Genomic DNA, 56,345 nt, shown 5'->3' on the forward strand with positions numbered 1-56,345 from the left:
ATCGGTTTATCCACACGAAATGTCCCTTAAGCCCTGATTTCAGCTTTCCGCGCAATCGATGCCACCTGCGCCGCGGTGTAGTTCAAGGGCGCGATTCCGGCGCGCGGAAGCACCCACCCGCGCCAATAGGCCATAACTGCTAGGCCAAAGCCCACGAAGGGCGAGATGACCATGCCAAGGGCGAACTTATCGAAGTGTGCGAAGGAAGCCATCACGATTCCGGTAAGTACCGCCGGCACGGCATACAGCGGGCTGCCGCCAAAGACCGAGGGAATCTGCCCGGAAGCAACATCGCGTACCATACCGCCGCCCACTGCGGTCAGAACACCTAAGAAGACGCAGGCAATAAATGGCATATCGTAGGCCAGCGCCTTCACACAGCCAGTCGTGCACCACACACCCAAGATGACAGCATCCGCGTGCTCAAGGAAGATCTCCCAGACCTTGCCTTTGAGGTCCATCAAGAAAGCAATAAGCGCACCCACGCATGCCAGAGTGAGATACCACGGATCAGAAATAGCGGCTGCTGGGCCATGAGAGATCAGCATGTCACGGATCATGCCGCCCGCCAGCGCCGAAAAGAGCGCCAGAAAAACGAAACCAATAATGTCGAATTCCCTGCGGCGCGCAATCGTGCCACCGATAATGCCGTTGAGTACCACACCAATGAGGTCAAAGACCTGGTACAGGGAATGGATGAGCGGGTCGACGTCCTGAATCACAGATACTGACCCTAGCGTACTGCTCACATAATGATGGTGGATTTGCTGTAGTTCACTATCCTCAGCTTCCTGCCACCTTAAAGCGCCGCCCCGGAACCCCCTTGACGGCCACCCTTTCCAAATGTGCAGACCTGGAAGTGCAGACACGCAGGTGGGCGTCGTGAAGCGCAACGCACTGCTTGGCGACGACCAGGAGGTCTGCACTTTCAGGTCTGCACTTTTGCAGATATCAAGCGCCTCCGCATCGGCACCCCGCTGGCACAGCTCGGCGCTAGCAGGCCGGGCCTACGAGAAAATCGTGAACGGTTAGGACTTCGCCTCCGGCGTCGCATAGGGGCTGCGGGAGGAGTCCACCACTTGGCCGGCATGTGCGGAGTGGGCGGTGGCGGTTTGGTCGAAGACTAAGGCGGCGGGTTTGACGCGCACGTCGGGCTTCTCGCCTTTGTTGACCATGACGTACTGCCCCATCATTCCCTCGTCCTCATGCAGCAGCATGTGGCAGTGGTACATGTACGGGATGGTCTTATCCGGGAAGTGACCGAACTCCACCAGCAGGCGTGCGGTGACCTTCGGCGGAAGGTTGACAATGTCTTTCCAGCCGGAGTTGAACACATCCATCTTCTCGTCGCCGTCCCACTCCAGAACCTTGAAGCGGGCGTTGTGGATATGGAAGTTGTGCGGCCAGTCAGAGTTCTCATTGGTCACGGTCCAGATTTCCGGGGCTTCGTGATCGATGACGGTATCCACACGTGCCATGTCCATCTGCTCACCGTTGATCATGAAGGTGTTGAGCACGAACTCGCGCTCTTCAAGCCCCTCCGTGGACGGGGTCTCCGCCGCGGCGGGGTCAAGGGTTGCCGGCAGGGCGGGTGGTTCCGAGGCGTTTTCCGCCGGCCCGGAAATGGTGAGCAGGTCGAAGGAATCTTGGAAGCCGAAGTCGGCCGCGTCCTTGTCCTTGGGCACCCCAAAATTATCCTTGCGCGGCACCGAGCGCAGCTGGACTTCCTTGCCGGGCTCCAAGTCCACGATGATTTCGGCGCGCTCGCCGGGGCCGAGGAAGAGGGAGTCGACTTCCACGGGGGCGTCGAGAAGCCCCGTGTCCGTGGCGATGACATGGAAGGGACCGTTGCTGAGATCCAGTGTGTAAAAGCGCATGGAGGCGCCGTTGAGCAGGCGCAGGCGGACCCGGCGCGTGGTGGCGTCGAAGCGCGCATTGGTGATGCCGTTGACCAGAGGCGTGGTGCCCAGAAGGCCCAGAGTGTTATCGCTCTTTTCATCAATCTGGCCATCGTCGGTGAACTTGGCATCCATGATGACTACCGGGATGTCGTCCACACCGTAGTCCTGCGGCAGGTCCAGGCCATCGGCCACATCGTCACCGATGAGGAACATGCCCGCCAGCCCGCGGTAGGCATGCGTGGCCGTGGCCATGTGCGGGTGCGGGTGGTACCACAGCGTGGCCGCGGGCTGGATGATCTCCCACTCGGGCTTCCAGGTCTTGCCCACCTCAATCGGTGAGTGCGGGCCGCCATCCGAATAGGCCGGAAGCTTCATGCCGTGCCAGTGCACCGTGGTCATCTCAATGAGGTCGTTGGTGATTTCCGCGCGGACTTTCTCGCCCCGCCGAGCCCGCAGAGTGGGGCCCAAGAAGGCGCCGTTGAAGCCCCACGTCCGCGTGCGGTCGTTGCCGGGGAGGATCTCCGAGTAGCCGTCCTGGGCGGTGAGTTTGAATACGCGCGTGCCGTCGACGACCTCCCCTTCCTCCACGGGCGGGATGGGCAGGGCACGCGGCTCGCCGTCGTAGCCCAGCGGCTCCGGTTGATTCTTCGACCCCGAAGTGGAGCAGGCGCTCAACCCCATCACGGCGGCACCGGCAACAGTCAGCACGGAACCCTGGACAAAAATACGGCGGGATACTGTAGGGCGAGCGGAGATAGACATGCCTCCCAGGATAGAGATCAGGTGAACCTTAGACCCCGGATTGGAGCGAGCCGGGCTTAAGATCACAGTCATGGCTTCGCGTTCAGCATCTCCCCACGGCTCCTCACCGTCCGAAGAGTCCGCCAATGCCCGCCGCTTCGTCTGGTCGAATGGCCTGCAGGGAGTGGGCGATCAATTGCTCTCCGGAAAGACGGTCCTACCCTGGCTGTTTAGCGTGGCCGGGGTGCCGGGCTTCTTCACGGGCCTACTGGTCCCCTTGCGCGAGTCCGGCTCCATGCTCCCGCAGGCGGCGCTGACCCCGTGGGTGGTGTCCCATCCAGCACGCAAACGCCTGTGGGTGCTGGGCTCGGTGGGCCAGGGTCTGTGCGCGGCGATCATCGCGGCGGCTGCGGTGCTTGTCGACGGCCCCCTCCTCGGCCTCATCGTCTGCCTCGCCCTGGCAGCTCTCGCCGTGCTGCGCGCGCTGTGTTCGCTGACCGGCAAAGACGTGCAGGGCCGCACCATTTCCAAGGGCCACCGCGGAGTAGTGACCGGCCGGGCCACGCAGCTCGGCGGCGCGGTCACCTTGATTACCGGTGGCATCCTCGCCGTGCTGGGTGAGCTCCCGCGCTGGGGCTTGGCGGCATTGCTGGCCATCGGTGCGGCCACGTGGTTCTTGGCGGCAGCAGTATTCCGCACCATCGAGGAGCCGGTGCCGGATGATGCCGGCCAGAAGTGCCTGAACCGCAGCTGGTGGACGGATACCTGGAAGCTATACACCCAGGATTCCCGCTTCCGCAGCTTCGTCAACGTTCGTGCCCTGCTTTTGGTGTCTGCCCTGTCCACCTCCTTTATCGTGGTGCTTTCGCAGAGCATCGGTTCGCAGGCTTTGAGTGGGCTCGGCGGCTTCGTCTTGGCCTCAGGCCTGGCCAGCCTCGTGGGTGGCCGTGTATCCGGTGTGCTCTCAGATAAGTCCTCCCGCTTGGTCATGTCCTGGGGTGCGGGTGCCGCAGCGATCATCCTGCTGGGCATCGTCGCGTGTGCCGCGTGGGCGCCGGCAGCGGTAAGCATGTGGGCATTGCCTCTCGGTTTCTTCCTGGTCAACCTGGCGCACACTGCCATTCGCGTGGCGCGCAAGACCTATGTGGTGGACATGGCTGGCGAAGACAAGCGCACCCGCTACGTCGGGGCTGCAAACACCATGATGGGTGTCATTCTCCTCGTGATTGGCGGCATCTCCGCCGTGATCGCGCTGGCTGGTCCCTCGGCAGCCATTCTGTTCTTGGCCTGCATCGGTCTGCTCGGCGCCTGGCGTGCCCGGGCACTTCCGGAGGTCTCACGCGAAAAATAGAACGCAGGCGTTATGATGAAAAAAGTAAGTCCTGACATCCCCAATCACAGGAGAAGCACACACTCGTGGCTGAAGTAACGAACTGCGCCGCCATCGTCCTTGCCGCAGGCGCAGGTACCCGCATGAAATCCTCAACCCAAAAGACGTTGCATGAGATTGGCGGGAGGTCACTTCTCGGCCACGCCCTCCACGCAGCCGCTGGCTTGAACCCGGAGCACCTCGTGGTCGTCGTGGGCCACCAGCGCGACCAGGTCTCCCCTGCCGTCGATGCCATCTCCGAGGAGCTGGACTGCGAGGTCTCCCAGGCCGTCCAGGAAGAGCAGAACGGTACCGGTCACGCCGTCCAGTGCGGCCTGAGTGCGTTGCCTGACTTCGACGGCACCGTCATCGTGACCAACGGTGACGTTCCGCTTCTGCGCCCGGAGACACTGCGCCAGCTGCACGAGACCCACACCGGCCAAGGCAACGCCGTGACCGTGCTGTCCATGACCCTGGAGGATCCCACCGGTTACGGCCGCGTGCTGCGCGCCGAGGATGGATCGGTCACCGCCATCGTGGAGCAAAAGGATGCCTCCGAGGAGCAGCGCGCGGTGCGCGAGGTCAACTCCGGCGTTTTTGCTTTCGATGGAGCCGTGCTTCGCGACGCCTTGACGAAGCTCAACTCCGACAACGCCCAGGGCGAGCTTTACATCACCGATGTGCTGGAGATCGCCCGCGAGGGAGGCCACCGCGTCGGCGCGCACGTTGCTGTCGATCCGGAGGAGCTCTCCGGTGTGAATGACCGCGTGCAGTTGGCCGCGGCCGGTCGCATTCTCAACCGCCGTGTGGTCGAGGAAGCCATGCGCGGCGGCGCCACCATCGTCGATCCCGATACCACTTGGATCGGCGTCAACGTGACCATTGGCCAGGACGTTGTCATTCACCCCAATACCCAGCTGTGGGGTGCGACAACCATCGCCGATGGTGCTGAGGTGGGCCCCGACACCACCCTGACCAATATGCAGGTGGGCGCTGGCGCCAGCGTGGTGCGCACACACGGCTTCGACTCCGTCATCGGCACCAACGCTCAGGTGGGCCCGTTTACCTACATCCGCCCGGGCGTCATCGTGGGTGAAGAGGGCAAGCTGGGCGGCTTCGTCGAGGCGAAGAAGGCGCAGATTGGCCGCGGCACCAAGGTGCCGCACCTGACCTACATCGGCGATGCCACCGTGGGTGATTACTCGAATATCGGTGCCTCTTCCGTCTTCGTCAACTACGACGGCGTCAACAAGCACCACACCACCATCGGCAGCCACGTGCGCACCGGATCGGACACCATGTTCATCGCCCCCGTCACCGTCGGTGATGGCGCCTACTCCGGTGCGGGTACAGTAATTAAGGACGACGTTCCCCCGGGAGCGCTCGCGGTCTCCGGCGGCAAGCAGCGCAACATCGAAGGTTGGGTGCAAAAGAAGCGTCCGGGCACGCCGGCAGCGGAAGCAGCCGACAAGGCACAGGACGCCCAGGCTGACGATCAGACCACTAACTAACGACAAGTAAAGGGATATCTACTGATGACTGGCAAGGTTACCGGCAGCAGCAAGAACATGATGCTCTTCACCGGGCGCGCTCACCCGGCGTTGGCTGAGGCTGTGGCCAAGGAGCTCAAGACCGATCTGGTTCCGACCACCGCCCGCGATTTCGCCAACGGTGAGATCTTCATTCGCTTCGAGGAGTCCGTCCGTGGTGCTGACTGCTTCGTGATGCAGTCCCACACCCAGCCGCTCAACAAGTGGCTGGTAGAGCAGCTCATCATGATTGATGCGCTCAAGCGCGGCTCTGCTAAGCGCATCACCGCCATCCTGCCCTTCTACCCGTACGCGCGCCAGGACAAGAAGCACCTCGGCCGCGAGCCTATCTCCGCCCGCCTAGTGGCGGACCTGCTCGCCGCTGCCGGTGCCGACCGCATCGTGTCCGTGGATCTGCACACCGACCAGATTCAGGGCTTCTTCGATGGCCCGGTCGACCACATGCACGCCATGCCGATCCTGACCGACTACATCAAGTCCAAGTACCCGATGGACAACTTGGCCGTGGTCTCCCCCGATGCCGGCCGCGTGAAGGTGGCAGAGAAGTGGGCACACGAGTTGGGCGATGCCCCACTCTCCTTCGTCCACAAGACCCGCTCTAACACCGAAGCCAACAAGACGGTGTCCAACCGCGTCGTCGGTGACGTCGAGGGCAAGGACTGCATCCTGCTCGATGACATGATTGACACCGGTGGCACCATCGCGGGCGCGGTCCGCGTACTGGAGGAGGCCGGCGCCAAGTCCGTGGTTATTGCCTGTACCCACGGTGTCTTCTCCGACCCGGCTCGCGAGCGCCTGTCCGAGTGCGGCGCTGTCGAGGTCATCACCACCGATACCCTGCCGCAGTCCACCGAGGGCTGGGACAACCTCACTGTGCTGTCCATCGCCCCGCTGCTGGCTCGCACCATCCACGAGATTTTCGAGAACGGTTCTGTGACCACGCTGTTTGAGACTCACTAGATTTGGTTCTGCGACGACGCTGCTGCTAAAATCTTGTGCGTCTCGGCGAGGGAGAAATCCGTTATCGACGCGATAGCACAAGTTAAGCAGTGAATCTTGTATTAAGCCTGCGATGACTCGTCCAAGACGTCCATCGGCAGGCTTTTGTCGTATCTACACGGTTCTTCATGAGCCCTTGCCGCACAACGATACTTTAAGGAGATTTACTTATGGCTTCTGAGCGCCCCGTATTGAAGGCTGAAGTCCGTTCTGAGTTTGGCAAGGGCTTCGCTCGCCGTCTGCGCGCTGCAGGCAAGATCCCGGGCGTTGTCTACGGCCACGCCGTCGACGTTCTGCACTTCGCCGTTGACCGCCTGGAAATGACCGCACTGGTCCGTAACCACGGCGTCAACGCCGTGTTCGAGCTGGAGCTCGAGGGCGAGCAGCACCTGGTCATGGTCAAGCACGTCGACCAGAACGTCCTGACCTTCAACATCGACCACATCGACCTGCTCTCCATTAAGCGTGGCGAGAAGGTTGAGGTCGAGGTTCCGGTTGTCCTCGAGGGCGAGCCGGCTCCGGGCCTCATGTCCATCCAGGATGCCGACGTCCTCCTGGTCGAGGCAGACGTGCTCAACATTCCGGAGGAGATCGCCGTGTCCATCGAGGGTCTCGAGGATGGCACCGTGGTCACCGCTGGCGACATCACCCTGCCGGAGGGCACCACCCTCGTGGCCGAGGAAGACACCGTCATCGTCTCCATCTCCGAGCCGCAGGTTGATGAGGAGCTCGAGGCTGCCGCTGAGGCTGCCGAGGACGGCGGCGCTGAGGCTGGCGCCGAGTCCGCAGACGAGGGCGCCGCCGAGGAGAAGGCCGACGAGGAGTAAAACTCCCCTCTCCTTATCACTCCTCATTCTCTAGCGCACCGCTGCCTGCATTCTTTCTCACTCCCTCCCCTACATACCGAGGGGGTGAGCGTGCAGGTGGCGGTGCGCTCTTGTGTCTTCACCCCAGCGGCTTAGAATGGCTGCGTGACTTCTTCTCCTTTTCTCGTCGTTGGCCTAGGAAACCCCGGGCCGAAGTACGCCGGCACTCGCCACAACATCGGCTTTGACGTGGCTGATGAACTAGCCCACGAGCTATTCGCTTCCTTTTCCGTTCACAAAAAGACAAACACGGATGTCGCCGAAGCGCGACGTGGCGATACCAAAGTGATCGTCGCCAAGCCGCGCTGCTTCATGAACTTGTCCGGCGGTCCCATCAAGGCACTCGCCCAATACTTCAATGTTCCTGCTGAGCGCATCATCGTGATCCACGATGAATTGGAGCTCGACTTCGCCACCATCAAGCGACGCCTCGGCGGCGGGGACCACGGCCACAACGGCCTGCGCTCCACCACGAAGGCCCTGGGCACCAAGGATTATCAGCGGCTTTCAGTAGGCATCGGCCGCCCGCCCGGCCGTATGGATCCGGCCGCATTCGTGCTCAAACCGTGGACTAAGCAGGAGGCCCACGAGATTCCCATCATCTGTGCCGATGCCGTCGATGAGATTCTTCGCGCGTTAGACTAGCCGCCATGAAGCTCGCTACTCTCCGCACCAGTTTTGGTACTTGCGCTATCCGCATCGACGGCCCCAACGTGGGCACCGAGCTGGATTATGAGGACGTCGGAGAATTGCTCGCCAGCCCCGATTGGAGCAAGGCCGCGCAGCTGTCCGGCGAGCCTGTGGTTTTCAACGATGCCGACCTAGCCCCCGTCATCCCCCACCCCGGCAAGATTATCTGCGTTGGCGTCAACTACGCCAAGCATGCCCGGGAGATGGGGCGCGAGCTTCCCACGCAGCCCACGCTCTTCATCAAGTTTCCGGAGGCCCTGACCGGGCCCTTCGACGACGTTTATGTCCCGGCCTATGCCACGAAGAAGCTGGACTACGAAGGAGAGCTCGCCGTGGTCATGGGACGCCGCGCGCACCGGGTGAGCACGAAAGATGCACTAGATTACGTGGCCGGCTATGCCATCATGAACGACTACACCCTGCGGGATTATCAGCGCGCCACCACGCAGTTCCACGCCGGCAAATCCTTCTACCGCACCGCCGGCTTCGGGCCGTGGTTGACCACGGCTGATGAATGGGCCCCGGGCAAGGCCGCGCGGCTTATGACGACCGTCGACGGCGACGTGCGCCAAGACGACAACACCGATGACCTCATCTTCTCCGTGGCCGAACTCATCGCCTTCTGCTCCTCCCTCTACCCTCTCAATCCGGGCGATGTCATTGCCACCGGCACTCCGGAAGGTGTGGGCTTCGCGCGTGGCGAGGAGGCGCTGCTGGGCGACGGCTCCCGCACCCGCATTAGCATCGAAGGGCTAGGGGCAATTGAGAACACCACGCGCTTCGGTGAGCCCCCTGCTGCCGGTGGCTGCGGCGAAGGCTGCACCTGTCACGGCCGTTAACATTCAGCCATATCCAGGCTCTTCAGCGAGCACGCTCTGATTTCGATACGGTGGGGCACCACATTCCCCCTGATTGACTGAGGAGGATGAGCCTCGATGACTCTTCATTCCCGTTTCACCGCCGCCGGCATCGCACTCTGCGCCAGCACCGCGCTGGTGGGGTGCTCGTCGGATAAGGAGGCCGAGCCCGCCCCGACGCCGACTCCCGCGCCGGTGGAAACCGTGACGGAAACGGCCACAGCGACGGGCACGGATGCTGGCGACGATGACCGTGATGACGACGACGCTCAGCAGCCTGCCGGCACGGCTGGTGCCGGGGCCACCGGCAACGCAGAGGGCTCCGGCATGCTCAGCGGCGATGAAGCTTTTGAGAAAGCCTTAGCCCACGCCGGCGTTGATGCCCAGGCCGTCACAGAAAAGGAAGTCGACTACGACGATGGTGACGATGGCAAGGGCCCGCACTGGGAGATTGAATTCAAGGCCAACGGCCAGGAACACGAGCTCGATGTCGACGCCGCCAGCGGCGCGGTGACGCAACACGAGGTTGACTGATCGCCAGTCTGATCCCCAGCTCCATCCCACGCACATCTCTAACCCCTGCGGTTAGGCATTTCCCCAGCTAAGAGGTAAATTTAAAGGTATGAGTTCACAGTCTAAGAAGTCTGCCACCAAGCCGCCGAAGCTAGACAAGCAAGCCTATGAGGACGAGCTCAAGCGCCTCCAAGCAGAGCTCGTCGAGATGCAGCAGTGGGTCGTTGAGACCGGCGCCCGCGTGGTCATTATCATGGAAGGCCGCGACGCCGCCGGCAAGGGTTCCGCCATCAAGCGCATTACGCAGTACCTTAATCCGCGTACCTGCCGCATCGAAGCTCTGCCCAAGCCGACTGACCGCGAGGCGGGCCAGTGGTACTTCCAGCGCTACATTGAGAAGCTGCCCACCGCCGGTGAGATCGTCATCTTCGACCGCTCCTGGTACAACCGCGCCGGCGTGGAGCGAGTCATGGGCTTTTGCTCCCAGCAGGAGTACGTGCGCTTCCTTCACCAGGCGCCGATGCTGGAACACATGCTCATCGAAGACGGCATTATCCTTCTCAAGTACTGGTTCTCTGTGTCTGATGAGGAACAGCTCGCACGCTTTAAGTCCCGCCGCAATGATCCACTGCGCCGCTGGAAGCTCTCCCCCATGGACCTGCAGTCCATCACCCGCTGGGAGGACTACTCGCGTGCCAAAGACGAGATGTTCGTCCACACGGATACCCCGTCCGCCCCGTGGTACACGGTGGAGTCTGAGGATAAGAAGCGTTCACGCATCAACGTGATAAACCACATCCTCAAGACCGTTCCCTATCAGCACGTGGAGCAGGATGTACCTGAGATCCCGAGCCGCCCCGAGCTCGAAGCCGAGTACGTACGCCCGCCGCGCAACGAATTTGCCTACGTCCCGGATGTCGCTGCCGACTTGGAGCGTGAAAAGGTCAACGGCTCCGGCTCCGGCAAGAAGCAAGGAAAGAAAAAGAAGGGCAAGAAGGACAAAAAGAAGAAGTAGTACTTTCGGCATGTACTACCATGGCCGACTATGAGCTCTTCCCGCACCGCGCGTACCTTTCTGTCCTCGGTGCATTTGGGGGACGCGCTACTCGCAGGAGTCGCGGGGCTCGTAGCGGCCTTTTATTGTGCCTTGGCATTTTCCTCCCCCGGAACGGTGGAAGTTGTCGAGGCTCTCTTGTCGCTACTGTTCATACCGCTTTTCTTAGTCTGGCGCTCGAAGCCTGTCGTGAGCGCAACAGGATTCCTAGTTCTGCTCCTGGCCTGGGCTGTCATATGGATGAACCAGCTCCCCACCAATAGCGGCCTCACCCCATGGGCGTTGACCGCCCCCATGGCCGTGTACACCACCTCGCGGTACATCACCCAGAGGCTGATTCCGCGGGTGGTTCTGTTCATCACCGTGATCGGTACCTTTATCTCCCCCTTCATGTGGCGCATCGACACTGAGACCTACCTTCTGCGCTATGAGGTCGACACACCCTTCCTTGCCATGGTGGTGGCTCACTGGGCGGTGCTGGGAAGCACGTATTTCATCGCTGCCCGGTATTTTGACCGTGATCGCCAACGGGAGATACTAGCGCGCGAGCGCTTCCACCAAGCACAAGAAGAAGAACGCCTCCTCATTGCACGGGAACTTCACGATGTCCTTGCCCATTCCCTCACCCTGATTAAGGTTCAGGCTAATGCAGGCATCGTTGCAGCGACTGCGGACTCCGGCGCGGCTGAAGAAGCACTTCTTTCGATCCGCGATAATGCGGATACCGCCTTGGGCGAGGTTCGCGGCATAGTCGCTGCCTTGCGCTCACCCGGCCCCACGGCTCTAGAGCCTGCTCAACAACTTGAGCACATCGAAGGGATCCTCGAAGGCTTCCGCGCTGCAGGGCTAAAGGTGGACGCCAACCTCCCGACTGAATACGCCGTGCCATCGTTGGTGCAGATGGCTCTGGTGCGCATTATCACGGAAGGATTGACGAATGCGCTGCGCCATCAGGGCGTCGGCACGCACGTCTTCGTTGAGCTTGTACTTGATGACGCCGCCACGCTCACCCTCACCTCCATCAATCCTCATCCCACGCCAAGCAACGTCGCGGGCAGCGGCGTGGGCTTAGTCGGAGTTTCGGAACGAGCCCGTTCGCTCGGCGGTCGCCTCGACTATTCCGGCGATGCTCATTCCTTTTCCTTGCACGCACAGATACCGATGAAGGAGACCAAGGATGCAACCCAGCAGCTCTAGAATCCGCGTCTTATTGGCCGATGATCAAGCAATGCTGCTCTCAGCACTGGCTACCATCCTCACTGCGCAAGAAGACATCGAGGTCGCGGCAACCGCTGCCACGGGGGCGGACGCCGTGACAGCAGCGCTGAGCCACCACATTGATGTGGCGATCCTCGACATTCGCATGCCCGGTATGGACGGCATTGCAGCGGCTCAGGCCATACTCGAGCGAAAGCCCGAGTGCCGCATCATCATGCTCACCACATTCAATGATGAAGAGCTCGTGGCGCGATCCATCTCCGCTGGCGCCCACGGTTTCCTGCTGAAGGATGCCGACCCAGAGGTTCTTGTGACCGCCGTACGCAACGTGGCGCAAGGAGAATCGGTACTGGCCGCCGAGGTAACCGGCCCAGTGCTAGAGGCTTATCGCTCAGCGCTGACACGCGATACCCTCAGCGCCCAGGAACGCCAAGGACTCAGCCTCGTAACGCGCCGCGAGATGGAAGTGCTTTCACTCATCGCGCGTGGTGCTACAAATGCGGAGATAGCCGCCGACATGGTCATCGCAGAAACCACGGTGAAAACTCACGTCTCCGCGCTCATGTCTAAACTCGCCGCACGTGACCGAGTGGCCCTCGTTCTCTTAGCGCAGCGTGCTGGGGTTGCCTAAGCTCCTACCACGGTAGGAGGTCTGCTCGCTGAAGACCATCATGCAGGCGGATTCCTTCATGATGCGCCCCGGCGATACTGCATTCTATGAATTGCGATATCTCTTTTGAGCACATCTCGAAATCTTTCGGTCGGCAACGAGTCCTCGATGATGTTTCCTTCCACATCTCCCCTGGCCGCGTGCATGCGCTCCTCGGGCGCAACGGGGCAGGAAAATCAACAATCTTCTCCATCCTCTTAGGCCTCCTGCCTCCTGACTCGGGCTCCATCAGCGTGGCGGGCCAACCTTGGAACCGCAATGTGCTTCGCCGCATTGGTGCCTCAGTGAACGGGCCAGCCTTTTATGGTCATCTGTCTGCCGCGGCGAATCTTCGCGTTCACGCTCGACTTCTGGGGCTTCCCGACTCTGAGATTGACCGGGTTCTCTCCATCGCTGGGCTCAGCGGCGTTGGCTCCAAGAAGGCGAAATCCTTTTCCACTGGTATGAAGGCCCGCCTAGCGTTAGCGCAAGCTCTCCTCGGCGATCCAGAGGTTCTTGTTCTTGATGAGCCCCAGAATGGCCTCGATCCCCAAGGAATCATGGAATTGCGAGAGCTACTACAACAACTAGCCGCGGCTGGGCACACCGTTATCGTCAGCTCCCACCAGCTTGGAGAGGTACTGCACCTTGCCCATGACATCACCGTCTTGGCCGAGGGCACGATTCGCTATTCCGGTTCCTTGCAGGAACTAGCTCCACGTGGTCAGTTGGAGGAAGAATTCTTCCGACTTACCTCACCGAGCCACCCCTCCCAAGCGCCTACCAACCGGGAAGGAGAGTCACGTGCCTAAGCACACTACTGCCCCTCGCCCGAGTTACCTTTCAGCAGAACTACTGCGCAGCCGTGGAAGCGCCTTACAGTGGTTGCCTTTGCTGGCGCTACCGCTGGTCATCATGACAATCATTTTCTCCTCAATGGCCTCAGCACGCACTGATGCCACGGGCGTCTTGGCTTGGCAATCCTTGTTTGTTACCGGCATGTATTCCCCTCTTACTGGGCTGTTCGCTGCCATTCCAGAACGCCGCGAGACCATCACTCGCAGCGGCGGAACGCAATGGAGAAACCTCAACCCGCGTCTCGAGAATGCTGCCCGCTTTATCGTTGTCATTGTCAGCCTTGCGGTCTTCCATATTCTGAACTTTGGTGTTTCTTGGTTCGTTGTCGCTGCCCAGGGGCGGGAGAATCACGAACTTATCCTCGTAGCTGGGCTCTACTCCTTCCTTGGCGCGCTTGGCATTGCCGGGCTTTCCGCCGCCTGTGCCCGCCGACTGGGCTTCGGCTTAACGCTGGTAGCCGCGGCCCTATGGCAAATAATCAGCATCCTTCCGTGCACTGTCGAATCAGGCAGGTGGTGGGCCTTTCCCCCAGCATGGCCGCAACGATTGCTTCTGCGCGCATTGCGTATTCACCAGAACTCGGTGCCTCTTGAACCACACGACCCACTTCTCACCAGCAGTCCACTACCGGCTTTCATATTGTGCGTCATCCTCGCCGTTCTCGGAGCATTAGCCGCGGTCTACACGCCGCGACGATACCGGCCAATGTTCTCGCTGCGACACCGTTTCGCGCGTTCCACAACGGCCCAGACTGATGCCGACGTTGCTAATACCACCATGGAAGAAGCCCAAGTATGGCAGCCAACGAGCCACCCCCGTGCGGCGGCACAGTCCTCGCTGTGGTCCACGTTGCTAGGACTCCACCGTGCAGCTTTTAGCCCAGCGGTGTTCTCTTGCTTGATGCTCAGCATTCTGGCGCTAGGCTTTGTCGCCCTGCAATATCCCGCTAACTACGTCGAAGGTTTCTTTCACTACTTTCTGCTTCCGGTAGGCGCAGGTATCTTGCCGGTCCTCGTTTGGCCCCGTGTAGCTGATTCATGGCCGTTGGTCCATATGGAAACACGGTTCGGCACATCCGGGATTCTCCTCTGGTTCCTGTGTGTCATCCTGGCGGTATGCGCTGCCGCATACCTGGCCAGTGCGCTCGCAGGTGGTGATGGCGCTGCACAGTTTTCCGCTTTGCCCCTTGCGGTTGGGGTGGGCTATGTCATCGCAGCTGTATCACTCATTCTGGTGATTCGCTTCGGCACTGTGAGCGCTATCGCTCTCACAATCATAGGGACGATTGTCTCCGTCACCTTGGGCGGCGATGTCTTGGCTGATACCGGTCTGTGGGTACTCGCCTTCCCCGCCTGGCCTTTGGTTGCGCACTCACCTTTGCGCTATGCCGTCGCTGTGGTGTTGGCCGCAGTGCTCGGGGTGGCCGCGACATTGCGCGCACGACATTTACTCCATACTCGAGCGCTGTCTTCCCGCTAAAACTGACCAATCTGACGAAAACAGTCTAGATTTTTCGATCTCGGCCCCTACTTTTGGCAGATCGGGCAGTTGTGGGCGTGAAGCATCCTGGCAATGCTAGGTCGCAAGCCGGGCAGGACCCTAAAACAGCACTACCGCCCGCGCCATGCAGCACGGGCGGTAGCAGTGTTTTAGCGTTTAGAGCTCAGAAACATCAACGCGCTTCGGGTAGACCACCGGGCGAGCGCCGGCGATTTCCTCGACGATGCGGATGACCTGGTTGGAGTAGCCGAACTCGTTGTCGTACCACACGTAGAGCACGAGGTGCTTGCCGGAGGAGATGGTGGCGAGGCCATCGACGACACCAGCGTGGGTAGAGCCCACGAAGTCAGAAGACACAACCTCCGGGGAGGCGATGTAGGAGATCTGCTGGCGCAGGTCGGAATGCAGGGAGACGTTGCGCAGGAAGTCGTTGACCTCGTCGCGGTCAGCTTCCTTCTCCAGCTCGAGGTTGAGCACGGCCATGGAAACGTCCGGGGTGGGAACGCGGATGGCGTTACCGGTGAGCTTGCCCTCAAACTCCGGCAGAGCCTTGGACACGGCCTTGGCTGCACCGGTCTCCGTGAGCACCATGTTCAGGCCGGCTGCGCGGCCGCGGCGGTCACCCTTGTGGAAGTTATCAATGAGGTTCTGGTCATTGGTGAAGGAGTGCGCGGTCTCCACGTGGCCGTGAACCACGCCGTAGCGGTCGTTGATGACCTTGAGCACCGGGGTGATGCCGTTGGTGGTGCAGGATGCGGCGGAGAGAATCTGGTCGGAATCCTCGATATCTCCGTGGTTGATGCCGTAGACGATGTTCTTCAGATCGCCCTTACCCGGTGCGGTGAGCAGCACACGAGCCACTCCCTTGGACTGCAAGTGCTGGGACAGGCCCTCGCGGTCGCGCCACACACCGGTGTTGTCCACGACAATGGCGTTGTCGATGCCGTACTTGGTGTAATCGATCTCCGCCGGGTTGTTGGCGTAGATCATCTGAATCTTGGTGCCGTTGGCCCAGATGACCTCATTCTCCTCGTCGACGGCGATGGTGCCGTTGAAAGCACCGTGGACGGAGTCACGGCGCAGGAGGGAGGCGCGCTTGAAGATGTCAATGTCACCCTTCTTGCGAACGACGATGGCGCGCAGGCGCACGCCGCCGTAGGCAGCTTCGCGGGCAATCAGGATGCGGGCCAGCAGGCGGCCGATGCGGCCGAAGCCATAAAGCACGACGTCGGTGGATTCCTTATCCACGCCAGCGCCGACGAGATCCACGAGGGTCTCCTCGAGGTAGTTGCGCAGGTTATCGGAGCCGGACTCTTCGAAGCCGGTGGCCAGGCGGCCAAGGTCAATGGAAGCGGTGCCAAGGTTCATCGAGCACAGTTCCTTGAGAATAGGCAGGGTCTCTGCGGTGGAAAGCTCGCGCTCAGCAATGCGGCGGGCGTAGCGGTGCGCCTTGATGATGTCGATGTCGGTCACGCCGATGAGCAGGCGGCCGTAGATAGAGGTGACAACGTTATTGTTGCGGTGCAGCTGGTGGATGAGCGGGATCATCTCTTGGGCCAGCTCCAGGCGCTCGTTCCAATCCTCGTGCCCAATGTGCGCGTTCGAAGTCACGTGCTTTGTATCCTTTACTCGTCAAAAAGGGTGTAAAACTATGTCCATCCGTAAATATTAACCCTTATTCATGCCCGTTTGGGTGTAGTTGAGCGAGGATCTCCGCCACACTACCCCCGCGAAGTTTCATTACATCGACACCTACGAGGCAATAGTCCACGTCGGCGTCGAGCTGCGCACGACGCGGTTTCAGCAACGCGTTGAGATAGGGGTAGACCAAAGGCAGGTCCGGGTGTGCCCGTGTGTAGGCGGTCTCCAGCCCGCGGGCGTAGCGCCCGGAGAACGCGCGGGTCGACACCGTCCTGCCGCCACGGCGCAGAAGGTCACGGTTGTGCTCACTCGTTCCGGCTTCTTCGGACAGCAAGAAGGCAGAGCCACAGTTGACTGCCTCTACCCCCGGCCACGCCAGGGCCTCGGCGACATCCTCCCGAGTTCGCAGCCCACCCGCGGCAATGAGCGGAAGGTCCGTGACCTGATGGACCGCCGCGACAAGTTCTTTAAGCGGGCGTTGGTCGGGTTCCGCACTCGGGTCCCACACTCCGCGGTGCCCGCCGGCCTCAGGCCCCTGCACGCACAACACATCGACGCCTCGCGCGGTGGCAGTCTGCGCCTCCTCGGGGGTGGTGACCGTGGTCCACGCCTCTGCCCCAGCGGCATGGATGCGCGCGACTTCTTCCTCGTTAAAGACGCCGAACATCGACCAGAGCACCGCTGCCCCACCCTCCAGCGCTGCGTCGAGCTTGTCCTGCCAGCCGAAGTTTAGGGGGACGTCGCCAAGCACGGCGTCCTCTTCCGCGGCGAGGGACCGTGCAGCTGCGAGCTCCGTTTCAGTCAGCGCGCGCTGCGGGTGAAAGATATTGACCCCGAATCGCGTGCCCGCACACGCAGCGATGGCCTCCCGCGCGGCGTCTACTGAAGAGCTCCCCAGGCCCAGCGCGCCAAAAGAACCGGCGGACTCAGCGGCGGCAACCAGTTCAGGCGTGGTGGGCCCACCGGCCATCGGGGCAGGTAGGACGGGACAGGTGATAGCCTCAAGAAGTTGACTCATGGTCCCCCAGCCTAAAGAAAATCCATCAAGGGAGTTGTTGTGTCCGCCATCCGTGACTTTTTCACCAGCCTCTTTGGCAGCGCTGAGGCTGCGCCGAAGAAGACGAAAAAGGCAGTCAGCCCTGGACTAAGTCCAGCCGATTTAAGCGCTAAGTGGCTCATCGTAGGCTTAGGCAATCCCGGCGCGAAATACGCCGCGACCCGTCACAATGTGGGGTACATGGCGGTGGATGATCTCCTCGCCGAAGCTGGCGACATGCTTGAACCCGTCACCGGGCACCAGCTCAGCGCCGCACAGCTCGAGCTCGGGGGCACGAAGGTCGTGGCTTTGCGTTCACACACCTACATGAATCTCTCCGGCGATCCCATCGCACCCTTGGCCGCGCAGCTGGGGGTTGCGGCAGAAAACATCATCGTCATCCATGACGAGCTCGACCTACCCGCCGGCAAGGTGCGCATTAAAAAGGGCGGCAACGAGAATGGCCATAACGGCTTGAAGTCGCTGAGCGAGCGCTTGGGCACGCGCGATTACCTGCGTGTGCGCGTGGGTATCGGGCGCCCGCCCAAGGGTGGCTCCATCCCGGACTGGGTGCTCGCGCCTGTCGACGCCAGCGCTGAGCTCGATTCCACCATCGCCACCGCCGCCGAGGCCGCCCGCCTCATCGTGACAGAGGGACTCAGCAAGGCCCAGCAGGAGATCCATTCCCGGGCGAAATAAACCCCGGCGCAGCGGCGCTCAACGCCCTACACTGTCCAAGTATGAGCCGCGCGAGCAAGAACCTGCCTTCTAGTCATGACCCTCGAACAATTGTCATTACCGGTGCTTCGAGCGGGGTGGGCGCGGCCGCTGCCCGCATCCTTCACCAGCGCCGCCCGCAGGATTCGCTCGTGCTCGTGGGCCGGAACCCGGAAAAGACGCAGGCCGTAGCCGAAGAAATTGGTGCGGCCTTTCACGTGGCCAACTACGAGTCTTTGGGCCAAGTTCGCCGTCTCGCGGAAGAGCTAAGCCAGTACCCACAGATTGATGCCTTGGGCAATAACGCCGGCGGCATGTTCGACGGCCCCTTCGCCACCGCCGATGGCTTCGAGCGCACCTGGCAGATCAACGTCGTGGCTCCTTTTCTTCTGACCTCTTTATTGCGCGATACCCTGCGGGCCAGCGATGCCACCGTGGTGCAGACCGCCTCTTTGGCCAACGTCCTGTATTCCGCTTTCGATCCCGGTGACCCAAACACCTTTGAAAAATTCACCGCGGAGCGCGCTTACGGCAACGCCAAGTTGGGCGATATTCTTCTGACCCGCTACCTCGACTCGCATGGTCTGACCTCCGTGGCCTTCCACCCGGGCATTTTGAATACTGGCTTCGGGCATAACTCAACGAGTAGGACAAGCAAGCTCTATTCGACCACTGCGGCTCAATACGTCTTAGGCAAGGCGGACAAGGGCGGGGAGAACTTGGCCTACTTCCTCAGCGGCACCCCAGGCATCCATTTCGAATCCGGCGAGTACTACAACCAGAAGCGCAAGCCAGGCCTGCAGCGGCCGATTGCGAAGAAGCTCTCCGTGGCCCGGCGCGTCTTTGATGATCTGGGCCGCCAGCTCAATGTGGAGTGGTAGCAGCCAGCGGCTAAACTAGCCCGCATGAGTATTGCCTCCGAAGCTTCCCGCCGCCGCACATTCGCCGTCATCGCCCACCCGGATGCTGGTAAGTCCACGCTAACGGAGGCGCTGGCGCTGCATGCGCACGTCATCAACGAAGCTGGCGCGGTGCATGGCAAGGGCAACCGCAAGTCCACGGTCTCTGACTGGATGGAGATGGAGAAGGAGCGCGGCATTTCCGTGGCCTCCTCGGCCCTGCAGTTCGAGTACGCGCCCGAGGGTCACGAGGGCGAGCCCTACATGATCAACCTGGTGGACACCCCGGGCCACGCGGACTTCTCGGAGGATACCTACCGCGTGCTCACGGCGGTGGATGCTGCTGTGATGCTTATCGACGCCGCCAAGGGCCTCGAGCCGCAGACCCTCAAGCTCTTCCGCGTGTGTAAGGCCCGCGGCCTGCCGATCATTACGGTGATCAACAAGTGGGACCGCGTGGGACGGGAGCCGCTGGAGCTTGTCGACGAAATCGTTAACGAGATCCAGCTGCAGCCCACCCCGCTGTACTGGCCGGTGGGTATCGCCGGCGACTTCCGCGGTTTAGCCCACATTAATGATGATGGTGAGGCCGACGAATACGTGCACTTCCTGCGCACCGCCGGTGGTTCCACCATCGCCCCGGAGGAGCACTACGCGCCTGAGGATGCAGCCGCGAAGGAAGAGGACGCTTGGGAGACGGCCGTGGAGGAAGCAGAGCTGCTGGCAGCCGACGGCGCCCTGCACGACCAGGAGCTCTTTGAGCAGTGCGTGACCTCCCCGCTCATCTTCGCCTCTGCGATGCTGAACTTCGGCGTGCACCAGATTCTGGATACCCTGTGCGCCATCGCCCCGGCTCCGCGCTCCCGCGATTCGGATCCGCAGGCCATCGAGGCCGCCACCTCCGCTATCGATGAGGTCCGTGAGGTCACCGATGAGTTCTCAGGTGTCATCTTCAAGGTGCAGGCGGGCATGGACCGCAAGCACCGCGATAACTTGGCCTTCATGCGCGTGGTCTCCGGTGAATTTGAGCGCGGCATGCAGGTCAACCACGCACAGTCTGGCCGCAGCTTCTCCACCAAGTATGCGCTGACGGTCTTCGGCCGCACGCGTGACACCGTGGACACGGCTTACCCGGGTGACATCGTGGGCTTGGTCAACGCCGGTTCCTTGGCTCCCGGTGACACGATTTACACAGGCAAGAAGGTACAGTTCAAGCCCATGCCGCAGTTCGCGCCGGAGTCCTTCCGCATCCTACGCGCGAAGTCTTTGGGTGATTACAAGGCATTCCGCAAGGGCTTGGACCAGCTGGCTGCGGAGGGCGTGGTCCAGATTCTGCGCAACGATACGCGTGGCGATGCCGCCCCAGTCATGGCCGCGGTGGGCCCCATGCAGTTCGAGGTCATGCAGGCTCGCATGGAGGTCGAGTACAACGTGGAGACCATCACCGAGCCCATCCCCTACTCCGTGGCGCGCCGCACCGACGCCGAATCCGCGCCCGAGTTGGGCCGCCAGCGCGGCGTGGAGATCTTCACCCGCACCGACGGCGAGCTCATCGCGCTCTTTGGTGATAAGTGGAAGCTGGCCTTCATTGAGAAGGAGCACCCGGAGCTCACCATCGAAACCCTCGTGGCGGATTAGGCACAGCGTTTCCCTTAACTGCTGAGGAATTCCTTCCACGCCGGCCATTCCGCATAGGTCTGCGCGCGCCCGGCTTCATAGTTCGCGCGCAGCTTAGTCACCGAGCGCTCGGTCGAAGCCACCTGCATATCCTCTGGGAAGAAAAGCTGTGCACGCCCCTCCTTTTCCAGCTCCAGAAGCCGCTCCTTGGAGGCGTTGTACCGGGGCGGCCGGGCAATCATTGACTCCGCCACGGCAGGGTACTTTCGGAAGATTCGTCGCAGCGCCGCGGGCCGCCCTACCTCAGGCCGCACGTAGCCACGCGGTTTCGAGCCAAGGAACAAGAACTTTTCAAAGCCGGCCTTCTCCGCCTGCTCGATGAGGATGCCACCGGATTCCCCCATCGCACCGTCGACGTACGGTGCGCCATCGATAACACGCATCGGCATGATCAGCGGCAACGTCGAAGACGCGCGAACGCGCACCATCAGGTCCTCTTGTGTCTTTATGTCATTGCGCCCCCAGTACACGCTCTCCCCGGTATCGGCGCGCGCGGCGGAAATACACATCTGCGCCGGGTTGGCCTGAAATGCTTCCCAGTCAAAGGGCATGTCCTGATCGGCGGCCTTCTCATAGATGAACTCCGCATTGAAGTAGCCGCTACCGCGCAGCAGCGAACCCAGGCCACCGAAGCTGGGGTTCTTGGCAAAATCCACGAAGGATTCTTCCGAGCGGCTCACGTCGCGGGAGAGGAAGTTCACGGTGTGTGAAGAGCCCGCGGAAACACCTCCAACCCAGCCAAATTCCACCTCCTCCTTTAGGAGCTTGACGATGCACGCGGCGGTATAGGAATTGCGCATGCCGCCGCCTTCAATGACGAGTGCTGTATCTTTCGCGTCAATCACAGTGCCCGATGGTACCCCCGCGCTAGGATCGCGCCATGGGATTGTTTTCTGCGGTTAAGAATGCCGTCGACAAGCTTGGCGGCTCCAGCACTGTCCGTTTGGCCTCCCCGGATCCCCACGCCGTCGAGGTTTCTTTCGATCATCTTTCCGTGCACACTGCGAGCGGTCTCATCATCCTGGTTACCTCCCCTGCCGGTGCGCAGGTGCTCAGTGAGGTGGCGCGCTCCGGCGAATCTGCGCAATTACGTGGCCCTCAGACCACGGTGCATCTCTCCCCCACGACTAAAGAACAGCGTCCCGTCCACGACCCCAAGAAGGGATGGGCCATCCCGTTGTCGCTTGCAGAAAGAGAGACGCTGTCCCAACTCAACGCGGAGCCCGGCGATTATGAAATTTCCGAGTCACTCGCTGTGTCCGTCGAACCCACCCCTGAAGAAAGCTAGTCCGCCATGCTCATCCTCCCCTTCCAAGGGCACACACCCCGCATCCACCGCAGCGCCTGGATAGCACCGAATGCCACCATCATCGGTGACGTCACCATCGGGCCAGATTCTTCCGTGTTCTATGGCAGCGTGCTGCGCGGGGATGTTGGTGCCATTCGCCTTGGCGCCCGCGTCAATATCCAGGACAACTGCGTCATCCACGTCGAAACCACTGCGCCGTGTGTGCTGGAGGATGACGTCACCGTGGGCCACATGGCCATGCTCCACGGCACGCACGTGGGCGCGGGCACGCTGGTTGGAATGAAGTCTTCTTTGCTTTCCGGCTCCACCGTGGGCACAGGCTCTCTCATCGCCGCCGGCGCGGTGGTGCTCGAGGGCCAAAACATTCCCGCCGGTGCCTTGGCCGCCGGGGTGCCCGCCAAGGTGCGGCGTGAGTTGAGCCCTGAGGAATCGGCCGCCTTCATCCCGCACGCCGCGCGCTACGTCGACATTGCTAAGAATCAGGCGCCGCTTGGCGACGCCCTCCCCCTCGACGAAGTCCTCTACGACTAGCACCGCAACTGCCGTTGTTGACAAAACTCCCGAGCCCGCCGCAAAAACTGACCAGAACTTTGGCAACTAGGGCAGTTCACTTTTGAACTCTTGCCCACCAGCCGGCTCGTTATAGAAGAGCAACGAGACCCATCACCACCAGGAAGGCGGCCACTCCGTAGCCGCTCCATAGTGCCACTGCTGCAGAGTTTTCCCGCGCCCACGCGAAGGCGCGACCAGCCCAGGAGTCTGGCTTCGCCCGCACAAGCGCGATGAAAAGCCCGCACACCGTGGGCAGCGAGAGCGCGAAGGTGGCATAGAAGAAAAGGCCTCCGTATTTAACGGTGTTGCTGAAATCCCCGGCAGCAAGGTGCATCAGCCCATAGAAAAAGGGTACGGAGGTCAAGGACTGGATAACACCCATGGCATAGCCCACCGCGACAGTCTTGGCCGAGGGCGTGCGCAGTGGGCCGAGGAGTTTCTGCACCATGTCATTGGGTTCGCCCTTGGAGCGCCAGGCCAGAAGGCCCAGCCCCAGGCCGATGACCACCAGACCCCAACCAAGCAGCGGTGATTCCAGCGCGGCGGCCACCTTGTCCTGGATACCGACGAAGACGAACATCACCACAGCAGCGGCGGTGAGCACGCCGAACCAGTCACCGACGATGACGAGGGCCGCGATCTTGCGGTAGCTCCCCCGCGGAAGCATGATGCCGATGGCCACCAGGATTCCGATGAGAAGCGCGTTGACGGAATCGGCGAAGGCATTCAGCACGGCTTCAAGCATGCGGGCTAGTCTACAGGCTCTTAGAGAACATTCATCTACTGTTTACCCCGCGCGCCCCCGACGCAGGCGAGCAAACGGTATGTTCGAAAAAAGTGTGCCACGTAACGAACCCCCAACTTACGCGTGTCAACATAGACTAGACCCCTGCTGGTACAGCACGTTTTGACCCCGACCCAAGAAGTGGAGAGACAAAAAATGAAGGTAGCGATTCTCGGCGGAGACGGCTTCTGCGGTTGGCCCGCTTCCCTTTATCTCTCCGACCAAGGCCACGAGGTCATCATCGTGGATAACCTCTCCCGGCGCGCCATCGATGAGGAGTTGGGCGCGGAATCCTTAACACCCATCGCCTCCATTGAGGATCGCCTGGCCGCGTGGACCGAGGTTTCCGGCAAGACCATCGGCTTCCGTAACCTCGACGTGGCCCAGGACTACGACGGCTTGCTGGAGTTCCTGAATACCGAACACCCGGATGCGGTGGTGCACTTCGCTGAGCAGCGCGCCGCCCCCTATTCCATGAAGAATTCGCGCACCAAACGCTACACGGTGGATAACAACATCAACGCCACCCACAACTTGCTCGCCGCCATCGTGGAATCTGAGCAAGATATCCACGTCGCCCACTTGGGCACCATGGGTGTCTACGGCTACGGCACCGCCGGTATGAAGATTCCGGAGGGCTACCTGGATGTGCAGGTGGATGCGGGCGAGAATGGCGTCGTCAAGCAGCAAATCCTCTACCCCTCCAACCCGGGCTCGGTCTACCACATGACGAAGGTCCTGGACCAGCACCTGTTTGCCTACTACGCCAAGAATGATGAGCTGCGCATCACCGACCTACACCAGGGCATCATCTGGGGCACGCACACTGAGCAGACCCAGAAGGACGAGCGCCTCATTAACCGCTTTGATTATGACGGTGACTACGGAACGGTGCTCAACCGCTTCCTCATTCAGGCCGGCATTGGTTATCCGCTGACCGTCCACGGCACCGGCGGACAGACCCGCGCCTTTATTCACATTCGTGACATGGTGCGCTGCATCGAGCTAGCCCTGCAGAATCCGCCGGCACGCGGGGAGCGCGTCAAGATCATCAACCAGATGACCGAAACCCACCGCGTGCGTGACCTGGCAGAACTACTGGCGAAGATCTCTGGTGCGGAAGTGGCTTATGTGCCGAACCCGCGCAAGGAATCCGCAGAGAATGAACTCCACGTCACCAACGACACGTTCCTCGAGCTCGGCCTGGAGCCGACCACTTTGTCGGAGGGGTTGCTCCACGAGGTGGAGGAAGTCGCGCGTAAGTACGCCGACCGTGTTGACCGCTCCAAGATTCCAGCCCAGTCGCTGTGGACGCGCCAGCAGCACGCTGGTGTTCCCGAAGCCTTGGCCAACGGCGCGGACGCTGCGGAGGCTTAAACCTTCGTGCGCATCGCTATCGTTACCGAGGTCTTCCTGCCCAAGATCGACGGCGTGGTCACCCGCCTGACGCGCACGCTGGACCAGCTGGCCGCGATGGGCCATGAGGTGCGGATTTTTGCCACAGGCAAGGCCCCTGACACCTATGCCGGCTTCGAGGTCACCCGCATCCCCAGTTTGTCGCTGTGGGTCTACCCGGAGATTAAATTCGGTTTGCCCTCGTGGAAATTCTTCAAGGAAATCCGGGATTTCGATCCCGATGTCATCCACGCGGTCAATCCCATTTGGACCGCGGCCCTCGGCGTCTTTGCCGCGCAGCGCGATGCCGTACCGCTGGTAGCCAGCTTCCACACCAATGTCCCCGAGTACGTTGAAGCGCTGGGGATTGGGTGGACTAGGCCGCTGACCGAAGCCGCGCTGAAGTATCTGCACAACCAGGCTGCGGTGAACCTGTGCACCTCCGGCCCCATGGTGGATAAGGCTCGGATGATGGGGATCCGCAACGTGCAGCTGTGGCCCAAGGCTGTTGATACGCAGACCTATCACCCCAGTCGCGCCACGGAACAGATGCGCGAGCGCCTGACCGACGGTAACCCGGATTCCCCGTTGGTGACCTATATCGGCCGCGTCTCCAAGGAGAAGGACTTGGAACGCCTCGATCACGTGATGGAACTGGTGAGGGCACAGCTTAGCGACGCCCGCCTGGCCATCGTCGGCGATGGCCCCGCCTTGGAGGAGCTCAAGTCCAACTTCGATCCTGCGCACACCGTATTCACGGGCTACCTCTCCGGCGAGGAGCTCGCCGCCGCCTTCGCCGTGGGGGATGTCTTCCTCTTCCCCTCCGCCACAGAGACCTTGGGACTCGTGGCTCTCGAGTCCTTCGCCTCTGGGGTTCCGGTCATCGGCACGAATGCCGGCGGCATCCCCTTCGTTATCGAAGAAGGCGTCACAGGACATCTCATCGAGCCCGACGCTGACGACACCGCGTGGGCCCGCGCCGCTCTCAGCCTCCTGCGTGATTCCTCCCGCCGGGCGCAGATGGGCCAGGCCGCCCGCCGCGAAGCTGAAAAGCATTCCTGGGTAGAATCCACCCAAGCCCTCCTTCAGGCCTACGAGGAGGCCATCGAGCACCCCTTCCGCAGGAATACAAACTAGTCAAGGAGACCCATGGATTCAGCCCAGAACCTGTACTCCGCTGGCGCCTTTATCCAAGCCGGCATCGACGCCACGTTTGCCTCACGCCTAGGCGTCGTTCGCGACGTCGAGGTGAATTTCATTCCCACCGATTCCGCATCAGCAACCTCGGAGGAAGGGCAGCCAGACCTGGATCAGCGCGCCGTCGTGCGTTTTAGCACTGATTCCGGGGTCTATGATTTCGATGGACTGCGTCTTGCCACCATCCACAACGGGGAGCTGCGCTGGGCCACCGGCATGGCAGAGCACGCACCGCAGCCGGAATTCCACGGGCCACAACCTGACTCTGCCCTGCTGCGCGGCTTGGCACGACGGCTGGTGGGCGACCGGCCTGTTGTCCGCGTCCCACAGGGCGATGGCGAAGCATTGGTCGCCGTCGATTTCGCGGAGATTAACCCGGATCCCCGGGTGAGCATCCTGGCCGGAATTGAGCACTCAGGGGACGTCGCCGGTGGCGTCGACGAGCGCCTAGCCACCGCCGAGTTGTCCTCCTACCTGGGCATTCCGCAGAGCCACGCGGAAAATCTCGCGCTTTTCCACGGCTCCCGGATCGTAGCTCTCCCCCAGGCCCCGGGCCGCGCTGGGCTCAGCGCGCGCGAGGTGTTGGCCGACGCCCACTTCCTCGCCACCGAGCACAACTTCTTCTTAGAGGCCCGCTTCCCCAACCTGTGGGCGGACCTTGATCCCGATACGTCGCGGACCGTGGTGAACTCCGATTATGGCTCGCTGACAGTGCCCGCGCATCTCATTGCCACCATCGACGCCTCCACGAACACCTTTTCATGGGCCTGGGCAGACGAGCTATCCGGTTCCATGTCCGCCAAAGCAGCGGCGAACCTGCACCGCTTCGGGTATGACCATGCAATTCCCGAGCTGATTCGGGCCCGCGTAGCAATCGATGAGGCGCGCTCGTTGCGCTTGCCGCAGCTGGCCATGCCTGTTTTGGGACTGTGGACTTTGCTGCCGGTGCAGCTTCCCGACGGCCGCCAGGGCCTCGCGCTGTCCGACGCCCCCGCGTTCCGCCTCCCCGCACCGACTCCGGCGGCCACGCAAGCCACCCTCAACGTTGCGGTGCCGGCAGGCGTGGACGAGCAGCGGGCGCGCGCTGCCTACCACCGGGCGCGTCCCCTCTAAGTGCGCGCAAAGCGCCGGGGTGAAAGCTCTAGGAGTTCAGCACAGCGCGGAATTCTTCGACGTCGACCTCATCCGTGGTGGCCGGGTTAAACGCTGCGTCCTGAGTCTTGTCCACTAGTACCGCGCGCACACCTTCGGAAAAGTCGGGACGGCGGTACATGTGCATGCCCAGCTTGAGTTCCAAAAGAAGGGCCTCGCGGATGTCGTCGACACCGGCCTCTGCCTCATAAAGCTCATTAGCCGCGATAATGGCGGCTGGGCACGCCCCTGCCATGAGGCGGCGGACCTCACCGGCAATGAGCGGGCGCTGATCCAACTCGGCGGAGATTTCCTCCCACGTTGGCAGGGCAAACGTCTCCTCCAGGTCCTTGGCCACCTGCTCCAGCGGGGCGGGCTCTTCGGGCGCGGGCAGGGCGAGGTCCTCCAGCGCAGAATCAATACCGCGCTCGATGGCGGCCTCAATCAGCTCTTGTGCATCCTTGACAACGTGGGTTGCCACGCCAGTCCACAACATGTCTGCGGCATACATGCGGTATCCACTAAGACCCCAGAACTTGGCCAAGCCCGGTGAGGCGATACCGCGGGTGCCCACCATGCGCTGGGCCGCATAGGCCACACCGACGTCGGTAACGTATCCGATGTTCATCTCCGGCATCGAGGCGAAGGCCTTTTCTGTCACCACGCGATGCGAGCCGTGCAGGGAAATGCCCAATCCACCACCCATAACGACACCGTCGATGACGGCGATATAGGGCTTTGGAAACTCGGCGATATCACCGTTGGTGAGGTACTCGCTGGCGAAGAAGGCATCGACCTCCTCCAGCTTGCCTTCCGCGATTCCCTCCCGCGCGTGACGCACATCGCCGCCCGCGCAAAATGCCTTAGGGCTATTGGAGTAAATCAGGACCTGCTCAATCTCATCGTCCTGCGCCCACGTTTCGAGGGAGCGGCGGATGATATCGATCATGTCCGGGGTCAACGAGTTCAGGGCCTTCGGCCGATTGAGTTCGAGGACTCCGGTATGGTTGCGGACGGAAACGAGTACTGGATCAGTCGTAGTCATGCGCACCAGTGTTCCATATCACACATGTTTCAGCCACCTGTTTTTGAGGCTGGTTTTAACATCGACCCCTGCTTCTAAACCCAACCTTCAGATTGGTGTGAATTTCTTGCTCCCACAGCTTGTTGCTCTTGACATGGACGGCACCCTCCTCGATGCCCACGGTCAGCTGCCCGCAGACTTTTCAGAGCTTGAGGAGCTAGCCACCGCCCGCGGCTGCGAGCTGGTTCCGGCCTCAGGACGCCAGCTGGCCACCCTACAGGACATGTTCCCGAAGGGCGGCACATTCATTGCCGAGAACGGCTCGGTGATTTTGCGCGGCAGCGAGATCATCGCCACCTTCCCGCTGCAGGAAGAAACCGTGCGCGCAGCGCGCGAGGCCGCAGCCGCCATCAGCGAGGCGCAGACCGTCGTTCTATGTTCTCCGGAGACCGCCTACGTGGCGCGGGATGTCACGCAGGCAGCACGCGCGGAGATTTCCAAGTATTACAAGGCGGTCACGTGGGTCGACGACTTAGACGACGTCCCCAATAGCGACATCATCAAGATCGCCATCTTCTGCGAATCCGGTTCCGAGGCTCACCTCTACGAGCCGATTCGTCGTGCCGTACCGGAGGACAACGTGGCGGTATCGGGCAAGGTCTGGCTCGATGTCATGGCCCGCGGCGTGGATAAAGGCGCAGCCTTGCTCAAGCTCGCTGAACTTGCCAACGTTCCAATCACCGCCACCGTGGCCTTCGGTGACTACCTCAATGACCTCGAAATGCTGCGCGCCGCTGGGACGGCTATCGCCATGGACAACGCGCATCCGAAGCTGAAGGAAATAGCGGATATTATCGCGCCTGCCAATACCGACAATGGTGTGAGCACGGTGCTGCGCCAGCTTCTGCGCACCTAACACGCTCCCAGGAAACCTTCCCGATTCTCTGCCACCACCCGAGTAGGATTACCCCGGTTCCCTAGACCCCCGATCCCTTACGTGTGGAGTGTTCAGTGAAGAAGTTCCTGCGATCCCCTGGGCCCCGTGTCCCTCGTCGGGCCACGGACACCTCCCTTGAGCTGGACCCGGGGTCCCTCCCCAAGGCAACCGCTGTGCGCAAGGCCAAGCTGCACAAAGCCCGCGAGGCCGCCGAGGAAACCCCCTCGCCGCGCCGCCGCTCGCTCCCGCGCGCTACGCGGCCACAGCGTATTCAATCTACCCGGCCGCAGTGCGACGAACAGCCCCGTCCGGCTCAGCCTGTCGAGCGGATCGCCAAGGCCGCTTCGCAGCCCCCAGCTCAATCCACACCCGCCGAGAGTTCCCCCGAACCACGGCCTGAGAATGAGATATCGCGCGCCTTGGCGCGGCGCTCGCAGCCCGTCGGCACACCGACGAGCAAGCAGCTCAAAGCACCACGCCGCTCCCGCGAGCAGCGCCAAACCGCGCGACAGGACAACGCGAAGGGCGCTGACACTCCAGCGGTGCCGAAGGAATCTGCCACCGTCACGCGCCAGCGTCGCGCGCGCCTGCGCCCGGTACCGGGCCTGGATGGGCTGCGCGGTCTCGCGGTCTTGGCTGTCGTGCTCTACCACTTCTTCGGGGATCTGCTCCCCGGCGGATACCTCGGCGTGGATATGTTCTTTGTTCTCTCCGGCTTCCTCATTACCTCGCTGCTCGTGCGCGAATTCGCCGTGAGCGGACGCATCAGCCTCACCGACTTCTGGGTCCGGCGCTTCCGGCGTATCCTTCCGGCTGCGCTCGTCGTCTTATGCCTGTGCACGGCCCTCGTCGCGATAATCGGCGGGGACCTCGCCGTGGGGATCCGGGAACAATTCTTGGGTACCTTCTTCTTCGTCAACAACTGGACCCAAATCGCCACCAGCCAGACCTATTTTGCGCCCAATGAGGTGCAAGTCTTCGCCCACTACTGGTCCCTGGCCGTTGAGGAGCAGTTCTACCTCCTATGGCCCCTGCTCATGTTTGGCGCTTTTGCTCTGTCGCGGCGCCAGCCCAAGCGCCTGCCCATCGCGCTTTCTCTCGCCCTCGCTGTCGCCTCCGCTGCTGCGATGGCGCTGCTGTTCACTCCGGGCGAAGACCCCACACGAGTTTATTACGGCACCGATACCCATGCCTTCGGCCTCCTCATCGGTGCGCTTTTATCCCTTCTTCTCACCTCGACGTCGAAGGAGGCGGAGGCGGACTCGTGGGCGTCGACAAGCACGGGTGCTCTCGCCGGGACCGTCGGAGCCCTCGCCCTGGTTGGTTACCTGGCGCAGCTGGTGTGGATGGGCGCGGACCTTGAGTTCACCTACCACGGCGGCCTGGTCCTCACCAGCCTCCTCGGCGCGGCAATGATCTGGGGCGTGGTGCGTGAGACCGGACCGCTGACATGGCTCTTCCGCACCCGGTTGATGCGGTGGCTGGGCCAGCGCTCCTTCTCGCTCTACCTGTGGCATTGGCCGGTGGTGATGATCCTCCGCGAGCTGTCTGATGCCCCGGCGTGGCTGCTGGGACTACTCGCGCTTCCCGTGTCCTTCCTGTTGGCTGAGGTGACGTATCAGTTCGTGGAAAACCCCTTCCGCCGCGCCGGATATGTCGCCACGTGGCGCATCTATTGGGCTTCGCGCCCCACGGTGGCCGAGATGAAAGACGGTTTCGGCAAGGCCATGTGGCCCGCCGTGCCCGCCATGGTGATCCTCTCGGCGCTGGGCGTGGCCTATGGGCTGGTCACGTCACAGGACCAGACCGAGCTCGAGCGAGAATTGGAGCGCATGTCCCATGCCAATGAGCAGGCCGCCGCATCGGCCCCAGCAACGCCGACAGAAACCACGAAGCCGAAGGAGAAGCGGGCGCTACCTGTGGGCACGGAGATCAATGCGGTGGGTGATTCGGTCATGCTCGCCGCCTCCGAAGCTCTCAACGAGCGTTTCCCGGGGATTCTCATCGACGCGGAGGTGTCCCGCCAGTATGCCGAGGCGATTGCGGAAATCCGGCAGCTGAAGGAGTCCGGGCAGCTACGCTCCACCGTCTTTGTGGGGCTGGGCACGAACGGACCGGCGGCAGACGGCGAGATAGACGAGCTCCTCACCATTCTCGGTTCCGATCGCACGGTCATCCTCGTCGTGCCCTACGGCGAGCGCGACTGGATGGGGCAGGCGCGCGCAGAGATTATCGAGGCTGCAAAGGAGCACGACAACGTCTACGTGGCCGACTGGTGCGGCAGGGCCCAAGAGAACCCGTCGCTGCTGTACGACGACGGCGTGCACCCACAGGCCGAGGGCGCAGCGCTGTATGTGCAGGCGCTTCCCGACGCCCTCGAGCAGTACGCCAACGGGGACAAGTCCACCACCACGGCCTGCTCGCTCTAACCAATCGGGGCAGTGCGCTAGAAGCCCTGCCCAAGTTGACAAAGTTCTGGCCAGATCTTGAATCAGAGGCTCTAACTTTGGCAACTCGGGCGGTTGCCGCGGTGTCTCCCTAGGGTCTGGACACATAGAAAAGAAGGCCGAGGGGCTCACCCCTCGGCCGTTCTCACGTTGCCGATGCTTGCGCGCTTCCGTATTACTGAAAGCTGCTCACTCTCCTATACGGAGAATTCACTCATCTTATCCCAATTTGTCTTTCCATCGATGTGAGTGTTGATGATGTCCGGCGTCTCCACCAGGTACTTCGGGAGCTCCTCGCAGGAGCGCTTGAAGTGCTCGGTGTTGACGTGGTCAACGTCGGTGCCGTCCTTGTAGGACTCGAGGAGCAGGAAGCGCTGCTTGTCTTCCGGATCGCGGAACCACTTGAAATCGATACAGCCGGGCTCAGCCTGGCAGGCCTTGGTGTACCAGTCGATCTCGTCGAGGAAGGTCTCGGCATACTCGGGCTTGACGTGGAACTGTACGTTGATCAAAATCATGGGCCCCACTGTAACCTTCTCCACGAAAACGTGCAGAAGGCCCCGCCAATGGCTGAACTGAGCTAGCCCAATTCCAGCAGGGCCTTAAAAAGAGCCTCTCGGGAGGATTATTTGTTGAAGAAGTACTCCGCCACATAGACGTAGGTTCCGTCAAAAGCTTGGGCGACGCCGAAGCCGGTGCCATCCGTCTTGGTCACGGGCACGTCGCGGTTGAGCCAGTCCACGCGCTCCTTGGCCTCAGATTCGGTGAGCTTGTAAATGTTGCCGCTGCCCTCCTCCAGGTGGGTCAGCCCATCGCCTGCATTGTCGTGGAAGGTGACCTTGCCAGCTGCTGCCTGGTTTGCCCACTCCTGCGCGATGTTCTTGGCGTTGGCATCCTCGTGGTGGCCCTGCTTGAGCAGGTGGGCGTGGGTAGCACCAACGAGTTCGCCGGCGACGGCCGGGGTCGGCTTCTTAATGAAGCCCGGCAACTGGACGTTAAACTGCTTCGCCAGGTCATAGGCCTGCGCAGGCAGCTCGATCTCTAAAGAGTTGACCTGCTCAACGGCCTGGGAAGACAGCTGGTTTACGTCCTGCAGCTGTGCGGAAGAGGAGTTAACCGGGGCGGCCTGGGCACCGGACACCGACAGAGCAGTGGTGAGGGTAGCTGCCACGGCGGCGGTGGCGGACATGCGGGAAACACGACGGAAAGAATTCATGCCTTCCACCGTGCCACAAAAATGCTTCGGCGGAAAAAGACTTCCCGCTCATGTGGGATTTTCGATACCACTTTGTTATCACTTGCCGGTGGCTGCATGCCGACATGGAAGAATAGCCAAGGCTGGCTTTAGTATGGATTTTTTAACGAGTATCCGAAAGGTGATCACTGTTGCTGGACGTCTTAACCGGTTTCGCCATCATTTTTGTGGTTATCGGCGTGGGCTTCATCATGGCTCGGCGCGGCGTTATCGGCGAAGGTGAGGCGCGCCTGCAGTTCAATCGCACGGCGTTCTGGGCGGCGACCCCAGCGCTGATCTTTTCCAGCGTGGCCACCTCTGATACTGCGGCCTTTGCCTCGCCGGTTGTCGCCGTCATCGCGATAGCTTCGGTCGCCACGATGGCCTTGTATTGGGTGCTGAGCGCGTTATTCTTCCGGCGCAGTGGAGCGGAAACCATGGCCGGCGCAGCCGCAGCCAGCTACTACAACTCTGTGAACATCGGGCTGCCGATCGCCACCTATGTCATCGGTGATGCCACTTTTGTGGTGCCCGCGCTGGTGCTGCAAATGGCAGTCCTCTCGCCCTTCATCATTGCCGGCCTCAACGCCCAGGGAACAAGCCTGCGTTCGATTTTAAGTTCCGTGGTCTCAGGGTTGACAGCCCCAGTGGTCATCGCGGCGATCGCCGGCTTCATCGTGTCCGCCGCAGGCTGGCACGTCCCCGACGTCATTATGGCTCCGCTCGAGATCCTTGGTGGTGCCTCCATCCCGATGATCCTGATGAGCTTTGGCGCCTCACTCACCGGTGACGGGCTGTTAGCCGTTGACCGCCTGCCGACGATTACCGCCACGGTTCTCAAGCTCATTGCTATGCCGGCGATTGCGCTGGCGGCCGGCTTGGCGTTGGGGCTGAGCGGCAACGAGCTCTACGCAGCGCTGATCTTGGCCGCGCTTCCGACCGCACAGAACGTCTACAACTATGCCGCGACCTACCAGTCGGGAGAAACGGTGGCGCGCGATACGGTCTTCCTCACCACCTTCCTCTCGCTGCCGGCGATGCTGGGCATCGCGGCTCTCTTCGGGTAGGGCTGGGCCTACCCCTCGAGCTTCTCCCCCAACTCCAGCCATTCCATTTCTAGCTCTTCGCGCTCAGAGGCAATGCCCTTGAGCTCGGAGTCGAGCTTCGCCAGCTCACCACTGTCTCCCTCACCGGAGGACATCTTCTCTGCAGCCACCGCCATCTTTTCATTCAGCTGCGCCGTCTTATCGTCGAGCTTGCCCATCTTGCGCTCCAGCGCATTCATCTTCTTGGTCAGCTCGCGCTCCTCCTGGGAGCTCAACCGCTTGACCGGGGCGGCGTCCGCGCTCTGCTCGTCAGAGTTCTTGGAAGCTTCTCCTAAATCAAGGACGCCGCGCGCAGTGGCGGCCTCCATCTCCTGGCGGCGGCGCAGGTATTCCTCGATTCCGCCCGGCAGGTTGGTGAGCTTGCCATCCCCAAACAGCGCATAGGTGTTATCCGCGATGCGCTCGATGAGGTAGCGGTCGTGCGAGATGACCACCAAGGTGCCCGGCCAAGAGTCCAGCAAGGACTCCAGTTCCTGGAGAGTATCGATGTCGAGATCGTTCGTGGGCTCGTCGAGAAGCAGCACGTTTGGCTCCGCCATAAGCACGCGGGTCAGCTGCAGACGGCGGCGCTCACCGCCGGAGAGGTCGCCGACCGGCGTGCGTTGGCGCTTGGCGGAAAAGCCCAGGCGCTCGGCCAGCTGGGAGGCAGAAAGCTCTTTCTTGCCCAGGTGGACGTAGGTGGCAACGTCTTCGACGGCGTCGAGAAGCCGGCGCTCCGGATCCAGATCATCGAGCTCCTGGCGCAGCCAGCCCAGGCGCACCGTCTTGCCCTCGATGCGCTTGCCGGCGGCAAGCTCGACTTCACCAGCAAGGGCGCGCAGCAGCGTGGTCTTGCCCGAACCGTTAACACCAACGAGGCCGATGCGCTCGCCCGGCGCCAAGCGCCAGGTGAGGTGATCCACGAGCGTGCGACCGTCCGGGGTTGTGACCTTTGCGTCCTCGAGCTCAATGACGACTCGTCCCTGGCGCTGCTTGGAAAAGGCCATGAGTTCGACCTTGTCGCGCGGTGCGGGGACGTCGGCGATGAGGGCCTCGGCCGCCTCGATGCGGTAGCGCGGCTTCGAGGTACGCGCTGGCGCTCCGCGACGCAGCCACGCCAGCTCCTTGCGGGCCAAGTTCTGGCGGCGCTGCTCGATGGCATCGGCTTGGCGGGCGCGCTCGGCGCGGGCGAAGGTCCAGTCGTTATAGCCACCCTCGTAGGCATCGACGACACCGTCGTGCACCTCCCAGGTAGTGGTGGCCACGGTGTCGAGAAACCAGCGATCGTGCGTGACGACGACGACCGCTAGCTTGCGCGAAAGCAGGTGGCTGGCCAGCCATTGCACACCTTCGACGTCGAGGTGGTTGGTCGGCTCATCGAGCACCACGATGTCGAGGTCTTGAACGAGTGCGGCAGCCAGGTTGACGCGGCGGCGCTCACCACCGGAGAGCGAGCCCACAGGGGTGTCTAGCCCTAGGTCAACAATGCCGAGGCCGCCGAGGACATCGCGCACCTTCGCGTTGGATGCCCACTCGAAAGTCTCCAAGCCCAACGGCTCAATGATGGCTTGGGCGATGGTGAGCGATTCTTCTAATTCAAAGCGCTGGGTCACCACCGCCATGCGCAATTCCGAGTTGTGGGACACGCGGCCCGAGTCTGGGGATTCGATACCGGTGAGAACTTCCAGCAGCGTCGTTTTGCCGCCGCCGTTGACGCCGACGATGCCGATGCGATCACCGGTTTGCACGCCGAGGGAGACCCCGTCCAGCAGGGTCTTAAGCCCAAAGGACTTGGTTACGTTTTCAAGGTTAATGAGGTTCGCCATATCGAGTGTTCATCTTAGTGCCTCGGCGCGGTTACCCCCGCACCATTACCTTTATTGCTATTGATTTTCACTTCCAATACTCTGGCGCACTATGAAAAAAGAACGTCTCGCCCTGTGCGCCGCACTTTCCGCCACGATCCTCACCATGTCCGCTTGCTCCTCCCCTGACAGCGAGGAATCCACGTCGCCCTCCAGCGCTGAAGCCTCCCACGCGCATGCCGAGCACGACGATGACCATGATGGGGAGCACAGCCATGACGGCTTCGAAGCCGCGGAAGGTGAGACTGAGGTAGCTGAGCTGCCAAACCGTATCCTTCTTTCCCACAAAAACGGCCTCACCACGCTCGACGGCGAAACCGGTGAGGTCATCGAAAGCGAAGATCTGAAAGCATTCCTCCGTCTAAGCGATGCCGGCGATAACCGCCACATCATGGTGACCAAGGGCGATAGCTTCCTCACCTTCGACACGGGGCGCATCACCAAGCCCCACGGCGACCACAAGCACTACTACGCGGCGCAGCCGCAGCTTCTCAGCGCAGCCATCGACGCACCGCACGCCGGTCACGTGGTTCACCACGACGGCTTTACCGCGCTCTTCTCCGACGGCGATGGTGTGGCACGGATTTACAAGACCGAGGACATCGGCAAGGAAGACGCCAAGCCCGTCAACACCGTCGAGACAGGCGCTGCGCACCACGGTGTGGCCGTCCCGCTGAAAGACGGCTCCGTGGTCACCACGAAGGGCACGGAAGACGAGCGCCACACCATCCAGCACCTCGACAAGTCCGGCAAGGTCCTTGCGGAAACCACTGAGTGTCCTGGCGTCCACGGCGAAGCTGCCGCCGGCAACGGTTCCCTTTTCTTCGGCTGCGAGGATGGGCCCGTCGTCTTCGACGGCACCGAATTCCACAAGATCGACGTCTCCGCTTACGCGGGCAAGGACGGATACCAGCGCTCCGGCAATTCTGCGGGTTCGGAGGAATCCAACATCATCTTGGCAGACAACAAGACCGACAAGGATGTCGACTTCGAGCGTCCCACCTCAGTGACCCTCATCAATACGGAGGACTACTCTGCCAAGAAGGTTGAACTGGGCGAATCCTATTGGTTCCGCTCGTTGGCCCGCGGTCCCCTGGGCGAGGCCTTAGTCCTCACGACCGACGGCAAGCTCAACGTCATTGACCCGGATTCCGGCGAGGTAACAAAGAAGATTGACGCTATCTCCCCGTGGAAGGAAAACGAGGAGTGGCAGCAGCCGGGTCCGATCCTCAAGGCGGCAAACGGCTATGCCTACGTCACCGATGCGAACAAGCAAGAACTGGTGGTCCTTGACCTCCTCGGTGACCAGGAGCCGCAGCGCTACAAGCTCGACTTCAAGCCCGTGGAGATGGCCGTCCTCTAAGGACCGCTACCTACAGCGCTGGCGCTAGACCAGCGTTGCTCCGGTTGCGGGGCCTGCGGTCACCAGGCCACGGGTTCCGCGGTTATCGGCGCAGACCTGGGCCACCACTTCCTGTGCGGTCTCCTCGTCCTCGCAGAGGAAGGCACAGGTAGGCCCAGACCCGGAAACGATGCCCTTGAGGGCGCCGGCGGCCTCACCGGTGTCGAGAATCTTGCGTAAGTCCGGACGCAAAGAGAGTGCTGCCGGCTGGAGGTCATTGTGCATCACCGCGGCAAGCTCGTGGGGGTTGCCGCCGACGAGGGCTTGGCCCACGGCTTCCGTGTCCAAGTGTGGTGTGCTTCCACGGCCGGCAGCGCGCAGCTCATCCAGCTTGCGGAAGACAGTGGGTGTGGACAAACCCTCCGCATTGGTGATAATCGCCCAGATATAGCGCCCGCGCGAGAGCATCGGGGTCAAGAGTTCGCCGCGCCCGCGCCCCAAGGCGGTGCCGCCCATGAGGGTAAAAGGCACGTCGGAGCCCAGTTCCGCGGCGAGTTCGTAGAGCTTCTCCATGCTGAGGGCTTCACGGCCGAATTCGGTGCTCAAAGCTTGGTTGGCCAAAAGCAAGGCGGCCGCGGCATCAGCGGAGCCACCGGCCATGCCCCCGGCGGCGGGGATGTTCTTTTCCATCGTGAGCGTGCCGGCAGCTGGCAACATGAGGTTGTGAGCCACCAGCTCTACCGCGCGCCACGCCAGATTCTCGGTTGACGCCGGCACACCCTTCGCGTGGTTGCCGGTGACCACCACGCTGCTTTCCTCGCCCCAGCGGTAGCTCACGCGGTCATGTACGTCGAGGGCCTGAAACACGGTGGCCAGCTCATGGAAGCCATCCGCGCGGGCCTCCCCCACCCCCAGGTGCAGGTTGACCTTGGCATGGGCGCGCGCCTGCCAGATCTGCGGGGAGTCGTCTCCTGTCCTACTCATGAGGCTTCCGCCAATCGGACGAAGTCCTCCACGCCCAGCTTCTCACCGCGCAGGCGCGGATCGATATCCGCCGCGCGCAGCGCTTCCTCGGCTGCTGCGGCGGAACCATAGAAACCTGCCAGGGCGGCGCGAAGTGTCTTGCGGCGTTGGGCAAAGGCGGCGTCGATCAGCGCGAACAGACGCGGGCGCAGTGTCTCGTCGAAGGGGCGGGTGCAGTCGATGCGCACCAACCCTGACTCAATCTTAGGTGCCGGCCAAAACACGTTCTTGCCAATCGTGCCGGCCTGGCGAACCGGTCCATAGAAGGATGCTTTCACGCTGGGGATGCCATAGACCTTGCTGCCTGGCGCGGCGGCGAGGCGCTCAGCTACTTCCAGCTGCACCATGACCAAGACGCGGCGAATGGACGGGTAGACCTCCAGCAGGTGGAGCAGCACCGGCACCGCCACGTTGTAGGGCAAGTTGGCTACCAGGGCGGTCGGCTCCCCCAACTCCCCTGCCTCAACGGTGAGTGCGTCCTTCTCCACCACGGTGAGGCGATCCGCAAAGTTGGCTGCCCGCGCCGCCACGGTATCTGGGAGCTTGCCTGCCAGCCGCGGGTCAATCTCCACGGCCGTCACGTGCTCGACCTCACCCAGTAGTCCCAAGGTCAGCGAACCCAAACCAGGGCCGACCTCCACCACGCGGTCCTGCGGTTGCAGGTCCGCGGCAGCCACGATGCGCCGGATGGTGTTGGGATCATGCAAAAAGTTCTGGCCCAGCTTCTTTGTCGGCGTCACGTCGAGCTCAGCGGCGAGCTCGCGGATCTCCACCGGGCCCAGCAGGTGGGGTTGTGTCATGTCATCCAGACTAATACGCGCGACGCTGAAGCTTTAGCGCAGGCCGAGCTTCGAGGTGCAGGCGGGCCATGCACCCCAGCCCTGCGCGGCCTGAACCTTCTGGGCCACCGCAATCTGCTGCTCGCGGGAGGCCTGCCAGGCTTGTGGGGCGTACTCGGTGCCGCCGAAAGCAGCCCAGGTCGACGGGGTGAACTGCAGGCCGCCGGAGAAACCATTACCGGTGTTGATGGACCAGTTACCGGTGGCCTCACACTGTGCCAAGGCATCCCATACGGAGCCCTCAGCAACGGCCGGTGCGGTGGACTTCGGCTTGGTACCGCGCGCGATGACTGCGGCGACGGCCTCGGTGCGCACGTCTTCCTTGATGATGTCGTTGGACTCTTCCGTACCGTTGACCTTCACAATCTTGCGGGTCACGGTGCGCGAACCTGGGGTTCCCTCCTCGCGGACTTCCTCGGTGCCTTCTTCCAGCTCCGGGTCATCAACGTAGGTAGCTGGTGCGTCGAAGTCCTCCGTCTTCTCCTCTTCCGAGATGTCCACACGGTCCACGGTGATGGCCGTGCCGGCCTTGACGGGAGTGTCGAGGTCCGGCGACACACGGTCATCCTTGCCCACGGTGATACCGCGGGCTTCCAGTACGTCCTCCACGGTCTTAGCCGCAACGCTGGCGTAGGACACAGAGCCACCGTCAGAGAGCTTAATGATCTTCGGGGATACCACCTCAAGGTTCATTCCCTCAGTCAGAACCTCATCATCCTCGACGGTCTTGGAACCGGAGGTGATAGCAGCGCCTGGGACGATGCCGTCGAGTCCGCCCAGCAGGTCAGACACAGTGAGGTCAGTGGAGGACATCTTCGTCTCCACGCCATCGATGGTCACCGCAACCGGCTTGGCGGTACGAACGGTAATGGAGTCACCATCGGAGACCTGCTCAGACAGCGCCGGGTAGACAACGTCCTCCCCGCCAACGCTCACACCTGCGGCCTCGAGGGCCGCGTTAACATCACCGGCGAAGGTAGCCAGCTGGGTGGTCTCACCGTTGATGTCGAGCGTGATGTCCTTCTGAGAACCGACGGCAACGACACCACCCACAGCCAACGTGCCGAGCACACCGCCGGTGGCCATGCGCAGGGGCAGGGAGCGGGAGTTGTTGATTCGCTTGATCTGCTTCTTCGGGGACATAAACCTTTACTCGTCTCTGCGTTGCTTCGTGCCCAGAGAGGCCTTTGCACTCTCCTCAGCACCTGACGTGGCGTGCGAATGCACGCCAGCCGGCAACATCAAGGCCGGACTAACTTTGGATAACGATACGGTAACAGAGCGTAACGATCGAGACGTTCTCACACGCCGCCACCACTGGCAACACACTCGTCACACCAAACACGTGCGCCACCGTTGAGCAGCACCTTTGCTTTGAGTGAAGATCATCACACTCCGAAGACCTCGGCGAAGGTTTCAGCCACCTCTGCGGCCAAGTCCTCCACTTCTTGGCCGCGCGCCTGCGCCACGCAGCGGTACGTATGACCAATCAACGAAGGTTCATTACGCGCACCACGGAAGGGCTCCGGGGTCATGTACGGCGCGTCCGTCTCAATGAGCAGCTGCCCGGCTGGCGCGAGCGCTGCGGCTTGGCGCATCTCCTCGTTGCGCTTGAACGTCACGTTGCCGGCGAAGGACAAAACGTAGCCACGCTCCAGAGCCTCCTTGGCCACATCAAGTGGCGAGGAGAAACAGTGCAGCATGACCTTCGGCGCCTCAGCGCACTCCCCCAGCACGCGCATGAGATCCTCATCGGCCTCGCGGTTGTGGATCATCAGCGTCTTGCCCACCTTCGCTGCCAACTCGGCGTGCCAGTGAAGCGCTTCCTCCTGGACGTCAAGCGGCGCAGTTCGTTCCGGCTCATGATAAATCCAGTAGGTATCCAGACCCGTTTCCCCGATGGCCACGCAGCGCGGGTCCGCAGCCATTTCGCTCAGGCGCGCACGGGCGGCCTCGTCGAGTTCATGCGCCTTGGTGGGATGAATAGCGCAGGCCGCGTACACGTTGTCGAATTCCTGCGCCGCGGCCAAAGCCTTCTCCGCCTCCGCTAGGCCATCGCCCACGGTGACGATGCGCTCAACACCTGCGGCACGGGCACGCTCAACGAGGTCGGCGTCAGCGTCGCGGCAAGAGGCGAGGTGCGTGTGGGCGTCGATAAGCTGGCTCAAACCTTCGGCGGGAACGGGCATGGGGCGTGGCTTCTTCTTAGACATGGCTGCGAGTGTAGTCTTGCGCGCATGATAATCCGTGAAGCGACGGACGCCGACGTCCCCGCAATGACCGCCACCTTAAACTGGGCCATCCGGGAGACCCACTTCATCTTTCGCAGCGAACCCGCCACAGTGGAAGAGCGCACCGAGTATCTCCACCAGCTGCGCCGCGAAGCCTGTCCTTGTTTCGTGGCTTTCGATGACGATGGCGCGTACTTGGGCTGGGCACTCTACCGCCCCTACCGCGATCCTAAGGTGTGGCTGGGCTGCTACGAGACGACGATCTACGTTGATCCCACCGCCCACGGCCGCGGGGTAGGCACGCGCTTGCTCGATGCAGTCGTTCAGCATGCCCGCGAGGCGGAGCAGGTCCATACGCTGCTGGCACTCATCGTGGCGGACAACGTCGCATCCATCAAGTTGCATGAGAAGTTCGGCTTTGCCACTGTAGGAACGTTAAAAGAAGTCAGCCGCAAAGCTGGGCGCTGGATAGACCTCACCCACTTGCAACTCATGGTTTAAGGAACATCATGCACGTACGTCCCGCAGAGCTTGCCGACGCCCCCGCAATCGCCGCCATCTATAATGCCGCCTCCGCCGCGAAGCCGGCCACCAACCTAGTCACGTGGCAGGAGTCCGTCGAGGACCGCGAAAAGTGGCTCGCACAGATGGAGGAGGAAGGTTTTCCCGTCTATGTGGCGGTGGACGATGACGAAATCATTGGCTGGGCCGCCTACTTCCAGTTTGTCACCCCAGCTATCTACTACGGCACGGCGGAGGATTCCATCTATATTGCGGAGTCCGCACGGGGCAAGGGCGTGGGCAGCGAGCTCATGGACACGCTCATGGACCACGCGAAGGAAAATGACTACGTGGAGACGATGATTACCTACATCGTGGACACCAACGAGTCCTCCATTGCCCTGCACAAGAAGTTCGGGTTCGTGGAAACCGGCCGCATGCCCAATATCCACACCAAGGACGGCGTGCGCCTCGGGCTGGTGCACCTGCAGCGCGACTTCGACCGCTCCTAAAGCGGTTTGATGGCCACTAACTCAGGGAGGCGCGTGCCAGCCGCCCCACCACCAGTGACGGCACTGCCATTGTTGCCAAAGATCTGGCCAGATCCCGCGGCGAGGCGAGAAACTTTGGCAACAACGGCGACTTCGGCTTGAGCAACTCACCCTGCGCTACGCGGTCACAGACGGCAAACGCGTTAAGCCGGCGCTGCCTGAAGCGGCACAATATCGTCCAGCTCGGCAAGAATTTTGTCCTCTGCGACATCCAAGTCGTAATGGGTCTGCAACCCCAGCCAGAACTGTGGGGACATTCCAAAAAACTTGGCAAGGCGAAGAGCCGTATCGGCGGTAATAGCCCGCTTTCCGTGGACGATTTCGTTAATACGTCGAGGCGGGACCCCTATCGAAACAGCGAGCTTGTGCTGGGTAATCCCCATTTCCTTAAGAAAATCTTCCATCAGGATTTCACCTGGGTGCACTGGGGGGAGCTTTTTAGTGGTAGTCAACGATCTCAACCTCCTCTGGCCCTAAAGCGGTCCACCGGAAGCAGATCCGCCATTGGTCATTGATACGAATACTATATTGACCCCGCCGATCGCCCTTCAACGCTTCGAGCCTATTCCCCGGAGGAATCCGAAGCTCATCTAGCCTCTGCACATAGCCCAATTGCCTCAGTTTGCGAAGAGCTACCGAGTGAATACGTGAATCTATCGAGGACACCCTCTCTCGATTCCATAAGCGCTCTGTATCCCTATCCGCGAACGACTGAATCATAAATGCACCATACCCCCCATAACGCGACACGTCAATAACGCGAGGCGTTAACTCTAACTAACGCTGCAATACAAAAGTTACCGCAACTAAGGAGGACCCCGCTAGGCAGCGAGCTCGTCGTCAATGTAGACCCGCCTAGTCGCGCGCAAACCCGCCATCAGCATGCAGAGGCTGAGCACCATCAGCGCAATCAGCACGGCCGTCCAGTTACCGGTAGCGCCGCGCACAACGCCCACGAAAAGCGGCAACAGCCCCGCCAAGATGTAGCCGCCCGGCTGCACAAAACCGGAAAGTCGTGCGGTCGTCAGCGCACTCCGAGTGCGGGCGGTGAGCAATGCCAGAGCCAGTGGGAAGCACATACCGCCGATCCCCATCAGGCAGGCCCAGGCGAGCGGGGCGACGTCGGCAGCCACAAGGACCCCGCCCCAGCCAGCGCAGGTGCACAGCGCCAGCACAATCGGCACGAGTGTTAGGCGGTCCAAGCGAGAAATGAGCCAGGGCATGATCACGCCGCCGGCGATGTTAAAGACACCGATGACGGCAAGTGCCACACTGGCGGTATCCTCACTCACGCCCTTCTCTACCAGCATGCGCGGCAGCCAACCCATTTGGACATAGGCCATGGAGGACTGCAGCCCGAAGAAAAAGAGCATGGCCACTGCCGTGGGTGAAGTGTACATGGGCTTTGGCGCGCCGGCACCGTCGATCGCCCCGTGGGCGACGTCCTTGCCAGCCTGCGGCAGAACCACTATCCACGCCACTAGCTGTGCGATGGCCGGCAGGCACCAAATCCACAGCGCGCCTTGCCACGTGCTTTGCGTCACCGCGGACAGCGGGCCAAGGGCGCTGGATACGCCCAGCATCGTGGTGTAGGTGGTCATCAACGCCACCAGCGTGCGGCCAGAACCATGCTGCTTGATCCACGCGGGCAGCAGGATGTTCGCCAGTGCGATGCCGCCGACAACGCACAGGGTCAGGACAATAAACAGCGGGAAGCTGCTCACCCACGGACGCAGCGCCAGGCCCACCACTAGGGCCAGCGTGCCGCCGGCCAAGGTGCGGCTGAGCCCGCCCCGCCGAGCAATGGGCACGGCGGCCAAACCCATGGCCGCGAAGCACAGCCCCGGAAGTGCGGTAAGCAAACCCGCCTGGCCGGAGCTGATTTCAAAGAAATCTTGGATTTGACCCAGCACCGGCGCCACCGACGCGATGCCCGTCCGTAGGTTCAACGCGGTCAGGCAGACAACAACAAAGAGTAGGACGGGCGCCAGGGAGCGCCGAAACGCCGAGCCCACGCCTTTACTTCTGAACCGGGGCCCATTCCGGGCCGGTCTCACCAAGCTCCGGGTCGAGCTTAGCCACCAACGGCTTCGGCTTCTGCAGCGTTGTACCCGGCGTAATGTCGACACGCTTCCACGCAGCCTGCTGCGCCGCGTAGTCACCGGTGATGATCGGGTACGGGTGATTCTCCGGCGGGAGGTCCACGCCAACGAGCTCGACCGGCATATCATCCACCGCGTCTTCAATGCGCGGCTGTGCAGCCCAGAGGCCCTCGCGGCCCAGGGTCTCGTGCACCTTCTGTGCGGTGAAGGGCAGGAACGGGGTCAGCATCACGTTGCAGTCGGAGACCACCTGCAGTGCGGTCCACAGCACGGTGGCTAGACGCTCGCGCTGGGTTTCATCCTTGGCCAGCTTCCACGGCTCCATCGCCGCGACATAGGCATTGGCCTCGCCGACGACGTGCATGATGGCGGTCATGGCCTGCTTGAACTTGGACTGCTCGAGGAAATTCGCGGCGGTGGTGAAGGTCTCCTCCGCCAGTGCCAGGATGTCCTTGTCTGCCTGTTCCAACGCGGCCGGGGCCGGGACCTCGCCGAAGTTCTTGTGGGCCATCGACACGGTGCGGTTGACCAGGTTGCCCCAGCCGTTGGCAAGCTCGTTGTTAATGCGGCGCACGAACTCATCCCAAGTGAAGTCGGTGTCGTTGTTCTCCGGACCGGCCACGGCGATGAAGTAACGCAGTGCGTCCGGGCCAAACTCCGCAAGGAAGTCCTTGACGTAGATAACGACGCCCTTGGAGGAGGAGAACTTGGAGCCGGACATGGTCAGGTATTCCGAAGATACAATCTCCGTGGGCAGGTTGAGCTCACCGTAGGTGTGCAGCTCACCGCCCTTGGAGCCCTTGCCCGCGTAGCCCAAGAGCTCTGCTGGCCAGATCTGGGAGTGGAAGGTGATGTTGTCCTTGCCTTGGAAGTAGTAGTGGCGTGCCTGCGGGTTCTGCCAGTAGTCCTTCCAAGCCTCCGGGTTGCCGGTGCGGTGGGCCCACTCGATGGAGGAAGACAGGTAACCAATCACCGCATCGAACCACACGTAGAGCTTCTTCGCGCCGTTATCCTCCCAGCCTTCGACCGGAATGGGAATGCCCCAGTCGATATCACGGGTCATGGTGCGCGGGCGCATATCCTCCAACAGGTTGAGGGAGAATTTGAGGACGTTCGGGCGCCAGTCCTCGCGCGTCTTCAGCCACTCTTCGAGGACGTCCTTGACCGCAGGCAGGTCCAGCAGGAAGTGCTCGGTATCGATGAACTCCGGGGTTTCACCGTTGATCTTGGACACCGGGTTGATGAGATCTACCGGATCGAGTTGGTTGCCGCAGTTATCGCACTGGTCACCGCGCGCGCCGTCGGCGCCACACAGCGGACAGGTTCCCTCGATATAGCGGTCGGGCAAAGTGCGCCCTGTGGACGGCGAGATCGCGCCCTGGGTGGTCTCCTTAATCATGTAGCCGTTCTCGTACAGGCCCTTGAACAGCTCCTGCACCACCGCGTAGTGGTTGCGTGTGGTGGTGCGGGTAAAGAGGTCATAAGACAGGCCGAGCCCAGCCAGGTCGGTGACAATCTGGCGGTTGTAGCGATCCGCCAATTCACGAACCGTCACGCCTTCCTTATCCGCCTGCACGAGCAACGGGGTGCCATGCTCGTCAGTACCGGAAACCATGAGGACGTCGTTGCCACGCATTCGCTGGAAACGGGCGAACACGTCGGAAGGAACACCGAAACCCGCCACGTGTCCGATGTGGCGGGGTCCGTTGGCATAGGGCCAAGCAACATTAACGACAACTGTCTCAGTCATGGCCCCTACTCTATCGAACACCCCCTCACCGGCAATGCAGTGAGGGGGTGTATGAGAGAAATGCTCGCGCCAGAACTAGTTCTTGTGGCTGTGCTGGCGGCGGCGGGCCTTGTAGGCCTGTTCGCGCTGGAACTCGCGGTGCAGGCGACGCTCACGCGCCAGCTTGCGCTGGAAGGCCTGGGACTCGCGGTACTCGCGGTAAATTACGTCGTTGCTCAAGTCCTTGTAAATAGCGAACATGAGGCCGACGAGGATGAAGAGGAATGGCAGCGCCGCCACGATGGTGACGTTCTGCAGGTTCGACAGGGCATTCTCGCTCGACAGCAGCAAGGTCAGGCCGACAGCCGCAGTGAGCACACCCCATGCCGCGGACAGCCACGGCTTGGCGGTGGTAGCGCCAGACTGGGACATCGAGCCCATGACTGTCGACGCCGAGTCGGCCGACGTAATGAAGAACGTGGCAAGGAGCAGGGCGGCGACGATGCCCGCGATGAAACCACCGGGGAGGTTCTGCAGCAGGTTGAACAGCTCCTGCTCGGCAGACTCACCGGAGATGGAGTTGCCGTTCTGCTCCATGTGGATGGCGGTACCGCCGAAGATGGCAAACCACACCGTGGAGACACCAGCCGGGACGAGAAGCACACCAACGCAGAACTCGCGGACGGAACGGCCGCGCGAAATGCGGGCGAGGAACATGCCCACGAACGGCGACCAGGAAACCCACCAAGCCCAGTAGAAAATGGTCCAGGTAGATAGCCACTCGCCAGCGTTTCCGTTATCGGACTCAGCGGTACGAGCGATCATCTCGGTGAAGTTCGCCAGGTAGTTACCAATGGAGCCTGGGATCTGGTTCAAAATCGACACGGTTGGGCCGAAGACGAACACGAAGATGGCCAGCAGAGCCGCCAAGACCATATTGGTGTTAGAGAGGTACTGAATACCTTTGCCTACACCCGACATGGCCGACAGAATAAAGGCCAAGGTCAGCACGAGAACGATGCCGATGACGACGTTCTGCGTGGGGTTCTCAATAATTCCGGAGGCCTGCAGGCCTGCCTGAATCTGCATCGCGCCGAGGCCCAGCGAACAAGCGGTGCCAAAGACGGTGGCGAAGATGGCCAAGATATCAATGATCTTGCCTGCGAATCCGTCGGCGGCGCGCTGGCCAATGAGCGGCACGAAGGCCTGGCTCAACAACTGCTTGCGGCCAATACGGAAGGTGGAATAAGCGATGGCAAGCCCCACGATGGCGTACACGGCCCATGGGTGCAGGGTCCAGTGGAACATGGCCGTGGCCATTGAGGTTCCTACCTCATTCTCACCATGGCCCGGAACGCCGTTCTTAAAGTAGTTGAGCGGCTCGGAAGCACCATAGAACATCAAGCCGATGCCCATGCCGGCAGCGAACATCATCGCAATCCAAGAGACCGTGGAGAATTCCGGTTCCTCGTTAATCTTGCCCAAACGAATGGTGCCGAACTTCGAGGCCGCAACGCAGATAACGAAAACCACAAAAATGGTCCCGAAGAGCACATAGGCCCAGCCAAAGTTATTCACCACGAAGCTCAGAGCATTGCTGGAGAAGGAGGCAAAGCTCTCTGGAGCGGCCAAGCCCCATGCCACAAAGGCGGCAACGAGCAGGCCGGCGATTCCCACAATGGTCCAGTCGATCGGTGAATCAATGCCGCCTGGGCCAAATTTCTCGTCCTCTTCCTCCTCCACTGGCGCGGGAGCCGCCTCAGGATTGAACGCCTTGTTGGTGAGCATATCCTGAAGCTGGCTCGTGGCCGAGGAAGCCTCGAGGCGCTCGTCGACGGTGCGGTATTCCTCTACCGCGGCCGGCGAGCTCTCGCCTTGGGGCACAGCCGAAGACACCCCCGTATCCTTTACATTGTCTGCATTCGTCGAGTCTGTCATACCTCCCGACCTTGGTGCTGTCTCATCAACTAGTCAAACTAAAACGGAAACAAAAAGACTATTCACCACATGCATTTCGGGCATATAGCGTTCCTAAAGCGTCTCTCACGAGCTTCTTTGAACGACCGCTATTCCACCGCAGCTGCCGAATCTGTACCGCAACTGTGCAGCTTGCCAGCTTGTTCGGAGGCATTTCCGAGGTATGGCATCCCTACCGCGCATGCCGCGGCCACGCCGGGTCACATAACGATGCCATAACGATTGGCCCAAAAGAGACGGGCATCACCAGAATTTATTGTTAAAGCTCAGCCGCGCGCGGCGAGGTATGCATCATAGAGTTCGCGGTTGGACCACTCGGTTCCCGCTGCTGCCTGCTTGCAGGCATCCTTGGCCCGCACGCCCCGCTCAACCTCCGCACGGACCTGCTCCACGAGGGTCTCCAACGACACGGGTGCGGCATCCCCGCCCTCGATGACGACGGTGATTTCACCCCGCGCATACTCCTGCGCCCACTCGGCAAGCTCGCCCAAGGTGCCACGCTTGATTTCCTCATAGGTCTTCGTTAGCTCGCGACAGACCGCAGCGCGGCGCTCCGCGCCGAGGATCGCTGAGGCGTCGCCAAGCGTCTGCGCTAGACGGTGCGGGGATTCAAAGAAAGCAATGGCACGACGCTCCCCCACGAGGGACTCCAGCCAGGCTTTACGCGGTCCGGGTTTGCGCGGCGGGAAGGCATCGAAGAGGAAATGCCCCACCCCCAGTCCGGAAAGTGCAAGCGCAGTCGGCACCGCCGAGGGCCCCGGAAAACAGGTCACAGGCACATCCGCTTCCACCGCAGCGGTGACGATGGAGTGCCCAGGATCGGAGACCAGCGGCATGCCAGCATCCGACACCACGAGAACCGTGCCCGTCCGGGCAGCGTTGACGAGCGCGCGCGAGCGCTCCTCTTCGTTGTGGTCGAAATTGGAAACCACTTTGCCGCGGATCTCTACCCCCAGCGCCTGGGCCAGGTTACGAACGCGGCGGGTGTCCTCCGCAGCGATCACATCCGCGTGGCCCAACGCCTGCATCAATCGGGCAGAAGCATCACCGGGATTTCCCAGCGGCGTGGCGGCCAGGATGACTCCACGCGGCAGGGGTTCAAGCTGAAGACTCATACCCCCAGCATGGCACACGCACGCTAGACTCTTCCGCGTGAGTATCGCTATCCCTACTGATCGATCTGGCCACACCAGCCGCGCGCGCGTCCCCGCCGCCCGCGGCATCCATACCCGGCCAGCTCCCCCTGCTCCCCGGCACTACACCTGGACCAAGGCCGACACGATCAGCACCGCTATCATCGCTGTGCTGGCATTCATCACGCGGTTTGCAGGTCTCACCGCACCGGTCTCCGAGGGAACTCCCGTCTTCGACGAGAAGCATTACGTGCCGCAGGCATGGGATATGGTCACCAGCTGGCACAACCTCTTCCTCGGCGGCATCGAGTCCAACCCGGGCTACGGCCTGGTTGTGCACCCACCGCTGGCCAAGCAGATTGTCGCGATATCGGAGGCCATCTTCGGCTACACCCCACTGGGCTGGCGGGCCATGGCCGCGCTCTTTGGCGTGGGCACCGTGCTACTCACCATGGCGCTGGCACGCCGCTTGTCCGGTTCCTGGCAGGTGGGCTTCCTCGCCGGCCTGCTCGCCATGTGCGACGGCGTGCTGCTCGTGGCCTCCAAGTTCGGAATGCTTGATATCTTTCAGGTCTTCTTCATTGTCGCCGCCGCCTGGGCCTTGGCGCGGGATCACCAGCAGATGCGCGAGCGCCTGCACGCCGCCTTCCTGTCAGGCACGATGGGGGACTCGGACTTCGGCCCACGATTTGGCTTCCGGTGGTGGCGTTTTACTGCCGGCGTTTTCCTGGGTCTAACGCTGGCCGTGAAGTGGTCCGGCCTGTACTACATCATGTTCTTCGGTCTCATGAGCGTTTTCTCGGATCTCGCTCTGCGCCGCTTGTATGGTGTACGCCGCTACATCTTGGGCACGCTGGTACGCGATACCCCAGCAGCCCTGGCCTCACTCGTTGCGGTCCCCGTAGCCCTGTATGCGTGGTCTTGGCGCGCCTGGTTCGCCGATGAGACCGCCGTCTACCGCCACGCCAAGGTTGACGGCACGATCGAGGATGGCTCTTGGCTGCTCCACCTCCCCGAGCCTCTTGCCGGTTGGTTCTACTACCACTCCTCTGTGCTGGAGTTCCACGCCTCCTTGACCTCCTCAGGTGGCCACAGCCACCCCTGGGACTCCAAGCCATGGGCTTGGCTGGTGGCTGCACGCCCCATCCTCTACTACTCCTCCACGGACATCTCTTGCGGGGACGGCGGATCCTGCCGCAGGATGCTGTACCTCTTTGGTACCCCGGTCATTTGGTGGCTGGTCATCCCGGCGGTGCTGTGGGGACTGTGGTCCTTGCTCGTGCGACGCAACCGCGCCTTCCTCATCCCGCTCGTGGGTGCCGCGGCGGGTTTCCTGCCCTGGCTCATGGTCTTCGACCGACAGATGTACTTCTTCTACGCCACGGCGTTCATTCCGTTCGTCATCGTGCTGATCTCCCTGGCTTTGGGGCAAATGATTGGACGTGGACGGGTTCTGCAATGGCGCTGGCTCACGGAGCTTTTTGGGGCCGCGATGCCGCTGGGCACCTTCCTTACCGTATGCTACGCCGCGCTCGTCGTGGCAATGTTTGCCTACTTCTCCCCGATTCTCTACGGCTACCTCATCCCGGATTCTTGGTATCACTCCATGATGTGGCTACCGTCCTGGACCTAAGCCCCTGGCCCTACCCCCTCTGGCCCAAGCCACTTAGGCTTGGGCCCTTAGACTCGGCCTCGTAGACGTGGCCTTTAAGGCTTAGCGCGGGTTAGCGGACAACGTCCTATACACGTCCCGTAGCAAGAAGCCCCGGTCGGCCGCCCACGCCCACCCCAGGCTGGCCGTTGCGAGACCGGTGCCGATGAGGATATAAACCTGCTCCGCGACAACGCTGCCCAAGGCAAAGTCGCGCATGGTAAAGCCGCACAAGAACGCGAATATCGTGCAGACCACCGGCAGCAATCCAGGCGCTGAGGCTGGGCGCCAGGCAGCAAAAACTAAACCGCTCGCCAGGCCGAAGCGCAGCGCCGCAGCCTCCATCAGAAGGTGTGCGCGCTCCGGGTCGGCCCCTTCCGCGAGGGTTCCTTCACTGCCCAGGGTGGTCAAGCCGGAAGCACTGACGACGACCACGATCGCCCAGATCAGAAACGCCACGGCCAACACCCCGAGAGCTACCCGAGCCAGCGTGAGCGATGCCTGCCGCGCGCTGGAGGCCCGCTGCCACTCCGGCTCCACGCCAGCCAGGATGACTTCCGACAAGTCCTGCGGCGGCAGGCCCTCAGGTTCCACGAGGCTCAGTGAGCGAGACAAGGCCGCCGCCTTCTCCCGGAAGGCGGCACACTCCGGGCAGCCGGAGACATGCGCGTCAATGACATCGGGCGCCAGCTGCGGGGCTTCCCCATCGAGCTGCGCGGAGATCGCCGCTTGCACCTGCTCATGCGTCAGCACGGCTCAACACCCCATCCACACTCGCCCGGCCGGAGCCGAAGACAACGATCATGAGCAGCGACACGATGAGCACCAGCGGGTACTCGATGCCACCATCGGCGGCGAAGAGGCCATTGCCCATATGTACGAAGTACAACGCACAGGCCATAAGCAGCGCCAATGCCCCTGCCACAAAGGTGGTGAGCAGGCCGACCACGAGGGCCGCCCCGCCCAGCATTTCTGCGAAGGAAGCCAAGTACGCCGAGGTTTGCGGCTGCGGGACACCCCATGCGGAGAATTGACCGGTTACCTCGTCCATTCCGCTAAAGAACATCTTGTCCACACCGTGCGCGACGAAGATAACTCCCAGCACCGCGCGGAAGATGAGCAGCGCGGCATCGCGTACGGCGGGTCTATTCATGGTTCATAGACTACCCTGGATGGCCACCTCCCTCCGAAAGGACTCCCCTCCTACCATGCACACGTGGACCTCGCTGGACACTCTGCTCGGCCGTCTTCTCCTTGTCGCCTCTAAGCGGGGTTTGTCACGGGTGTATTTCCCCGGTGAGTCCCCGGATCTCAGCGGTCTTCAGCGCCTCCCCGATGGCCCTACCAGCCCCCGACATCACAGTGTTGCGGGCGCTGGTGTTGCGGGGGCCGACGTCCTCGTCGCCGCTGCCCAGCAGATCACCGAATATTTTGCGGGCACGCGCAAGGACTTTGAGCTGCTTCTCGACGTCCCCGCGTCCCCGCACACCTTCCGCGACCGCGCACAACGTGCGCTGCGTGATATCCCGTTCGGCGAGCGCTGGACCTATTCGCGCCTCGCTGCCGCCGCCGGTAGTGCGCAGGCCGCCCGCGCTGCTGGAAGCGCCTGTGCAACGAACCCGCTTCCCATCGTGGTGCCGTGCCACCGCGTCGTTCCGGCAAGCGGCGGCCTCGGCTCCTATCGTGGGGGCACGGCCGCGAAGCAGATGCTATTAGAGCACGAGGCCGCACTCTGCGGCACGAGGCCGTGAGAGCCGTGGGAACCGATGAGCGGATTCTGCAGTCTAAAAAGGCATGACTAGTACACAGATGGCAAACGATACGAGACTTGTTTATGACTCCGCGGGGCTTGGCCGCCCCGCCTGGGCAATGACCTCCCCGCTTCTCCAGGAGTATTACGACACCGAATGGGGTATGCCCGTCCATGAGGAATCCGCCCTACTGGAACGCCTCTGCCTGGAAGGTTTCCAGGCCGGGTTGAGCTGGGAACTAGTGCTGCGCAAGCGCGAAGCCTTCCGCGCTGCCTTTGTGGGCTTTGATGCAGACCTACTGGCCAGCTTCGGGGAGGAAGAAGTCGAGCGCCTCATGAACAATGCGGGGATCATCCGCAACCGCTTGAAAATCAACGCGGTGCTTAACAACGCGAAGGCCACGGTGGCCTTGCGGGAGACAGGCGGGCTCGATGAATTCATCTGGAGCTTCCTGCCCGCTGACACGATTGCGCCGGAAAGCGAAGAGGATATTCCAAAATACACGCAAGAAGCCTTGGACATGTCCAAGGCTTTGAAGAAGGCCGGCTTCAAATTCGTCGGCCCAGTGACGTGTTTCTCCCTGATGACGGCCATCGGGATGGTTGACGCCCACCTAGTAGGCTCCCATCGCCGCGGCACATCCGGCATCTGGCCGGCCTAGGGGCCGGGTGGATTAACCAACTCGGCGGGCTGCTAGGTCATCGCGGCGCTGGCGTGGAGAGGGATGGGGACCGTCGAAGCCATCGTCGCTATCGCCCTCCGAGTAGACGGGCAGGTAGTCAAAGTCCGGGCTTTCATCATCGATTTCCAGGATGAGTGCGCCCGGGCGGCGCAAGTTGGGTGGCAGCGACTCGGCAGGGTTCTCCGCATTACGCACACCCAAACGAGCGCGGCGCAGGTGGTAGACGCGTCGGCGCAGCAGCTCCCGCTCGCGGCGCACCTGGGCGCGCAGTGCCACCAGGTAGACCATGGTCATAACGCCGGCAATACCCGCCAGCCACCACGTCCAGCTCCCCACGACAATGCCCAGGCACACCGTAGCTACCACTGCTACCGCCAAGCCGATGAGCGTGCGCTGGCGGCGCTGATAACGCGTGGCGGAGGCTTCCTTTTCCTTCACCGGATCCCAACCGCCGCGGCCTAGGCGGCGCTGGGCGAAGGCCAGTTCCTCGGCGGACAACTCGGTATCGCTTCCGCCCATTTCCTCGTCCTCAGTCTCAGCAGCAACAAGGTCCCCGCCCTGCGGGACGGCGTCCGAACCTTCCTCTGCGCCTTCGACATCAGTGCTCTCCGCTTCAACCGCTGCTTCATCGGCGCTGTTCACATCCGCCGCTGCCGGTGCTTCCTTCACCGCGTCGATGGCACCCGGATACATCAGATCAACCGGCGAAGTATAGGTCTCGTCGAAGTCATAGGCATCCTCGGCCACGCCGGCGTTGGCAGGAGCCGTGAATACCTCCGCGGCATCCGCCTCAACGTTCTCAGCCTCCTGCTCCGACCCATGATCATCCTCGGCAGCGTCGTCGGAATCGTCCTCGAGCTCGAAGTCCGTCTCGGCGTCCTCAGCTTCTACGACTTCGCCATCAATCGTGTCCGCCACTACGGATTCGGCAGCGCTCTTTCCTTCGCCATCGCCCTGGAGCGACTCCGCGGTATCAGCAACCCCCTCGGCCTCAACCAGCTCATACTCGGCTTCCTCATCGCTGGCCTCCGCTGCTGCCGGGGCGTGCGGGCGGATGTCCTCCTTGCCCAGGCGCGGTTTACGGCGGCCCGGCACGGAGCCGGAATCTCCTTCGAAGAGCACGCGGGTCTCTTCAAAGGCCTCACCTGTGTGGCTCATCGGACGCTGCGAGCGCAAAAGCAACGGAGCGAGGATGAAGAGCCACAGCACGATTACGAGAATGATCGGCACGGCAGTCATCATGTGGCTGAGTCCCACTTTCAGGGGTCGACGAAAAAAGGGAATATAACTAGGCCCCTACTCTAGCTGCCCAACCCCGCCCCGTGGGCACCAACGAACCCCTAAATTACAAGGTTGTTACTCAAGTGAAAGCAGAGGTAGTTAACCTAAACAATCCCCCAACCCATCACCTGCTAAGCCTGCTAAGCCAACAGCTAAGCCAACAGCTAAGCCACCTGCTACGCCCCCGCGATTCGTCCCGCCGCACGGAGGCGCTCCACCGCCCCAGAGGCAAAATCCTCGCGATTAAGAGCCAAAAAGTGATGGTCCCGCCACGCGCCGTCGATATGCAGGTTGCGGCGCAGGAACCCTTCATCGCGGAACCCGTTGCTGTGCAGCACCTTGCCTGAAGCGGGGTTCTCCGGCAGATAGGTGGCCGTCACACGATGCAGCCCCACACGATAAAAGGCATGGTCCACGCCAAGAGCACAGGCAGCAGTAGCCACGCCCGCACCGTGCACCGCGGAATGCACCCAATAGCCAATCCAGCATTCGCTGACCCCTCCATGCTGGATATTGCCTAAGGTCAATTGTCCACGGAAGTGGCCATCAACCTCAATGACCAGCGGCACCACTGTCCCGGCCCGGGCCGAGTCACGCAGAAACATCAGGTGATTCCACCAAGCCGACTGGGAGTGCGCCGCATCCCACTCCGTCGGCAGCGTCGGCTCCACCGGTTTGAGGAAATCCCTATCCTCGATGCGCTGCCGTCGCCACGCCGCACCATCCCTCCGCAACAGGGGGCGTAAACGTAGCGTCGCCCCGCGCGGGAAGACACGAGACTCCCGCAGCCGTACCGCGGGTGTAGCTTCTGGCCAGCCCGGATGATCGGGGTTGACCCCACCGGTGGCGGGGGTGGAAAAGCGCCCCGCGGCGGTACCAAAAGGATCAAGCATGACGTGTGTGCCGGCGGCTAGCTGCGCTGGGTCAGGAACAGGACGTCCACCACGTCCCCGGGACGGATCTCTGTCACTTCCTCCGGAATGCGGATCATCGCGTTCGCTTCCGAGAGCCCTGCGAGCAGGTGCGCCGGCGCACCCGCCGCACCGCCCAGTCCTTCCACCAGATAGTCGGAGGTTTCGGCATCCCGCATGAGCCGGGCGCGGATGTAGCCGCGGCGCCCCGGGCGGGATTCCATGTGGTTGAGCACGCGTGCGCGCACCACGCGGCGTTGGCCGCTGCGCTTGCCCAGGGAGAGACGGATCAACGGGCGCACAAAGACCTCAAAGATAACCAGCGCGGACACCGGGTTCGAGGGCAACAGGAAGGTCGGGATGCGCTCCTCCCCCAACAGACCGAAGCCCTGGACCGATCCTGGGTGCATGGCTACGCGTGAGGTATCCACATCTCCCAACTCATCAAGGACCTCGCGGATTTCTTCCGACCCCGCGCCACCCACGGCACCGGAGATCACCAGCACCTCGCTGCGCGCCAGGTAGGTTTCCAAAGCCTCGCGCACGCGACGCGGCTCGCCGGCGGCGATGCCGACGCGGTGCACGTCCGCGCCCGCCTCCTTCGCGGCCGCTGCAAGCGAATAAGAGTTCACGTCGAAGACTTGACCTAGGCCGGGCTCGCGGTCGACGTCGACAAGCTCCTTGCCAAAGGACACGATGGTCACGCGCGGGCGGGGGTACGCCAGCACCTTCGAACGCCCCACTGCCGCGAGCAGGCCAATCTGCGCTGGGCCCAAGATGGTACCGGAGGATACGGCAACATCCCCGGGCTGAATATCATCACCCACGCGGCGCACGAAGTCCCCCGAGCGCACCGGGCGGTGCGAGGTCACGCGCTTGCGGCCGCGGTCGGTCCACTCGAGAGGAAGGACGGCGTCGGCAAGCGTCGGCAGAGGCGCGCCCGTGT

54 protein-coding genes (1 of these 54 running past the window's edge) are annotated in these 56,345 nt (G+C 62.0%); 29 read left to right on the top strand and 25 right to left on the bottom strand.

Features of this window, described 5'->3' with window-relative positions; translation table 11 throughout:
- Window positions 1-26 precede the first annotated feature (26 nt).
- Both HMPREF2806_RS01820 and HMPREF2806_RS01825 read right to left on the bottom strand, forming a co-directional pair.
- On the bottom strand, window positions 27-719 hold the full coding sequence (locus tag HMPREF2806_RS01820; RefSeq protein ID WP_070515960.1) for a trimeric intracellular cation channel family protein: 693 nt from the start codon (window positions 717-719) through the stop codon (window positions 27-29).
- Window positions 720-1,028: 309 nt separating this feature from the next.
- On the bottom strand, window positions 1,029-2,663 hold the full coding sequence (locus HMPREF2806_RS01825; protein ID WP_070515962.1) for a multicopper oxidase family protein: 1,635 nt from the start codon (window positions 2,661-2,663) through the stop codon (window positions 1,029-1,031).
- A gap of 70 nt (window positions 2,664-2,733) precedes the next feature.
- Between HMPREF2806_RS01825 and HMPREF2806_RS01830 the strand changes: the two genes are divergently transcribed.
- The 12 genes from HMPREF2806_RS01830 (at window position 2,734) to HMPREF2806_RS01885 (ending at window position 14,744) form a co-directional block, all read left to right on the top strand.
- Complete coding sequence (locus tag HMPREF2806_RS01830; RefSeq protein WP_070515884.1) at window positions 2,734-3,993, top strand: MFS transporter; 1,260 nt, start codon at window positions 2,734-2,736, stop codon at window positions 3,991-3,993.
- Between the two features lie 65 nt (window positions 3,994-4,058).
- Complete coding sequence (gene glmU / locus HMPREF2806_RS01835) at window positions 4,059-5,522, top strand: bifunctional UDP-N-acetylglucosamine diphosphorylase/glucosamine-1-phosphate N-acetyltransferase GlmU (RefSeq protein ID WP_049154281.1); 1,464 nt, start codon at window positions 4,059-4,061, stop codon at window positions 5,520-5,522.
- Window positions 5,523-5,546: 24 nt separating this feature from the next.
- Complete coding sequence (locus tag HMPREF2806_RS01840) at window positions 5,547-6,521, top strand: ribose-phosphate diphosphokinase (RefSeq protein WP_049154279.1); 975 nt, start codon at window positions 5,547-5,549, stop codon at window positions 6,519-6,521.
- A gap of 209 nt (window positions 6,522-6,730) precedes the next feature.
- A complete protein-coding gene (locus HMPREF2806_RS01845) occupies window positions 6,731-7,387 on the top strand; it encodes a 50S ribosomal protein L25/general stress protein Ctc (protein WP_049154276.1) in 657 nt (218 codons plus the stop codon).
- Between the two features lie 144 nt (window positions 7,388-7,531).
- A complete protein-coding gene (gene pth, locus HMPREF2806_RS01850; RefSeq protein ID WP_070515886.1) occupies window positions 7,532-8,071 on the top strand; it encodes an aminoacyl-tRNA hydrolase in 540 nt (179 codons plus the stop codon).
- A gap of 5 nt (window positions 8,072-8,076) precedes the next feature.
- Window positions 8,077-8,955, top strand: a complete 879-nt coding sequence (locus tag HMPREF2806_RS01855) for a fumarylacetoacetate hydrolase family protein (protein WP_049154273.1) — start codon at window positions 8,077-8,079, stop codon at window positions 8,953-8,955.
- A 96-nt stretch (window positions 8,956-9,051) separates the two neighbouring features.
- Window positions 9,052-9,507, top strand: a complete 456-nt coding sequence (locus tag HMPREF2806_RS01860) for a PepSY domain-containing protein (protein ID WP_232745225.1) — start codon at window positions 9,052-9,054, stop codon at window positions 9,505-9,507.
- Window positions 9,508-9,595: 88 nt separating this feature from the next.
- Window positions 9,596-10,501 (top strand): polyphosphate kinase 2, encoded by a 906-nt coding sequence (gene ppk2 / locus HMPREF2806_RS01865; RefSeq protein ID WP_070515888.1) that lies wholly within the window; start codon window positions 9,596-9,598, stop codon window positions 10,499-10,501.
- A gap of 30 nt (window positions 10,502-10,531) precedes the next feature.
- Window positions 10,532-11,737 carry a sensor histidine kinase gene (locus HMPREF2806_RS01870; RefSeq protein ID WP_070515889.1) on the top strand — a complete coding sequence of 402 codons (1,206 nt, stop codon included), beginning with the start codon at window positions 10,532-10,534 and terminating at the stop codon, window positions 11,735-11,737.
- Complete coding sequence (locus HMPREF2806_RS01875; RefSeq protein ID WP_070515891.1) at window positions 11,718-12,389, top strand: response regulator; 672 nt, start codon at window positions 11,718-11,720, stop codon at window positions 12,387-12,389. Before HMPREF2806_RS01870 ends, HMPREF2806_RS01875 begins: the two co-directional genes overlap by 20 nt.
- A gap of 86 nt (window positions 12,390-12,475) precedes the next feature.
- Complete coding sequence (locus tag HMPREF2806_RS01880; RefSeq protein WP_070515892.1) at window positions 12,476-13,219, top strand: ATP-binding cassette domain-containing protein; 744 nt, start codon at window positions 12,476-12,478, stop codon at window positions 13,217-13,219.
- A gap of 124 nt (window positions 13,220-13,343) precedes the next feature.
- Complete coding sequence (locus tag HMPREF2806_RS01885) at window positions 13,344-14,744, top strand: ABC-2 family transporter permease (RefSeq protein ID WP_232745226.1); 1,401 nt, start codon at window positions 13,344-13,346, stop codon at window positions 14,742-14,744.
- 177 nt (window positions 14,745-14,921) lie between these two features.
- Here HMPREF2806_RS01885 and HMPREF2806_RS01890 read toward each other — a convergent pair whose 3' ends face one another.
- Together HMPREF2806_RS01890 and HMPREF2806_RS01895 are read right to left on the bottom strand one after the other, a co-directional pair.
- Entirely contained in the window at window positions 14,922-16,376 is a 1,455-nt protein-coding gene (locus HMPREF2806_RS01890) for a glyceraldehyde-3-phosphate dehydrogenase (protein ID WP_070515896.1), read from the bottom strand.
- Window positions 16,377-16,440: 64 nt separating this feature from the next.
- On the bottom strand, window positions 16,441-17,424 hold the full coding sequence (locus tag HMPREF2806_RS01895; RefSeq protein ID WP_070515898.1) for a nitronate monooxygenase: 984 nt from the start codon (window positions 17,422-17,424) through the stop codon (window positions 16,441-16,443).
- 39 nt (window positions 17,425-17,463) lie between these two features.
- On the opposite strand from HMPREF2806_RS01895, the gene pth (HMPREF2806_RS01900) reads away from it, so the two are divergent.
- The 3 genes from pth (HMPREF2806_RS01900) to HMPREF2806_RS01910 are packed head-to-tail and all read left to right on the top strand — an operon-like array spanning window position 17,464 to window position 20,696.
- A complete protein-coding gene (pth, locus tag HMPREF2806_RS01900; RefSeq protein ID WP_070515899.1) occupies window positions 17,464-18,141 on the top strand; it encodes an aminoacyl-tRNA hydrolase in 678 nt (225 codons plus the stop codon).
- A 41-nt stretch (window positions 18,142-18,182) separates the two neighbouring features.
- Window positions 18,183-19,040 (top strand): SDR family NAD(P)-dependent oxidoreductase, encoded by an 858-nt coding sequence (locus HMPREF2806_RS01905; RefSeq protein ID WP_070515901.1) that lies wholly within the window; start codon window positions 18,183-18,185, stop codon window positions 19,038-19,040.
- A 24-nt stretch (window positions 19,041-19,064) separates the two neighbouring features.
- Window positions 19,065-20,696 (top strand): peptide chain release factor 3, encoded by a 1,632-nt coding sequence (locus HMPREF2806_RS01910; RefSeq protein ID WP_070515903.1) that lies wholly within the window; start codon window positions 19,065-19,067, stop codon window positions 20,694-20,696.
- Between the two features lie 14 nt (window positions 20,697-20,710).
- Here the strand turns inward: HMPREF2806_RS01910 and HMPREF2806_RS01915 are convergent, their stop codons facing one another.
- On the bottom strand, window positions 20,711-21,580 hold the full coding sequence (locus HMPREF2806_RS01915; RefSeq protein WP_049154251.1) for a patatin-like phospholipase family protein: 870 nt from the start codon (window positions 21,578-21,580) through the stop codon (window positions 20,711-20,713).
- Window positions 21,581-21,615: 35 nt separating this feature from the next.
- Here HMPREF2806_RS01915 and HMPREF2806_RS01920 point away from each other — a divergent pair, with 35 nt between their 5' ends.
- Window positions 21,616-22,023, top strand: coding sequence for a hypothetical protein (locus HMPREF2806_RS01920; RefSeq protein WP_049154249.1), 408 nt, complete (start codon window positions 21,616-21,618; stop codon window positions 22,021-22,023).
- Window positions 22,024-22,029: 6 nt separating this feature from the next.
- Window positions 22,030-22,575 carry a gamma carbonic anhydrase family protein gene (locus HMPREF2806_RS01925; protein WP_049154248.1) on the top strand — a complete coding sequence of 182 codons (546 nt, stop codon included), beginning with the start codon at window positions 22,030-22,032 and terminating at the stop codon, window positions 22,573-22,575.
- A gap of 109 nt (window positions 22,576-22,684) precedes the next feature.
- On the opposite strand, the gene HMPREF2806_RS01930 is transcribed toward HMPREF2806_RS01925, so the two are convergent.
- A complete protein-coding gene (locus HMPREF2806_RS01930) occupies window positions 22,685-23,341 on the bottom strand; it encodes a sulfite exporter TauE/SafE family protein (RefSeq protein WP_046646929.1) in 657 nt (218 codons plus the stop codon).
- Window positions 23,342-23,536: 195 nt separating this feature from the next.
- Between HMPREF2806_RS01930 and HMPREF2806_RS01935 the strand changes: the two genes are divergently transcribed.
- The 3 genes from HMPREF2806_RS01935 to HMPREF2806_RS01945 are packed head-to-tail and all read left to right on the top strand — an operon-like array spanning window position 23,537 to window position 27,085.
- Entirely contained in the window at window positions 23,537-24,757 is a 1,221-nt protein-coding gene (locus HMPREF2806_RS01935) for an NAD-dependent epimerase/dehydratase family protein (RefSeq protein ID WP_049154246.1), read from the top strand.
- Between the two features lie 6 nt (window positions 24,758-24,763).
- A complete protein-coding gene (locus HMPREF2806_RS01940) occupies window positions 24,764-25,912 on the top strand; it encodes a glycosyltransferase family 4 protein (protein ID WP_049154244.1) in 1,149 nt (382 codons plus the stop codon).
- A gap of 12 nt (window positions 25,913-25,924) precedes the next feature.
- Window positions 25,925-27,085 carry a DUF6882 domain-containing protein gene (locus HMPREF2806_RS01945; protein WP_070515904.1) on the top strand — a complete coding sequence of 387 codons (1,161 nt, stop codon included), beginning with the start codon at window positions 25,925-25,927 and terminating at the stop codon, window positions 27,083-27,085.
- Window positions 27,086-27,113: 28 nt separating this feature from the next.
- Here HMPREF2806_RS01945 and HMPREF2806_RS01950 read toward each other — a convergent pair whose 3' ends face one another.
- Window positions 27,114-28,148 (bottom strand): enoyl-CoA hydratase/isomerase family protein, encoded by a 1,035-nt coding sequence (locus tag HMPREF2806_RS01950; protein WP_070515905.1) that lies wholly within the window; start codon window positions 28,146-28,148, stop codon window positions 27,114-27,116.
- A 97-nt stretch (window positions 28,149-28,245) separates the two neighbouring features.
- On the opposite strand from HMPREF2806_RS01950, the gene HMPREF2806_RS01955 reads away from it, so the two are divergent.
- Both HMPREF2806_RS01955 and HMPREF2806_RS01960 read left to right on the top strand, forming a co-directional pair.
- Window positions 28,246-29,043: an HAD-IIB family hydrolase gene (locus HMPREF2806_RS01955; RefSeq protein WP_232745227.1), complete on the top strand. Its 798-nt coding sequence runs from the start codon at window positions 28,246-28,248 to the stop codon at window positions 29,041-29,043.
- A 194-nt stretch (window positions 29,044-29,237) separates the two neighbouring features.
- Window positions 29,238-31,493: an acyltransferase family protein gene (locus tag HMPREF2806_RS01960; protein ID WP_255365987.1), complete on the top strand. Its 2,256-nt coding sequence runs from the start codon at window positions 29,238-29,240 to the stop codon at window positions 31,491-31,493.
- Window positions 31,494-31,708: 215 nt separating this feature from the next.
- Here HMPREF2806_RS01960 and HMPREF2806_RS01965 read toward each other — a convergent pair whose 3' ends face one another.
- Window positions 31,709-32,029, bottom strand: a complete 321-nt coding sequence (locus HMPREF2806_RS01965) for a putative quinol monooxygenase (RefSeq protein ID WP_070515906.1) — start codon at window positions 32,027-32,029, stop codon at window positions 31,709-31,711.
- A gap of 107 nt (window positions 32,030-32,136) precedes the next feature.
- Window positions 32,137-32,727, bottom strand: coding sequence for a hypothetical protein (locus HMPREF2806_RS01970; protein WP_070515907.1), 591 nt, complete (start codon window positions 32,725-32,727; stop codon window positions 32,137-32,139).
- Between the two features lie 170 nt (window positions 32,728-32,897).
- Here HMPREF2806_RS01970 and HMPREF2806_RS01975 point away from each other — a divergent pair, with 170 nt between their 5' ends.
- Window positions 32,898-33,812, top strand: a complete 915-nt coding sequence (locus HMPREF2806_RS01975; RefSeq protein WP_070515908.1) for an AEC family transporter — start codon at window positions 32,898-32,900, stop codon at window positions 33,810-33,812.
- Between the two features lie 8 nt (window positions 33,813-33,820).
- Here HMPREF2806_RS01975 and HMPREF2806_RS01980 read toward each other — a convergent pair whose 3' ends face one another.
- Window positions 33,821-35,656, bottom strand: a complete 1,836-nt coding sequence (locus HMPREF2806_RS01980) for an ABC-F family ATP-binding cassette domain-containing protein (RefSeq protein WP_070515910.1) — start codon at window positions 35,654-35,656, stop codon at window positions 33,821-33,823.
- A 91-nt stretch (window positions 35,657-35,747) separates the two neighbouring features.
- Here HMPREF2806_RS01980 and HMPREF2806_RS01985 point away from each other — a divergent pair, with 91 nt between their 5' ends.
- Window positions 35,748-37,058 carry an NHL repeat-containing protein gene (locus HMPREF2806_RS01985; RefSeq protein WP_070510391.1) on the top strand — a complete coding sequence of 437 codons (1,311 nt, stop codon included), beginning with the start codon at window positions 35,748-35,750 and terminating at the stop codon, window positions 37,056-37,058.
- 24 nt (window positions 37,059-37,082) lie between these two features.
- On the opposite strand, the gene HMPREF2806_RS01990 is transcribed toward HMPREF2806_RS01985, so the two are convergent.
- The 4 genes from HMPREF2806_RS01990 to HMPREF2806_RS02005 all read right to left on the bottom strand — a co-directional run bounded on the left by HMPREF2806_RS01990 (window position 37,083) and on the right by HMPREF2806_RS02005 (window position 41,112).
- Window positions 37,083-38,021: a 4-(cytidine 5'-diphospho)-2-C-methyl-D-erythritol kinase gene (locus HMPREF2806_RS01990; protein WP_070515912.1), complete on the bottom strand. Its 939-nt coding sequence runs from the start codon at window positions 38,019-38,021 to the stop codon at window positions 37,083-37,085.
- Complete coding sequence (gene rsmA / locus HMPREF2806_RS01995; RefSeq protein WP_070515914.1) at window positions 38,018-38,860, bottom strand: 16S rRNA (adenine(1518)-N(6)/adenine(1519)-N(6))-dimethyltransferase RsmA; 843 nt, start codon at window positions 38,858-38,860, stop codon at window positions 38,018-38,020. Before rsmA ends, HMPREF2806_RS01990 begins: the two co-directional genes overlap by 4 nt.
- Window positions 38,861-38,893: 33 nt before the next feature.
- Window positions 38,894-40,042, bottom strand: coding sequence for a resuscitation-promoting factor (locus HMPREF2806_RS02000; RefSeq protein WP_070515916.1), 1,149 nt, complete (start codon window positions 40,040-40,042; stop codon window positions 38,894-38,896).
- Between the two features lie 245 nt (window positions 40,043-40,287).
- Window positions 40,288-41,112 (bottom strand): TatD family hydrolase, encoded by an 825-nt coding sequence (locus tag HMPREF2806_RS02005; RefSeq protein ID WP_046646942.1) that lies wholly within the window; start codon window positions 41,110-41,112, stop codon window positions 40,288-40,290.
- 24 nt (window positions 41,113-41,136) lie between these two features.
- On the opposite strand from HMPREF2806_RS02005, the gene HMPREF2806_RS02010 reads away from it, so the two are divergent.
- Both HMPREF2806_RS02010 and HMPREF2806_RS02015 read left to right on the top strand, forming a co-directional pair.
- Window positions 41,137-41,631, top strand: a complete 495-nt coding sequence (locus HMPREF2806_RS02010) for a GNAT family N-acetyltransferase (protein ID WP_080975046.1) — start codon at window positions 41,137-41,139, stop codon at window positions 41,629-41,631.
- 8 nt (window positions 41,632-41,639) lie between these two features.
- The gene (locus HMPREF2806_RS02015) at window positions 41,640-42,143 is read left to right on the top strand and encodes a GNAT family N-acetyltransferase (RefSeq protein WP_046646944.1); all 504 of its coding nucleotides are present in this window, start codon (window positions 41,640-41,642) and stop codon (window positions 42,141-42,143) included.
- A gap of 182 nt (window positions 42,144-42,325) precedes the next feature.
- Here HMPREF2806_RS02015 and HMPREF2806_RS02020 read toward each other — a convergent pair whose 3' ends face one another.
- The 6 genes from HMPREF2806_RS02020 to rsmI form a co-directional block, all read right to left on the bottom strand.
- Window positions 42,326-42,586, bottom strand: a complete 261-nt coding sequence (locus HMPREF2806_RS02020) for a HigA family addiction module antitoxin (RefSeq protein WP_046646945.1) — start codon at window positions 42,584-42,586, stop codon at window positions 42,326-42,328.
- A 34-nt stretch (window positions 42,587-42,620) separates the two neighbouring features.
- Entirely contained in the window at window positions 42,621-42,902 is a 282-nt protein-coding gene (locus tag HMPREF2806_RS02025; protein ID WP_046646946.1) for a type II toxin-antitoxin system RelE/ParE family toxin, read from the bottom strand.
- 101 nt (window positions 42,903-43,003) lie between these two features.
- On the bottom strand, window positions 43,004-44,197 hold the full coding sequence (locus tag HMPREF2806_RS02030; RefSeq protein WP_070515918.1) for an MFS transporter: 1,194 nt from the start codon (window positions 44,195-44,197) through the stop codon (window positions 43,004-43,006).
- A gap of 4 nt (window positions 44,198-44,201) precedes the next feature.
- On the bottom strand, window positions 44,202-46,034 hold the full coding sequence (metG, locus tag HMPREF2806_RS02035) for a methionine--tRNA ligase (RefSeq protein WP_070515920.1): 1,833 nt from the start codon (window positions 46,032-46,034) through the stop codon (window positions 44,202-44,204).
- 75 nt (window positions 46,035-46,109) lie between these two features.
- Window positions 46,110-47,951, bottom strand: coding sequence for a BCCT family transporter (locus tag HMPREF2806_RS02040; protein WP_049154220.1), 1,842 nt, complete (start codon window positions 47,949-47,951; stop codon window positions 46,110-46,112).
- Window positions 47,952-48,256: 305 nt separating this feature from the next.
- Window positions 48,257-49,105 (bottom strand): 16S rRNA (cytidine(1402)-2'-O)-methyltransferase, encoded by an 849-nt coding sequence (rsmI, locus tag HMPREF2806_RS02045; RefSeq protein WP_049154218.1) that lies wholly within the window; start codon window positions 49,103-49,105, stop codon window positions 48,257-48,259.
- Between the two features lie 43 nt (window positions 49,106-49,148).
- Between rsmI and HMPREF2806_RS02050 the strand changes: the two genes are divergently transcribed.
- On the top strand, window positions 49,149-50,756 hold the full coding sequence (locus HMPREF2806_RS02050; RefSeq protein ID WP_369799706.1) for a dolichyl-phosphate-mannose--protein mannosyltransferase: 1,608 nt from the start codon (window positions 49,149-49,151) through the stop codon (window positions 50,754-50,756).
- An 81-nt stretch (window positions 50,757-50,837) separates the two neighbouring features.
- Here HMPREF2806_RS02050 and HMPREF2806_RS02055 read toward each other — a convergent pair whose 3' ends face one another.
- Together HMPREF2806_RS02055 and HMPREF2806_RS02060 are read right to left on the bottom strand one after the other, a co-directional pair.
- Window positions 50,838-51,527: a zf-HC2 domain-containing protein gene (locus HMPREF2806_RS02055; RefSeq protein WP_046646951.1), complete on the bottom strand. Its 690-nt coding sequence runs from the start codon at window positions 51,525-51,527 to the stop codon at window positions 50,838-50,840.
- Window positions 51,514-51,927 (bottom strand): DoxX family protein, encoded by a 414-nt coding sequence (locus HMPREF2806_RS02060; RefSeq protein ID WP_070515922.1) that lies wholly within the window; start codon window positions 51,925-51,927, stop codon window positions 51,514-51,516. The genes HMPREF2806_RS02055 and HMPREF2806_RS02060 overlap by 14 nt, the downstream gene beginning before the upstream one ends.
- A 19-nt stretch (window positions 51,928-51,946) precedes the next feature.
- Here HMPREF2806_RS02060 and HMPREF2806_RS02065 point away from each other — a divergent pair, with 19 nt between their 5' ends.
- Together HMPREF2806_RS02065 and HMPREF2806_RS02070 are read left to right on the top strand one after the other, a co-directional pair.
- Window positions 51,947-52,525 (top strand): methylated-DNA--[protein]-cysteine S-methyltransferase, encoded by a 579-nt coding sequence (locus tag HMPREF2806_RS02065; protein WP_232745228.1) that lies wholly within the window; start codon window positions 51,947-51,949, stop codon window positions 52,523-52,525.
- 43 nt (window positions 52,526-52,568) lie between these two features.
- Window positions 52,569-53,186, top strand: coding sequence for a DNA-3-methyladenine glycosylase I (locus HMPREF2806_RS02070; RefSeq protein WP_080975044.1), 618 nt, complete (start codon window positions 52,569-52,571; stop codon window positions 53,184-53,186).
- A 12-nt stretch (window positions 53,187-53,198) separates the two neighbouring features.
- On the opposite strand, the gene glpR is transcribed toward HMPREF2806_RS02070, so the two are convergent.
- The 3 genes from glpR to glp form a co-directional block, all read right to left on the bottom strand.
- Complete coding sequence (glpR, locus tag HMPREF2806_RS02075) at window positions 53,199-54,449, bottom strand: divisome protein SepX/GlpR (protein WP_070515925.1); 1,251 nt, start codon at window positions 54,447-54,449, stop codon at window positions 53,199-53,201.
- A gap of 215 nt (window positions 54,450-54,664) precedes the next feature.
- Window positions 54,665-55,381 carry a GNAT family N-acetyltransferase gene (locus HMPREF2806_RS02080; RefSeq protein WP_083306486.1) on the bottom strand — a complete coding sequence of 239 codons (717 nt, stop codon included), beginning with the start codon at window positions 55,379-55,381 and terminating at the stop codon, window positions 54,665-54,667.
- Window positions 55,382-55,398: 17 nt separating this feature from the next.
- Window positions 55,399-56,345 carry the 3' portion of a molybdotransferase-like divisome protein Glp gene (gene glp / locus HMPREF2806_RS02085; protein WP_070510397.1) on the bottom strand. 346 nt of this gene lie beyond the right edge of the window, so the window shows 947 of its 1,293 coding nt (coding positions 347-1,293); its start codon lies beyond the right edge, outside the window; its stop codon occupies window positions 55,399-55,401.

This window comes from Corynebacterium sp. HMSC076G08, from assembly GCF_001811515.1.
Taxonomy (GTDB): Bacteria; Actinomycetota; Actinomycetes; order Mycobacteriales; family Mycobacteriaceae; genus Corynebacterium; species Corynebacterium hiratae.

Coding starts and splice junctions, on each gene's coding strand:
- HMPREF2806_RS01825 (WP_070515962.1), bottom strand. CDS start 2,663: ATGTCTATCTCCGCTCGCCCTACAGTATCCCGCCGTATTTTTGTCCAG.
- HMPREF2806_RS01830 (WP_070515884.1), top strand. CDS start 2,734: ATGGCTTCGCGTTCAGCATCTCCCCACGGCTCCTCACCGTCCGAAGAG.
- HMPREF2806_RS01840 (WP_049154279.1), top strand. CDS start 5,547: ATGACTGGCAAGGTTACCGGCAGCAGCAAGAACATGATGCTCTTCACC.
- HMPREF2806_RS01845 (WP_049154276.1), top strand. CDS start 6,731: ATGGCTTCTGAGCGCCCCGTATTGAAGGCTGAAGTCCGTTCTGAGTTT.
- HMPREF2806_RS01855 (WP_049154273.1), top strand. CDS start 8,077: ATGAAGCTCGCTACTCTCCGCACCAGTTTTGGTACTTGCGCTATCCGC.
- HMPREF2806_RS01860 (WP_232745225.1), top strand. CDS start 9,052: ATGACTCTTCATTCCCGTTTCACCGCCGCCGGCATCGCACTCTGCGCC.
- ppk2 (WP_070515888.1), top strand. CDS start 9,596: ATGAGTTCACAGTCTAAGAAGTCTGCCACCAAGCCGCCGAAGCTAGAC.
- HMPREF2806_RS01870 (WP_070515889.1), top strand. CDS start 10,532: ATGAGCTCTTCCCGCACCGCGCGTACCTTTCTGTCCTCGGTGCATTTG.
- HMPREF2806_RS01875 (WP_070515891.1), top strand. CDS start 11,718: ATGCAACCCAGCAGCTCTAGAATCCGCGTCTTATTGGCCGATGATCAA.
- HMPREF2806_RS01880 (WP_070515892.1), top strand. CDS start 12,476: ATGAATTGCGATATCTCTTTTGAGCACATCTCGAAATCTTTCGGTCGG.
- HMPREF2806_RS01885 (WP_232745226.1), top strand. CDS start 13,344: ATGGCCTCAGCACGCACTGATGCCACGGGCGTCTTGGCTTGGCAATCC.
- HMPREF2806_RS01895 (WP_070515898.1), bottom strand. CDS start 17,424: ATGAGTCAACTTCTTGAGGCTATCACCTGTCCCGTCCTACCTGCCCCG.
- HMPREF2806_RS01905 (WP_070515901.1), top strand. CDS start 18,183: ATGAGCCGCGCGAGCAAGAACCTGCCTTCTAGTCATGACCCTCGAACA.
- HMPREF2806_RS01910 (WP_070515903.1), top strand. CDS start 19,065: ATGAGTATTGCCTCCGAAGCTTCCCGCCGCCGCACATTCGCCGTCATC.
- HMPREF2806_RS01920 (WP_049154249.1), top strand. CDS start 21,616: ATGGGATTGTTTTCTGCGGTTAAGAATGCCGTCGACAAGCTTGGCGGC.
- HMPREF2806_RS01925 (WP_049154248.1), top strand. CDS start 22,030: ATGCTCATCCTCCCCTTCCAAGGGCACACACCCCGCATCCACCGCAGC.
- HMPREF2806_RS01930 (WP_046646929.1), bottom strand. CDS start 23,341: ATGCTTGAAGCCGTGCTGAATGCCTTCGCCGATTCCGTCAACGCGCTT.
- HMPREF2806_RS01935 (WP_049154246.1), top strand. CDS start 23,537: ATGAAGGTAGCGATTCTCGGCGGAGACGGCTTCTGCGGTTGGCCCGCT.
- HMPREF2806_RS01945 (WP_070515904.1), top strand. CDS start 25,925: ATGGATTCAGCCCAGAACCTGTACTCCGCTGGCGCCTTTATCCAAGCC.
- HMPREF2806_RS01950 (WP_070515905.1), bottom strand. CDS start 28,148: ATGACTACGACTGATCCAGTACTCGTTTCCGTCCGCAACCATACCGGA.
- HMPREF2806_RS01965 (WP_070515906.1), bottom strand. CDS start 32,029: ATGATTTTGATCAACGTACAGTTCCACGTCAAGCCCGAGTATGCCGAG.
- HMPREF2806_RS01970 (WP_070515907.1), bottom strand. CDS start 32,727: ATGAATTCTTTCCGTCGTGTTTCCCGCATGTCCGCCACCGCCGCCGTG.
- HMPREF2806_RS01980 (WP_070515910.1), bottom strand. CDS start 35,656: ATGGCGAACCTCATTAACCTTGAAAACGTAACCAAGTCCTTTGGGCTT.
- HMPREF2806_RS01985 (WP_070510391.1), top strand. CDS start 35,748: ATGAAAAAAGAACGTCTCGCCCTGTGCGCCGCACTTTCCGCCACGATC.
- HMPREF2806_RS01990 (WP_070515912.1), bottom strand. CDS start 38,021: ATGAGTAGGACAGGAGACGACTCCCCGCAGATCTGGCAGGCGCGCGCC.
- rsmA (WP_070515914.1), bottom strand. CDS start 38,860: ATGACACAACCCCACCTGCTGGGCCCGGTGGAGATCCGCGAGCTCGCC.
- HMPREF2806_RS02000 (WP_070515916.1), bottom strand. CDS start 40,042: ATGTCCCCGAAGAAGCAGATCAAGCGAATCAACAACTCCCGCTCCCTG.
- HMPREF2806_RS02005 (WP_046646942.1), bottom strand. CDS start 41,112: ATGTCTAAGAAGAAGCCACGCCCCATGCCCGTTCCCGCCGAAGGTTTG.
- HMPREF2806_RS02010 (WP_080975046.1), top strand. CDS start 41,137: ATGATAATCCGTGAAGCGACGGACGCCGACGTCCCCGCAATGACCGCC.
- HMPREF2806_RS02015 (WP_046646944.1), top strand. CDS start 41,640: ATGCACGTACGTCCCGCAGAGCTTGCCGACGCCCCCGCAATCGCCGCC.
- HMPREF2806_RS02020 (WP_046646945.1), bottom strand. CDS start 42,586: ATGGAAGATTTTCTTAAGGAAATGGGGATTACCCAGCACAAGCTCGCT.
- HMPREF2806_RS02025 (WP_046646946.1), bottom strand. CDS start 42,902: ATGATTCAGTCGTTCGCGGATAGGGATACAGAGCGCTTATGGAATCGA.
- metG (WP_070515920.1), bottom strand. CDS start 46,034: ATGACTGAGACAGTTGTCGTTAATGTTGCTTGGCCCTATGCCAACGGA.
- HMPREF2806_RS02040 (WP_049154220.1), bottom strand. CDS start 47,951: ATGACAGACTCGACGAATGCAGACAATGTAAAGGATACGGGGGTGTCT.
- rsmI (WP_049154218.1), bottom strand. CDS start 49,105: ATGAGTCTTCAGCTTGAACCCCTGCCGCGTGGAGTCATCCTGGCCGCC.
- HMPREF2806_RS02060 (WP_070515922.1), bottom strand. CDS start 51,927: ATGAATAGACCCGCCGTACGCGATGCCGCGCTGCTCATCTTCCGCGCG.
- HMPREF2806_RS02065 (WP_232745228.1), top strand. CDS start 51,947: ATGGCCACCTCCCTCCGAAAGGACTCCCCTCCTACCATGCACACGTGG.
- HMPREF2806_RS02070 (WP_080975044.1), top strand. CDS start 52,569: ATGACTAGTACACAGATGGCAAACGATACGAGACTTGTTTATGACTCC.
- glpR (WP_070515925.1), bottom strand. CDS start 54,449: ATGATGACTGCCGTGCCGATCATTCTCGTAATCGTGCTGTGGCTCTTC.
- HMPREF2806_RS02080 (WP_083306486.1), bottom strand. CDS start 55,381: ATGCTTGATCCTTTTGGTACCGCCGCGGGGCGCTTTTCCACCCCCGCC.